This is a genomic window from Streptomyces sp. NPDC037301 (assembly GCF_055602785.1).
In genome coordinates, this window is the sequence record NZ_JBVJWD010000036.1 from 1 (window position 1) to 55,226 (window position 55,226).

The 55,226-nt window shown below is 70.1% G+C and carries 51 protein-coding genes, 1 tRNA gene and 4 pseudogenes (1 of these 56 running past the window's edge); 33 read left to right on the forward strand and 23 right to left on the reverse strand.

Features of this window, described 5'->3' with window-relative positions:
- Window positions 1–246 precede the first annotated feature (246 nt).
- The gene (locus tag ACZ7IB_RS36195) at window positions 247–681 is read left to right on the forward strand and encodes a helicase associated domain-containing protein (protein ID WP_470918530.1); all 435 of its coding nucleotides are present in this window, start codon (window positions 247–249) and stop codon (window positions 679–681) included.
- 282 nt (window positions 682–963) lie between these two features.
- Here the strand turns inward: ACZ7IB_RS36195 and ACZ7IB_RS36200 are convergent, their stop codons facing one another.
- Complete coding sequence (locus tag ACZ7IB_RS36200; RefSeq protein WP_470918532.1) at window positions 964–1,269, reverse strand: hypothetical protein; 306 nt, start codon at window positions 1,267–1,269, stop codon at window positions 964–966.
- 690 nt (window positions 1,270–1,959) lie between these two features.
- On the reverse strand, window positions 1,960–2,202 hold the full coding sequence (locus ACZ7IB_RS36205) for a hypothetical protein (protein WP_470918533.1): 243 nt from the start codon (window positions 2,200–2,202) through the stop codon (window positions 1,960–1,962).
- 181 nt (window positions 2,203–2,383) lie between these two features.
- Here ACZ7IB_RS36205 and ACZ7IB_RS36210 point away from each other — a divergent pair, with 181 nt between their 5' ends.
- From ACZ7IB_RS36210 to ACZ7IB_RS36270, 13 genes are all read left to right on the forward strand, one after another.
- On the forward strand, window positions 2,384–5,473 hold the full coding sequence (locus ACZ7IB_RS36210; protein WP_470918535.1) for an AfsR/SARP family transcriptional regulator: 3,090 nt from the start codon (window positions 2,384–2,386) through the stop codon (window positions 5,471–5,473).
- A 110-nt stretch (window positions 5,474–5,583) separates the two neighbouring features.
- On the forward strand, window positions 5,584–6,177 hold the full coding sequence (locus ACZ7IB_RS36215; RefSeq protein WP_470918537.1) for a GNAT family N-acetyltransferase: 594 nt from the start codon (window positions 5,584–5,586) through the stop codon (window positions 6,175–6,177).
- A gap of 170 nt (window positions 6,178–6,347) precedes the next feature.
- Window positions 6,348–6,431 (forward strand): putative leader peptide, encoded by an 84-nt coding sequence (locus ACZ7IB_RS36220; protein WP_470918631.1) that lies wholly within the window; start codon window positions 6,348–6,350, stop codon window positions 6,429–6,431.
- Window positions 6,432–6,545: 114 nt separating this feature from the next.
- Window positions 6,546–8,243 (forward strand): nitrite/sulfite reductase, encoded by a 1,698-nt coding sequence (locus tag ACZ7IB_RS36225; RefSeq protein ID WP_470918539.1) that lies wholly within the window; start codon window positions 6,546–6,548, stop codon window positions 8,241–8,243.
- Entirely contained in the window at window positions 8,240–8,419 is a 180-nt protein-coding gene (locus tag ACZ7IB_RS36230) for a hypothetical protein (RefSeq protein ID WP_093895403.1), read from the forward strand. The genes ACZ7IB_RS36225 and ACZ7IB_RS36230 overlap by 4 nt, the downstream gene beginning before the upstream one ends.
- Window positions 8,416–9,129: a phosphoadenylyl-sulfate reductase gene (locus ACZ7IB_RS36235; protein ID WP_470918540.1), complete on the forward strand. Its 714-nt coding sequence runs from the start codon at window positions 8,416–8,418 to the stop codon at window positions 9,127–9,129. Before ACZ7IB_RS36230 ends, ACZ7IB_RS36235 begins: the two co-directional genes overlap by 4 nt.
- A 23-nt stretch (window positions 9,130–9,152) precedes the next feature.
- Window positions 9,153–9,698 (forward strand): adenylyl-sulfate kinase, encoded by a 546-nt coding sequence (gene cysC, locus ACZ7IB_RS36240; RefSeq protein ID WP_470918541.1) that lies wholly within the window; start codon window positions 9,153–9,155, stop codon window positions 9,696–9,698.
- Complete coding sequence (cysD, locus tag ACZ7IB_RS36245; RefSeq protein ID WP_470918542.1) at window positions 9,695–10,630, forward strand: sulfate adenylyltransferase subunit CysD; 936 nt, start codon at window positions 9,695–9,697, stop codon at window positions 10,628–10,630. Before cysC ends, cysD begins: the two co-directional genes overlap by 4 nt.
- A 1-nt stretch (window position 10,631) precedes the next feature.
- Complete coding sequence (locus tag ACZ7IB_RS36250; protein WP_470918543.1) at window positions 10,632–12,008, forward strand: sulfate adenylyltransferase subunit 1; 1,377 nt, start codon at window positions 10,632–10,634, stop codon at window positions 12,006–12,008.
- Window positions 12,009–12,252: 244 nt separating this feature from the next.
- On the forward strand, window positions 12,253–13,368 hold the full coding sequence (locus ACZ7IB_RS36255; protein ID WP_470918544.1) for an aliphatic sulfonate ABC transporter substrate-binding protein: 1,116 nt from the start codon (window positions 12,253–12,255) through the stop codon (window positions 13,366–13,368).
- Between the two features lie 264 nt (window positions 13,369–13,632).
- Window positions 13,633–14,421 (forward strand): ABC transporter ATP-binding protein, encoded by a 789-nt coding sequence (locus ACZ7IB_RS36260; RefSeq protein ID WP_470918545.1) that lies wholly within the window; start codon window positions 13,633–13,635, stop codon window positions 14,419–14,421.
- A complete protein-coding gene (locus ACZ7IB_RS36265; protein ID WP_470918546.1) occupies window positions 14,408–15,286 on the forward strand; it encodes an ABC transporter permease in 879 nt (292 codons plus the stop codon). Before ACZ7IB_RS36260 ends, ACZ7IB_RS36265 begins: the two co-directional genes overlap by 14 nt.
- An 8-nt stretch (window positions 15,287–15,294) precedes the next feature.
- Window positions 15,295–16,059, forward strand: coding sequence for a sirohydrochlorin chelatase (locus ACZ7IB_RS36270; RefSeq protein ID WP_470918548.1), 765 nt, complete (start codon window positions 15,295–15,297; stop codon window positions 16,057–16,059).
- 28 nt (window positions 16,060–16,087) lie between these two features.
- Here the strand turns inward: ACZ7IB_RS36270 and ACZ7IB_RS36275 are convergent, their stop codons facing one another.
- Window positions 16,088–16,720: a DsbA family protein gene (locus tag ACZ7IB_RS36275; RefSeq protein WP_470918550.1), complete on the reverse strand. Its 633-nt coding sequence runs from the start codon at window positions 16,718–16,720 to the stop codon at window positions 16,088–16,090.
- Between the two features lie 68 nt (window positions 16,721–16,788).
- Window positions 16,789–17,373, reverse strand: coding sequence for a TIGR03086 family metal-binding protein (locus tag ACZ7IB_RS36280; RefSeq protein ID WP_470918552.1), 585 nt, complete (start codon window positions 17,371–17,373; stop codon window positions 16,789–16,791).
- A 447-nt stretch (window positions 17,374–17,820) separates the two neighbouring features.
- On the opposite strand from ACZ7IB_RS36280, the gene ACZ7IB_RS36285 reads away from it, so the two are divergent.
- From ACZ7IB_RS36285 to ACZ7IB_RS36320, 8 genes and pseudogenes are all read left to right on the forward strand, one after another.
- A tRNA-Met gene (locus ACZ7IB_RS36285) sits at window positions 17,821–17,894 on the forward strand.
- A gap of 106 nt (window positions 17,895–18,000) precedes the next feature.
- Entirely contained in the window at window positions 18,001–19,428 is a 1,428-nt protein-coding gene (locus ACZ7IB_RS36290; protein ID WP_470918554.1) for a phytoene desaturase family protein, read from the forward strand.
- Between the two features lie 55 nt (window positions 19,429–19,483).
- Window positions 19,484–19,714, forward strand: a pseudogene (locus ACZ7IB_RS36295) (IS630 family transposase); the annotation flags it as partial.
- A 145-nt stretch (window positions 19,715–19,859) separates the two neighbouring features.
- Window positions 19,860–20,285: a hypothetical protein gene (locus tag ACZ7IB_RS36300; RefSeq protein WP_470918556.1), complete on the forward strand. Its 426-nt coding sequence runs from the start codon at window positions 19,860–19,862 to the stop codon at window positions 20,283–20,285.
- Window positions 20,285–21,493: a hypothetical protein gene (locus ACZ7IB_RS36305; protein ID WP_470918633.1), complete on the forward strand. Its 1,209-nt coding sequence runs from the start codon at window positions 20,285–20,287 to the stop codon at window positions 21,491–21,493. Before ACZ7IB_RS36300 ends, ACZ7IB_RS36305 begins: the two co-directional genes overlap by 1 nt.
- A 113-nt stretch (window positions 21,494–21,606) precedes the next feature.
- A pseudogene (locus ACZ7IB_RS36310) lies at window positions 21,607–21,742 on the forward strand (IS5/IS1182 family transposase); the annotation flags it as partial.
- A gap of 211 nt (window positions 21,743–21,953) precedes the next feature.
- Window positions 21,954–22,823, forward strand: coding sequence for an aldo/keto reductase (locus tag ACZ7IB_RS36315; protein ID WP_470918558.1), 870 nt, complete (start codon window positions 21,954–21,956; stop codon window positions 22,821–22,823).
- Window positions 22,824–22,906: 83 nt separating this feature from the next.
- Complete coding sequence (locus tag ACZ7IB_RS36320) at window positions 22,907–23,692, forward strand: ABC transporter ATP-binding protein (RefSeq protein WP_470918635.1); 786 nt, start codon at window positions 22,907–22,909, stop codon at window positions 23,690–23,692.
- A gap of 6 nt (window positions 23,693–23,698) precedes the next feature.
- On the opposite strand, the gene ACZ7IB_RS36325 is transcribed toward ACZ7IB_RS36320, so the two are convergent.
- The 7 genes from ACZ7IB_RS36325 to ACZ7IB_RS36355 all read right to left on the reverse strand — a co-directional run bounded on the left by ACZ7IB_RS36325 (window position 23,699) and on the right by ACZ7IB_RS36355 (window position 30,638).
- The gene (locus ACZ7IB_RS36325) at window positions 23,699–24,094 is read right to left on the reverse strand and encodes a nuclear transport factor 2 family protein (protein WP_470918559.1); all 396 of its coding nucleotides are present in this window, start codon (window positions 24,092–24,094) and stop codon (window positions 23,699–23,701) included.
- Window positions 24,091–24,666 carry a DUF1697 domain-containing protein gene (locus tag ACZ7IB_RS36330; protein ID WP_470918561.1) on the reverse strand — a complete coding sequence of 192 codons (576 nt, stop codon included), beginning with the start codon at window positions 24,664–24,666 and terminating at the stop codon, window positions 24,091–24,093. Before ACZ7IB_RS36330 ends, ACZ7IB_RS36325 begins: the two co-directional genes overlap by 4 nt.
- Before the next feature lie 122 nt (window positions 24,667–24,788).
- Window positions 24,789–25,991 (reverse strand): S8 family peptidase, encoded by a 1,203-nt coding sequence (locus ACZ7IB_RS36335; RefSeq protein ID WP_470918563.1) that lies wholly within the window; start codon window positions 25,989–25,991, stop codon window positions 24,789–24,791.
- A 315-nt stretch (window positions 25,992–26,306) separates the two neighbouring features.
- On the reverse strand, window positions 26,307–27,539 hold the full coding sequence (gene mgt / locus ACZ7IB_RS36340) for a macrolide-inactivating glycosyltransferase (RefSeq protein ID WP_470918565.1): 1,233 nt from the start codon (window positions 27,537–27,539) through the stop codon (window positions 26,307–26,309).
- 17 nt (window positions 27,540–27,556) lie between these two features.
- Window positions 27,557–28,852 (reverse strand): ABC transporter substrate-binding protein, encoded by a 1,296-nt coding sequence (locus ACZ7IB_RS36345; RefSeq protein ID WP_470918567.1) that lies wholly within the window; start codon window positions 28,850–28,852, stop codon window positions 27,557–27,559.
- On the reverse strand, window positions 28,852–29,691 hold the full coding sequence (locus tag ACZ7IB_RS36350; protein WP_470918569.1) for a carbohydrate ABC transporter permease: 840 nt from the start codon (window positions 29,689–29,691) through the stop codon (window positions 28,852–28,854). Before ACZ7IB_RS36350 ends, ACZ7IB_RS36345 begins: the two co-directional genes overlap by 1 nt.
- Window positions 29,688–30,638 (reverse strand): carbohydrate ABC transporter permease, encoded by a 951-nt coding sequence (locus tag ACZ7IB_RS36355; protein WP_470918571.1) that lies wholly within the window; start codon window positions 30,636–30,638, stop codon window positions 29,688–29,690. Before ACZ7IB_RS36355 ends, ACZ7IB_RS36350 begins: the two co-directional genes overlap by 4 nt.
- 125 nt (window positions 30,639–30,763) lie before the next feature.
- On the opposite strand from ACZ7IB_RS36355, the gene ACZ7IB_RS36360 reads away from it, so the two are divergent.
- The 3 genes from ACZ7IB_RS36360 (at window position 30,764) to ACZ7IB_RS36370 (ending at window position 32,882) form a co-directional block, all read left to right on the forward strand.
- A complete protein-coding gene (locus tag ACZ7IB_RS36360; protein ID WP_470918573.1) occupies window positions 30,764–31,630 on the forward strand; it encodes a phosphotransferase enzyme family protein in 867 nt (288 codons plus the stop codon).
- Window positions 31,631–31,801: 171 nt separating this feature from the next.
- Entirely contained in the window at window positions 31,802–32,314 is a 513-nt protein-coding gene (locus ACZ7IB_RS36365; RefSeq protein WP_470918575.1) for a hypothetical protein, read from the forward strand.
- A 214-nt stretch (window positions 32,315–32,528) separates the two neighbouring features.
- A complete protein-coding gene (locus tag ACZ7IB_RS36370) occupies window positions 32,529–32,882 on the forward strand; it encodes a DUF4333 domain-containing protein (RefSeq protein ID WP_470918637.1) in 354 nt (117 codons plus the stop codon).
- Window positions 32,883–32,906: 24 nt separating this feature from the next.
- On the opposite strand, the gene ACZ7IB_RS36375 is transcribed toward ACZ7IB_RS36370, so the two are convergent.
- Window positions 32,907–33,635 (reverse strand): exonuclease domain-containing protein, encoded by a 729-nt coding sequence (locus ACZ7IB_RS36375; RefSeq protein WP_470918577.1) that lies wholly within the window; start codon window positions 33,633–33,635, stop codon window positions 32,907–32,909.
- Between the two features lie 188 nt (window positions 33,636–33,823).
- Complete coding sequence (locus ACZ7IB_RS36380) at window positions 33,824–35,056, reverse strand: SAV2148 family HEPN domain-containing protein (RefSeq protein WP_470918579.1); 1,233 nt, start codon at window positions 35,054–35,056, stop codon at window positions 33,824–33,826.
- Between the two features lie 356 nt (window positions 35,057–35,412).
- Here ACZ7IB_RS36380 and glgX point away from each other — a divergent pair, with 356 nt between their 5' ends.
- Both glgX and treY read left to right on the forward strand, forming a co-directional pair.
- Entirely contained in the window at window positions 35,413–37,578 is a 2,166-nt protein-coding gene (glgX, locus tag ACZ7IB_RS36385; RefSeq protein WP_470918581.1) for a glycogen debranching protein GlgX, read from the forward strand.
- A 146-nt stretch (window positions 37,579–37,724) separates the two neighbouring features.
- Window positions 37,725–40,121: a malto-oligosyltrehalose synthase gene (gene treY / locus ACZ7IB_RS36390; protein ID WP_470918583.1), complete on the forward strand. Its 2,397-nt coding sequence runs from the start codon at window positions 37,725–37,727 to the stop codon at window positions 40,119–40,121.
- Here the strand turns inward: treY and ACZ7IB_RS36395 are convergent.
- The 4 genes and pseudogenes from ACZ7IB_RS36395 to ACZ7IB_RS36410 all read right to left on the reverse strand — a co-directional run.
- Window positions 40,081–41,115, reverse strand: coding sequence for a cytochrome P450 (locus tag ACZ7IB_RS36395; protein ID WP_470918585.1), 1,035 nt, complete (start codon window positions 41,113–41,115; stop codon window positions 40,081–40,083). The two genes, treY and ACZ7IB_RS36395, sit on opposite strands and share 41 nt — an antisense overlap.
- A gap of 42 nt (window positions 41,116–41,157) precedes the next feature.
- Window positions 41,158–41,400: a hypothetical protein gene (locus ACZ7IB_RS36400; protein ID WP_470918587.1), complete on the reverse strand. Its 243-nt coding sequence runs from the start codon at window positions 41,398–41,400 to the stop codon at window positions 41,158–41,160.
- A 61-nt stretch (window positions 41,401–41,461) separates the two neighbouring features.
- A complete protein-coding gene (locus ACZ7IB_RS36405) occupies window positions 41,462–42,028 on the reverse strand; it encodes an FHA domain-containing protein (RefSeq protein ID WP_470918639.1) in 567 nt (188 codons plus the stop codon).
- 201 nt (window positions 42,029–42,229) lie between these two features.
- Window positions 42,230–42,418, reverse strand: a pseudogene (locus ACZ7IB_RS36410) (IS200/IS605 family accessory protein TnpB-related protein); the annotation flags it as partial.
- On the opposite strand from ACZ7IB_RS36410, the pseudogene ACZ7IB_RS36415 reads away from it, so the two are divergent.
- Window positions 42,417–42,527: pseudogene (locus ACZ7IB_RS36415) on the forward strand (GNAT family N-acetyltransferase); the annotation flags it as partial. The pseudogenes ACZ7IB_RS36410 and ACZ7IB_RS36415 overlap by 2 nt on opposite strands.
- Here the strand turns inward: ACZ7IB_RS36415 and ACZ7IB_RS36420 are convergent.
- Entirely contained in the window at window positions 42,499–43,629 is a 1,131-nt protein-coding gene (locus tag ACZ7IB_RS36420; RefSeq protein ID WP_470918589.1) for an alpha-L-fucosidase, read from the reverse strand. The pseudogene ACZ7IB_RS36415 and the gene ACZ7IB_RS36420 sit on opposite strands and share 29 nt — an antisense overlap.
- A gap of 95 nt (window positions 43,630–43,724) precedes the next feature.
- Between ACZ7IB_RS36420 and ACZ7IB_RS36425 the strand changes: the two genes are divergently transcribed.
- Window positions 43,725–44,951, forward strand: coding sequence for an MFS transporter (locus ACZ7IB_RS36425; RefSeq protein WP_470918591.1), 1,227 nt, complete (start codon window positions 43,725–43,727; stop codon window positions 44,949–44,951).
- On the opposite strand, the gene ACZ7IB_RS36430 is transcribed toward ACZ7IB_RS36425, so the two are convergent.
- Window positions 44,940–46,307 (reverse strand): GH1 family beta-glucosidase, encoded by a 1,368-nt coding sequence (locus tag ACZ7IB_RS36430; protein ID WP_470918593.1) that lies wholly within the window; start codon window positions 46,305–46,307, stop codon window positions 44,940–44,942. The genes ACZ7IB_RS36425 and ACZ7IB_RS36430 overlap by 12 nt on opposite strands.
- 183 nt (window positions 46,308–46,490) lie before the next feature.
- On the opposite strand from ACZ7IB_RS36430, the gene treZ reads away from it, so the two are divergent.
- Entirely contained in the window at window positions 46,491–48,272 is a 1,782-nt protein-coding gene (gene treZ, locus ACZ7IB_RS36435) for a malto-oligosyltrehalose trehalohydrolase (RefSeq protein ID WP_470918595.1), read from the forward strand.
- A gap of 415 nt (window positions 48,273–48,687) precedes the next feature.
- Here treZ and ACZ7IB_RS36440 read toward each other — a convergent pair whose 3' ends face one another.
- On the reverse strand, window positions 48,688–49,815 hold the full coding sequence (locus ACZ7IB_RS36440; RefSeq protein ID WP_470918597.1) for an aminopeptidase P family protein: 1,128 nt from the start codon (window positions 49,813–49,815) through the stop codon (window positions 48,688–48,690).
- A 70-nt stretch (window positions 49,816–49,885) separates the two neighbouring features.
- The gene (locus ACZ7IB_RS36445; RefSeq protein WP_470918599.1) at window positions 49,886–50,521 is read right to left on the reverse strand and encodes a nucleoside/nucleotide kinase family protein; all 636 of its coding nucleotides are present in this window, start codon (window positions 50,519–50,521) and stop codon (window positions 49,886–49,888) included.
- A gap of 141 nt (window positions 50,522–50,662) precedes the next feature.
- Between ACZ7IB_RS36445 and ACZ7IB_RS36450 the strand changes: the two genes are divergently transcribed.
- Window positions 50,663–51,055, forward strand: coding sequence for a VOC family protein (locus ACZ7IB_RS36450; RefSeq protein WP_470918601.1), 393 nt, complete (start codon window positions 50,663–50,665; stop codon window positions 51,053–51,055).
- A 178-nt stretch (window positions 51,056–51,233) separates the two neighbouring features.
- On the opposite strand, the gene ACZ7IB_RS36455 is transcribed toward ACZ7IB_RS36450, so the two are convergent.
- Entirely contained in the window at window positions 51,234–51,893 is a 660-nt protein-coding gene (locus ACZ7IB_RS36455; RefSeq protein WP_470918602.1) for a LuxR C-terminal-related transcriptional regulator, read from the reverse strand.
- Window positions 51,881–53,110, reverse strand: a complete 1,230-nt coding sequence (locus ACZ7IB_RS36460; protein ID WP_470918603.1) for a sensor histidine kinase — start codon at window positions 53,108–53,110, stop codon at window positions 51,881–51,883. Before ACZ7IB_RS36460 ends, ACZ7IB_RS36455 begins: the two co-directional genes overlap by 13 nt.
- Before the next feature lie 164 nt (window positions 53,111–53,274).
- Between ACZ7IB_RS36460 and ACZ7IB_RS36465 the strand changes: the two genes are divergently transcribed.
- Window positions 53,275–53,997 (forward strand): ABC transporter ATP-binding protein, encoded by a 723-nt coding sequence (locus tag ACZ7IB_RS36465; protein ID WP_470918604.1) that lies wholly within the window; start codon window positions 53,275–53,277, stop codon window positions 53,995–53,997.
- A protein-coding gene (locus ACZ7IB_RS36470; RefSeq protein ID WP_470918606.1) for an ABC transporter permease crosses the window boundary here: on the forward strand, window positions 53,994–55,226 show its beginning. It continues 1,419 nt past the right edge of the window; 1,233 of the gene's 2,652 nt are visible here — the first part of the coding sequence; its start codon is at window positions 53,994–53,996; its stop codon lies beyond the right edge, outside the window. Before ACZ7IB_RS36465 ends, ACZ7IB_RS36470 begins: the two co-directional genes overlap by 4 nt.

Here is a 55,226-nt window from a genome sequence, read left to right on the forward strand (position 1 = left end):
AGCAGAAACAACCTGCCCACCCACGACCACCGACCGAAACCAGCTCACCAAACGATCAAGAGATCATCTTCAGAGCACGTCGGTGGATCGAGGCTAAGCGGTCTCCGCCAGTGCTTGTCGCGGACGCGCGTGGGCCGATGGTCGACATCGTGCAAATGGTCGGACGCGCCCTGCACACCCGTCCCGGACGCGGGAAACGCGCGACGCTGATCATGCCGGTGTTCCTCAGGCCGGGCGAGAAGCCGGATGAAATGGTGGCCTCGGACGCCTACAAGACCCCTCTCCAAGGTCCTCGGAGCGCTCCGCGCACACGCACGGACACCGTCGAAGCACTCGCCGACCCGCGGGTCCACCAGCGACGGCGCCGAGGACGTGGAGCGCGGTCCCGGCGGGACGGTGGCACTGAGCGGGTCGGCGGCCGGGGTGCTGCAGTTCAGCGAGGAACGCGACCCTGCTGTCCTGGCCAGGTTCGTGCGGCTGCGGGTGATCGACCCGGAAGGAGCGTACTGGCGGCATGGGATCGAGGCGGCCGGACGGTGGCTGCGCGAGACGGGGAACACCCGGCTGCGGATGCCGTATACGTACATCGCACCGGACGGCTGGGACGGGGTGGGCGGGTATCCGCCTGGGCGGTGGGTCGCTGAGCAGCGCCGCTCTTACGGTGCGGGGTCCGGGTACTGACGGCCGGGCGTGTGGCCTCACGCCCGCCGCCGGGCGGCAGCCGCGCCGACCGGGCCGTCCGGGCCGGCGGCGGGCGATAGGCACGAAGGCCTGGCGGACCCGGACGGCGCCGGGTCCGACGCCCCGGGAGCGGGAGTCGCACCGGCCTGTCGGCGAGCCACACCGGCCTCCTGGGACCGGAGGATCTGCGCAGAGTAGGTGGGTGGGGTGGGGATGGTCATGTGTCGGACCGGCTCAACACCACGTGAGGCCGGAGGACTCACACAAAGCCCCGGACACGCCCTACGAATCCAAGAACACCCAGAGTTGCCAGTTGTTGCTGGCGCTGGTCCTCTGGCAGTACCAGTCGGAGTAGACGCTGGCCCGCGCGAACGACACGCATGCGCTCTGGGACGAGAAGGTACCGAGGCAGTACCAGTCGGAGTAGACGCTGGCCGACCCGGCCCACCAGCATGCGGCCAAGGTCGGGAAGGTACCGATGTCGGTATACGCCATCGCCTTGGAGGGGGCGGGTGCCGCCTGCGCGGTGGTGACCGTACCACCCGTCAGCAGGGCGGCTCCCAGCGCAGCCCCGGCTATGCGAGTCATTACGTTACGAGCCTTCATGTCAGTCCTCATCTCGTGTCCGTGTCTCTCAGGGTGTCTTCGAGTTCTCGGCGTCGCCAAAGTCGAGCGCATGCCAATGGCCTGGAGCCCTACCAGCACGTCGTGCCCGAATGGACCGTCGGCGCGCTGGCCGACCTTCCTGACGCGCTGCAGTACCGCACGGGCCGGGACGGGGACCGTCCTCCTGCGCGGCCGGTGGAAGGGCTCGCTGGAAGACGTCCTGCTGGACGACCTCGAGTTCGCGTGGGGACCGCACCACCGCCTGAGCCGGTGAACCTCTGGGGCAGACACCGACGGGCCGCACAGGACTCTTCGTACGGCCCGTCGGCGGAGGCCCGATCCCGATCGCCTCACGCCCGCCGCCGGGCGGCAGCCGCGCCGACCGGGCCGTCCGGGCCGGCGGCGGGCGATAGGCACGAAGGCCTGGCGGACCCGGACGGCGCCGGGTCCGACGCCCCGGGAGCGGGAGTCGCACCGGCCTGTCGGCGAGCCACACCGGCCTCCTGGAACTGGAGGATCTGCGCAGCGTAGGTGGATGGGGTAGGGATGGTCGTGTGTCGGACGCTGCCGTCGCCCGAGCCCCGGAGGCGTTGAGCCAGTTCTCGCTCTTCTTTGAGGACCGGCTCAACGCCACGTGAGGCCGGAGGGCTCACACAAAGTCCCGGATGCGCCCTACGAATTCAAGTTCACCCAGAGGTGCCAGTTGTTGGTGGTGCTGCTCTTCTTGCAGTACCAGTCGGAGTAGATGCCGGCCCGCCCGAACGACAGGCATGCGCTCTGGGACGAGAAGGTACCGATGTCGGTATACGTCCGCGCCACGGAGGGGGCGGGTGCCGCCTGCGCGGCGGCGACCGTACCACCCGTCAGCAGGGCGGCTCCCAGTGCAGCGCCGGTGAGCCAGATTCGTGCACGCATAGATTCTCCTTTTCTACGGACCTTTCACCCAATACGGGCGCGGTCGGGTACTAGTCCGCTAGGTTCCGGACACGTCGACAACGATGTACGGACGACCTGGGGCAAACCTTGCGAGAAACCTTGAGGAGCAGGTCACAGTGATGCTCTCTGGGCCTGTACTGGCGCGAAAGGGGAGCGCGGCATGGTGGAGTTCCGATTACTGAGCACTCTTCAGGCGCGGGTCGACGGTAGGCCGGTACCTCTGGGGCACCCGCGGCAGCAGTGCGTTCTCGCGGTTCTGCTGATCGACGCAAACCGCCCCGTCTCCGCCGACCAGCTGCTCTGCCGCGTATGGGACGATCGCGTACCCCTCCGGGCCCGCGACACGCTCTACACCTACATATCTCGTTTGCGCCGCGAGCTGGACCCGCACGGCATCCGTCTGGCCCGCCGGTCCGGCGGTTACGTGCTCGACGTAGACGAGACCACGGTGGATCTGCACTGCTTCCGCCACCTGATCGCACGGGCCAGGAAGGTCCCGGACGACCGGTCCGCCCTGAGCCTGTTCGAGGAGGGGCTCGGGCTTTGGCAGGGCGAACCGCTGGCAGGCATGGACTGCCTGTGGGTGGACACCCTGCGCGAGCAGCTGCGGACAGAGCGATGGACGGCGGAGCTGGACCGGACCGACGCCATGCTGCGTACCGGCCGCCACAGCGAGTGTCTGGCCGATCTGTCGGCACGGGCCGTCACCCATCCCTTGGACGAGCGGGTGGCCGGCCAGTTCATGCTCGCCCTGCACCGCGAGGGACGTCCCGCTGACGCCCTGGCCCACTACCAGCGCATCCGGGGGCGGCTGGCCGAGGAGCTGGGGGTCGATCCCGGCCAAGCCCTACGACAGCTTCACCAGCAGTTACTCACCTCCGACCCTGCGCTCGACGTGCCCTCCCACCTTTCCGGCATCGCTTCCGTACCGGCGCGCGTCCCGTCCCCTCAGCGGGCCGCGTCAGCGGCGAGCCCGCACGCGTCGGCTTCGGACCGGTCGGACGACGCCACCAGGAGCGGTCATGAGGATCGGGTCGGAGCGAACGCACAGCAACCGCGCCCTCGCCTGCTTCCGCCGACCCCGTCCCTGTTCGTGGGCCGGAAAGACGAGTTGGCTGAAGCCCGCCGACTGCTCGGCCAGGAAACGTCCGGGTCGGTGACCCTGCTGGTCACCGGCTCGGCCGGGGTCGGCAAGACGGCCTTCGCCGTGCGCACGGGGCATCTGCTGGCCTCGCGGTTTCCGGACGGTCAGCTCTACGTGGACCTGCGGGGTTTCAGTGACGAGCCGGCCGAGTCGTTCACGGTCCTGGGCACCTTCTTGCGGGCGCTCGGCGTACACGGCGGTGCGATGCCCCCTGACGCGACCGGGCGAATCAATCTCTACCGCACGTTGCTGGCCCAGCGCAGGACACTCGTCGTGCTGGACAGCGCGGCCGATGCGCTGCTGGTGGACGACCTTCTGCCCAGCGGTGAACACTGCGCCGCCATCGTCACCAGCCGGACCACGCTGGCGAGCCTGGGCGGTGTCCGGCTCCCCCTGACAGTCCTCGACTCCGCAACGGGGCTGGCACTGTTGCGTGAGATGGTGGGCGCAGACCGGACCGCCGCGGAGTCCGAATCGGCCCGGTCCATCGTGGAAACCTGCGGCGGTCTTCCCCTCGCGGTATGGGTCACCGGATCGCGACTGGCCGCACGACCGCACTGGCCGCTGGCCAAGGTCGCCCGTGCGCTCGCCGACGAGCAACGCAAGCTTGATGAGCTGGCCGTCGGTCACATCGCCGTACGGGCCAGCCTGGAGCTGACCTACCGGGGCATGGCCCCCATGATTCGGCACGCCCTGCGGATGCTCGCCCTGCTGCCTGGACCGGACTTCGCCGTCTGGGCCCTGGCCGCGTTGCTGGACATGGACCTGGACCGCGCGGAGGCCGTGCTCGACGAACTGGTGGATGTGCATGTGGTGGAGGTTGGGGCGGCTGGTGCCACCGGAGTGCGCTACCGGCTGCACGACCTGGTGCGGCTGCTGGGCCGGGAACGGGCGGAGCGGGAGGTCTTGCCGCAGGACCGCACGGACGCGCTCACACGGCTGCTGGGCGCGAGCCTGCACCTGGCCGACCTGGCCGCGGACACCCTCAGCGTCGACTTCCAGGGCACCTCGCAGGCCGGCCTGGCATCCTGGCAGCCCTCGCCGACGGACACCAGCCAGATCCTCGCGGACCCACTGGCCTGGTTCAACGACGAGCGCCAATTCCTCATCGACGTGGTGGACCAGGCGCTTGACAGAGCCGAGATCGCGCCGGCCGCCGGGCTGGCCACCACGCTGACAACGCTCTTCCAGATCGGCAGCCACTTCGACGACTGGGAACGGATCCAGAACCGGGCGCTGAAGGCGGCACTGAGCAGCGGAAACCGGCGCAGCGCCACCCAACTCCACCGCTGCCTGGGCGAACTCACCACTATCCTCGACCGGTACCCGGAAGCGCTGGGCCACTTCGAGCAGGCGCTGCAGCTCGCCGACCGCGAGGGCCCGGACTACCGAGCCAGCGCCACAGCCGGACTGGCGTACGTACACCGCCTGTTGGGCCAGTACTCCTCGGCCGTGCGTCATTTCGAACAGGCGGCCGCGCTGGCCCGAACGGTGGAGAACGTCAACTGCCTCGTCTACGCCACCAACGGCATCGGCGTCATCCACCTCGAGCAAGGGCGTGTCGAAGCGGCCATGGAGCGGTTCACACAGTGCCTGCGGGCGAGCCGGGAAGCGGGCTACCGGCCCGGCGAAGCCCAGGCCCTGCGATGCCTGGGACAGAGCCACCGCGCACGTGGCGCCTACCCCGCCGCCGCCGACTGCTTCCGGCAGGCAGCCTCGATCAGCGAGAGTCTGGGTGACCGGCTCACCACCGCGCATGCCACGTGCTGGCTGGGGGACGTCCTGGTGCGACAGGGCGCTCATGCGGAGGGGCGTCGACTACTGGCCGGCACGCTCTGGACCTACCGGGAGTTCGGCAACCTGTGGGGCGAGGCAGCGACGCTCTATGCACTCGCCGAGGCGCAACTCGTAGCGGGCCGACCGGCGCCGGCCCGCCGACGCGCCGAAGCAGCCGTCAGGCTGTGGCGAAAGATCGGTTCCCGCACCTGGCTGGCCGTGGGCCTCGACACCCTGGCCAAGACCCAGACCATGGCCGGTGACCTCGTGGCCGCAGCCCGCACCCAGGACGAGGCCTCAGCAGTGCGGGACTTTCGAAACGCGCCCTAGCCAAGCCAGTACCTCCTAGGGCCTCTCTCCCGCCACTTGCCGGCGGTCCCGCTGTCCGAGCCGCGGGACCGGCTTGGGCCCTGGCCGCGCGGCATGGTTCCCTGGCAGCCATGAGCAACCCCGCGCACACCGCTGCGACCACCGACGAGGTGACCATCTGGTCCCTGGAACAGACCTCCCCCGACGATCTGCGCCCCGCCGCGGTCCCGGAGGGCGACGTGCGGATCGTGCGGTCCGAGGTCCCGCTGCCCGAGTTCAGCCGGTTCCTGTACACGGCGGTCGGCGGCGACATCCAGTGGACGGACCGGCTCACGATGACGTACGCGCAGTGGCAGAAGGCCCTGGACCGGCCCGGGGCGGAGACCTGGGTGGCGTACGAGAACGGCACCCCGGCCGGATACATCGAGCTGGACCCGCAGGACGACGGCGCGGTCGAGATCATGTACTTCGGGCTGATACCGGCCTTCCGGGGGCGCCGGATAGGCGGCTTTCTGCTCTCGCACGGCGTCGCCCGCGCCTGGGACCTGGCGGAACGCTGGCCGGAGCGGACACCGACGAAGCGGGTGTGGCTGCACACCTGCTCCAAGGACGGCCCGCACGCCATGGACAACTATCTGCGGCGTGGCTTCAAGCTCTTCGACACGAAGGTGGAGCTGGAGCCCGAGGCGGCGACACCGGGGCCGTGGCCAGGGGCGGCGCGGTAGCGCGCGGACAGCGCCCCCCGGCGACAAGTAGGGAGATTGCGGCTATTACGGACGGCCCGGCACGGGCGGGTCGAGTGATGGGCACCACACCGTCTCGCATCACGGGACACTCCCGTCCACATCATGGATAGTGGTGGACTGGCCCGAGATTCGCGTGACAGGCTTCCGTCATGTCTGGAACTGGAATTGCCTTGGTGAGTCGACGCCACGTCGATCTCGGCCGCGTGTCCAGCTCCATCTGTCCGGCGAGCTGAGAGTCCCAGCACCGCCGCGATCCTCTTTTCTCTGCAAACCCTGCGCACCGCCGCGCCTCAGCGCGAGTGTGCAGTTCAGAGCCGCCCTCCTGCAGTCCCGAAGGACGTACCGTCATGGCCGCTACCCCGGAACAGCCTGCGACCACCACGCCCCGCCGCAAGGCCGGACGCCACCGTGGCGAAGGCCAGTGGGCCGTGGGGCACCACACTCCGCTCAACGGCAATGAGCAGTTCAAGAAGGACGACGACGGTCTCAATGTGCGGACACGCATTGAGACGATCTACTCCAAGCGCGGTTTCGACTCGATCGACCCCAACGACCTCCGTGGACGCATGCGCTGGTGGGGCCTCTACACCCAGCGCAAGCCCGGGATCGACGGCGGCAAGACCGCGATCCTGGAGCCCGAGGAGCTGGACGACAAGTACTTCATGCTGCGGGTCCGGATCGACGGCGGCCGGCTGACCACCGAGCAGCTGCGGGTCATCGGCGAGATCTCGCAGGAGTACGCGCGCGGCACCGCGGACATCACCGACCGGCAGAACATCCAGCTGCACTGGATCCGCATCGAGGACGTCCCGGCGATCTGGGAGAAGCTGGAGGCCGTCGGGCTCTCCACCACCGAGGCATGCGGTGACTGCCCCCGCGTGATCATCGGCTCCCCGGTGGCCGGGATCGCCGCCGACGAGATCATCGACGGGACGCCGGCGGTCGACGAGATCCACGAGCGCTACATCGGCAACAAGGAGTTCTCGAACCTGCCGCGCAAGTTCAAGACCGCGATCTCCGGCTCGCCGGTGCAGGACGTGGTGCACGAGATCAACGACATCGCGTTCGTCGGCGTCGTCCACCCCGAGCACGGCCCGGGCTTCGACGTCTGGGTCGGTGGCGGGCTCTCCACCAACCCGCGTCTCGCCGAGCGGCTGGGCGCCTGGGTGCCTCTCGACGAGGTTCCGGACGTCTGGGCCGGGGTCGTCGGCATCTTCCGTGACTACGGATACCGCCGGCTGCGCACCCGCGCCCGCCTGAAGTTCCTGATGGCCGACTGGGGCCCGGCGAAGTTCCGCCAGGTACTGGAGGACGAGTACCTGAAGCGTCCTCTCATCGACGGGCCCGCGCCCGCGGAGCCCAGCAGCCGCTGGCGCGACCACATCGGCGTCCACCAGCAGAAGGACGGCCGGTTCTACCTCGGATTCGCACCCCGGGTCGGCCGCGTGGACGGCTCCACCCTGGCCAAGATCGCCGACCTGGCGGCCGCCCACGGCTCGGACCGGCTGCGCACCACCGTCGAGCAGAAGATGCTCATCCTCGATGTGGAGCAGGACCGGGTGGACTCCCTGGTCGCCGGCCTCGAAGCGCTCGACTTCCAGGTGAGGCCCTCTCCGTTCCGGCGGGGCACGATGGCCTGCACCGGCATCGAGTTCTGCAAGCTGGCGATCGTCGAGACGAAGGCGCGCGGTGCCTCGCTGATCGACGAACTGGAGCGCCGCCTGCCGGAGTTCGACGAGCCGCTCACCATCAACATCAACGGCTGCCCCAACGCCTGCGCCCGCATCCAGACCGCAGACATCGGCCTCAAGGGCCAGCTCGTCCTGGACGCCGACGGCAACCAGGTCGAGGGCTACCAGGTGCACCTGGGCGGCGCTCTGGGCCTGGAGGCCGGGTTCGGCCGGAAGGTCCGTGGCCTGAAGGTCACTTCGGCCGAACTGCCCGACTATGTCGAGCGGGTCCTGGGCCGCTACCAGGAGGAGCGCGAGGACGGCGAGCGGTTCGCGACCTGGGCGGCGCGTGCCGGTGCGGAGTCGCTGTCATGAGCGAACGCGCCGCCCCGTTCTACTGCCCCTACTGCGGTGACGAGGACCTGCGCCCGCACGAGACCGGCCATGGCGCCTGGGAGTGTGCCTCCTGCAACCGCGCGTTCCAGCTGAAGTTCCTGGGTCTGCTGACCCGGGGGCTGCAGCGTAACGACGTTGAACGGGACGGGATATGACGGATACTCAGACCGGAGAACACACTGTCGAGGAGCTGAAGGAACTGGCCGGACGGGCAGCCCGGGAGCTGGAGGACGCCTCCGCGCCGGAGATCCTCCAATGGGCCGCCGACACCTTCGGCAGGAAGTTCTGCGTCACCTCGTCCATGGAGGACGCCGTCGTCGCCCACCTCGCCTCGCGCGCCTTTCCGGGTGTGGACGTGGTCTTTCTCGACACCGGCTACCACTTCCCCGAGACGATCGGCACCCGCGACGCGGTCGAGGCCGTGATGGACGTCAACGTCATCACGCTGACTCCGCGCCGGTCCGTGGCCGAGCAGGACGCCGAGTACGGACCGAAGCTGCACGACCGCGACCCGGACCTGTGCTGCAAGTTGCGGAAGGTCAAGCCCCTTGAGGAGGGCCTGACTTCCTACGCGGCCTGGGCGACCGGGCTGCGCCGCGACGAGTCCCCCACCCGGGCGAACACCCCGGTCGTCGGCTGGGACGAGAAGCGGCAGAAGGTGAAGATCTCGCCGATCGCCCGCTGGACGCAGGACGACGTCGACGCGTACGTGGCCGAGCACGGCGTTCTCACCAACCCGCTGCTGATGGACGGTTACGCCTCCGTGGGCTGCGCGCCCTGCACCCGCCGGGTGCTGGAGGGCGAAGACGCACGCGCCGGACGCTGGGCCGGCCGGGGCAAGACCGAGTGCGGGCTGCACGACTGATGACGACTGATCAGGAGACTTCGATGAGCGTGACGGAGACGGGAGCCACCATCTGGCTGACCGGTCTGCCGAGCGCGGGCAAGACCACCATCGCGTACGAACTCGCCGCGCGGCTGCGCGGCGAGGGCCACCGCGTGGAAGTACTCGACGGCGACGAGATCCGGGAGTTCCTCTCCGCGGGTCTCGGCTTCTCCCGCGAGGACCGCCACACCAACGTCCAGCGGATCGGCTTCGTCGCCGAGCTGCTGGCGGCCAACGGCGTGAAGGTGCTGGTCCCGGTCATCGCCCCGTACGCGGACAGCCGGGACGCGGTACGCAAGCGGCACCAGGCCGAGGGCACCGCGTATCTGGAGGTGCATGTCGCGACTCCGGTCCAGGTGTGCTCCGTACGCGATGTGAAGGGCCTCTACGCCAAGCAGGCGGCCGGCGAGATCAGCGGGCTCACCGGGGTCGACGACCCTTACGAGGCGCCCGAGTCGCCGGATCTGCGGATCGAGTCGCACCGGCAGACCGTGCAGGAGTCCGCGGCGGAGCTGTATGCGCTGCTGAGCGAGAGGGGTGCAGCGTGACGACCGTCGCGACTGTGTCGGAAGGCACCGACAATCCGTACGCACTCAGCCACCTGGACTCCCTGGAGTCCGAGGCCGTACACATCTTCCGCGAGGTGGCGGGCGAGTTCGAGCGGCCGGTGATCCTGTTCTCCGGCGGCAAGGACTCCATCGTGATGCTGCATCTGGCGCTCAAGGCGTTCGCGCCCGCACCGGTGCCGTTCACGCTGCTGCACGTCGACACCGGGCACAACTTCCCCGAGGTGCTGGAGTACCGCGACCGGACAGTGGCCCGGCACGGGCTGCGGCTCCATGTCGCCTCCGTGCAGGAGTACATCGACGCCGGAAAGCTCCGCGAACGCCCGGACGGCACCCGCAACCCGCTGCAGACCGTGCCGTTGACCGACGCGATCCAGCAGCACCGCTTCGACGCCGTGTTCGGCGGCGGGCGCCGTGACGAGGAGAAGGCGCGCGCCAAGGAACGGGTCTTCTCGCTGCGCGACGAGTTCTCACAGTGGGATCCGCGCCGCCAGCGCCCCGAGCTGTGGCAGCTGTACAACGGCCGGCACGCCCCCGGTGAGCACGTCCGGGTCTTCCCGATCTCCAACTGGACCGAGCTGGACGTCTGGCAGTACATCGCCCGTGAGGGAATCGAGCTTCCGGAGATCTACTTCGCCCATGAGCGCGAGGTCTTCAACCGCTCCGGCATGTGGCTGACCGCGGGCGACTGGGGCGGCCCCAAGGAGGGCGAGCAGGTCGAGACCCGGCAGGTGCGCTACCGCACGGTCGGCGACATGTCGTGCACCGGCGCCGTCGACTCGGATGCGACGACGCTGGACGCCGTGATCACCGAGATCGCCGCCTCCCGGCTCACCGAGCGGGGCGCGACGCGTGCCGACGACAAGATGTCCGAGGCCGCGATGGAAGACCGTAAGCGCGAGGGGTACTTCTAGGATGACCACACTCACCCAGCACACAGAGCAGTTGTCGACCACCACCCTGCTGCGGTTCGCCACCGCGGGGTCCGTCGACGACGGCAAGTCCACCCTCGTGGGACGTCTTCTGCACGACTCCAAGTCCGTCCTCACCGACCAGCTGGAGGCCGTCGAACACGCCTCGCGCAGCCGGGGCCAAGAGGCGCCCGACCTGGCGCTGCTGACCGACGGGCTGCGGGCTGAGCGCGAGCAGGGCATCACCATCGATGTCGCCTACCGCTACTTCGCGACGCCGCGCCGCCGGTTCATCCTGGCCGACACCCCGGGGCATGTGCAGTACACCCGGAACATGGTGACGGGGGCCTCGACGGCCGAGCTGGCCGTCGTCCTGGTCGATGCCCGCAACGGTGTCGTCGAGCAGACCCGCCGCCATGCCGCGGTCGCCGCGCTGCTGCGGGTGCCGCATGTGGTGCTGGCCGTCAACAAGATGGACCTGGTCGACTACGCGGAGCCCGTGTTCGCCGCCATCGCCGAGGAGTTCACCGCGTACGCCGCATCCCTCGGCGTCCCGGGCTGGGGGTCTGGGGGGGACCCCCAGGAAAACTGGTGTACCGCGATCCCGATCTCCGCGCTGGCCGGTGACAACGTCGTGGAACCGTCCTCGCACATGGACTGGTACGGCGGCCCGACGGTCCTGGAACACCTGGAGACGGTGCCGGTCAGCCATGACCTCACCGCCTGCCACGCCCGCTTCCCCGTCCAGTACGTCATCCGGCCGCAGACGGCCGAGCACCCGGACTACCGGGGCTACGCGGGCCAGATCGCGGCCGGTGCCTTCCGCGTCGGCGAGGCCGTCACCGTCCTGCCCTCGGGCCGTACGTCGACGGTCACCGCGATCGACGCGCTCGGCGAGAGCGTGGACATCGCCTGGGCGCCCCAGTCCGTGACGATCCGGCTGGCCGACGACATCGACATCTCGCGCGGTGATCTGATCGCCCCGGCCGACGACGCACCAGCGGTCACGCGGGACGTCGAGGCGACCGTCTGCCATGTCGCGGACCAGCCGCTCACGGTGGGCCAGCGGGTGCTGCTCAAGCACACCACCCGCACGGTCAAGGCGATCGTCAAGGACATCCCCTCGCGCCTCACGCTGGACGACCTCTCCCAGCACCCGGCGCCCGGCCGGCTCGTCGCCAATGACATCGGCCGGGTCGTCGTCCGCACCTCGGAGCCGCTGGCGCTCGACGCGTACGCGGACTCCCGGCGCACCGGCTCCTTCCTCCTGATCGACCCGGCGGACGGCACCACGCTGACGGCCGGCATGGCCGGTGCCTCGTTCGCCGCCGTGGCCCAGACCGATGCCGCGGCCACCGACGACGCCGAATGGAACTTCTGATGAGTATCGACATCTACTCCACTTTCGCGAAGGAGGGCGGCCGCGTCGGCAGCGGCGCCCTCGGCAGCGGCCAGGGCGGGGTCGCGCGATGTGCGCGGTGACGTACGCGCACTGCCTGCGCGCCCGCATGCACCAATCGCACCGCCTGCACAGCCGGTTCAGACGAAGACTTGCCGACTTCCCGGCCGCGTCCCCATAGCTTCCGGGGGACGCGATCACCGGGACAACGAGAGGAAAACCTCCCGTGCCTGCCCCCCGTACCACGCTCCGCCGCAGCCTCGCCGCTGCCGCCGCCCTGCCGCTGCTCGCCGTGGCGCTCACCGCCTGCGGCTACGGCTCCGAGGCGAAGGACGACGACTCCAGGAAATCGGACGTCGCCGCCGACGCGAAGAAACTCTCCACGGACACCGTGCGGATCGGCTACTTCCCCAACCTCACGCACGCCACCGCGCTGGTCGGCGACCAGGAGGGGCTCTTCCAGAAGGAACTCGGCGGCACCCGGCTCAAGACCTCGCAGTTCAACGCGGGCCCTTCCGAGATCGAGGCGCTCAACGCCGACTCGATCGACATCGGCTTCATCGGCCCGTCGCCCGCCATCAACGGTTTCACCAAGTCCAAGGGCAAGAACCTGCGGATCATCGGCGGCTCCGCCTCCGGCGGGGTGAAGCTGGTCGTGAACCCGAAGAAGATCAAGACTCTGGACGACCTCAAGGGCAAGAAGATCGCCACCCCGCAGCTCGGCAACACGCAGGACGTGGCCTTCCTCAACTGGATCTCCGAGAAGGGCTGGAAGGTCGACGCCCAGAGCGGCAAGGGCGACGTCTCCGTGGTCCGTACGGACAACAAGGTGACCCCGGACGCCTACAAGTCCGGTTCCATCGACGGCGCCTGGGTCCCCGAGCCCACCGCGTCCAAGCTGGTCGCCGAGGGGGCCGAGGAACTGCTCGACGAGTCGACGCTCTGGCCGGACAACAAGTTCGTGATCACGAACATCATCGTGTCGCAGAAGTTCCTGAGCGAGCACCCGGATGTCGTCGAGGCGGTGCTGCGCGGTTCGGTGAAGACCAACGCGTGGATCAACGCCAACCCGGACAAGGCGAAGGCTTCCGCCAACGCCGCGCTCGAGAAGCTGACCGGCAAGGCGCTGCCCGCCGAGGTCCTCGACCCGGCGTGGAAGTCGATCCAGATCACCGATGACCCGCTGGCCGCCACACTGAACGCGGAGGCCGACCACGCGGTGAAGGCCGGTCTGCTGGAGAAACCGGACCTGACCGGCATCTACGACCTGAAGCCGCTGAACAAGGTCCTGAAGGCCGCGGGCAAGCCCGAGGTCGCCGACGCCGCTCTCGGCGTCAGGTAAGACCGACCGGCAAATGGGGGGTGGGAGAAGGAGCGGGGCTGGGTGCAACTGCAAGGCGGAGGAGGGAGGCAACGCGATGGGGTCTCCCCTGCTCGAGCGAAGCCGAGAGCTCGGGGAAGCTGTCGACTGACGACAACGCCGGAGGGGGTCCCCCCTGGCCCTTGAGGCCTTGGGGGAGTGCGTGCCCAGCCCCGCGACGCCCCCATTTGCCGGTCGGTCCAAGCCGACCGAACCCGAACCCAGGATTCCCAGGAGGTGACGACCATGGCGACCACCCTCACCAAGGCCGAGGACCGTACAGCGGTCGGGCACGCCGCCCGTATCGCACATGTCTCCAAGTCCTTCGGCGGACCGGAGGGGCAGCAGCTCGTCCTGGACGACATCACGCTCGATGTCGCACCGGGCGAGTTCGTCACCCTCCTGGGAGCCTCCGGGTGCGGAAAGTCGACGCTGCTCAATCTGGTGGCCGGACTCGACCGCCCGACCGCGGGGTCAATCGAGACTCCCGGCGGGCGGCCGGCCCTGATGTTCCAGGAACACGCCCTGTTCCCATGGCTGACCGCGGGCAAGAACATCGAACTCGCGCTGCGGCTGCGCGGCGTACCCAAGTCGGAGCGCCGCACGGAAGCGAAGCGGCTGCTGGAACTCGTACGGCTGGGCGGGGCGTACGGGAAGCGTGTACATGAACTCTCGGGCGGTATGCGGCAGCGGGTGGCAATGGCCCGAGCCCTCGCCCAGGAAAGTCAACTGCTGCTGATGGACGAGCCGTTCGCCGCGCTCGATGCCATCACCCGGGACGTGCTGCACGACGAGCTGACCCGGATCTGGCGCGAGACGAACGTCTCGGTCCTCTTCGTCACGCACAATGTGCGCGAAGCGGTGCGGCTCGCCGAGCGGGTCGTCCTGCTGTCGTCCCGCCCCGGCAGGATCGCCCGCGAGTGGACGGTCGACATCGAGCAGCCGCGCCGTATCGAGGACAACGCGGTCGCGGAGCTGTCCGTCGAGATCACCGAACAACTGCGTGGGGAGATCCGCCGTCATGGCCGGCACTGACACGAAGCCCGACGATCTGGCCGGTCTGGAGGCCGGGCTCGACGCGCTGGACGCCGCGCAGGTGCGCCGCACCCCGGTGCGCGAGGTGCTGCTGCGCAAGATACTGCCGCCGGTGCTCGCGGTGGCGCTGGTGATCATCGTCTGGCAGCTGCTCGTCGAGGCCCAGGTCACGGACGACTACAAGCTGCCGTCACCAGCCGCGGTGTGGAACAGCGCGTCGGACATGTGGCTGCAGGGGACGCTGCTGGAGGTCGTCTGGACCAGCTTCTCGCGCGGTCTGCTCGGCTTCCTGATGGCCGTGGCCATCGGTACGCCGCTGGGTCTGCTGGTCGCCCGGGTGAAGTTCGTACGGGCCGCGACCGGCCCGATCCTGTCCGGGCTGCAGTCCCTGCCGTCGGTCGCCTGGGTGGCACCGGCCGTGATCTGGCTCGGGCTGAACGACAAGATGATGTACGCCGTGATCCTGCTGGGCGCCGTCCCCTCGGTCGCCAATGGGCTGGTCTCCGGCGTCGACCAGGTGCCGCCGCTGTTCCTGAGGGCGGGCCGTACGCTCGGCGCGACCGGGCTGCGCGGGACCTGGCACATCGTGCTGCCGGCCGCGCTGCCCGGCTATCTGGCCGGTCTCAAGCAGGGCTGGGCGTTCTCCTGGCGCTCACTGATGGCCGCCGAGATCATCGCTTCCTCCCCCGATCTCGGCCTGGGGCTCGGCCAGTTGCTGGAGAACGGCCGCAACAACGCGGACATGCCCGGCATCTTCCTCGCCATCATCCTGATTCTTTTCGTCGGCATCGCGATCGACCTGCTGATCTTCAGTCCGCTGGAGCGGTGGGTGCTGCGCAGCCGCGGTCTCCTCGTCAAGAACTGAGCCACGCCATGTCCGCCCCGGTCCTCCTCGTCATCGCCCACGGCAGCCGCGACCCGCGGCACGCGGCGACCGTGCACGCGCTCACCGCGCGGGTACGGTCGCTGCGGCCGGGGCTGCGCGTGGAGACCGGTTTCCTGGATTTCAACGCGCCGTCGATACCGAGGGTGTTGGAGCGGCTGGCCGCAGAAGACGCGGGGGACGTCATCGCGCTCCCCCTGCTGCTCACCCGGGCTTTCCACGCCAAGTCCGACATCCCCACGGTGCTGCACGAGGCCCGGACCGGACTGCCTCGGCTGCGCATCCGGCAGGCCGAGGTGCTCGGCCCGTCACCCCTGCTGAATGCGGCACTGGAACGGCGGCTGTACGAAGCCGGGGTCCGTCCCGGTGACCGAAGTTCGACCGGGCTCGTCCTGGCCTCGGCGGGCTCCACAGACCCGGAGGCGATCGCAGTGATCGCTGAAATCGCGCGGGAGCTGCGGCACACCGGTTGGTGCGCCGTGCGGCCTGCGTTCGCCTCCGCTGCATCTCCCGCGGGGTTCCCCCGCACCGAGGACGCGGTACAGGCCCTGCGGGCCGAAGGTGTGCGGCGGGTGGCGGTGGCCCCTTACGTCATCGCACCCGGCCGGCTCCCGGACCGTATCGCCGCGGGCGCGGCCGGGGCGGATGTACTGGCCGATGTCCTGGGTCCGTCACCGGAGTTGGCGCGACTGCTGCTGACCCGGTACGACGAGGCCCGTGTCCCGCTCGCACGGCCGGCGTCGCTCAGCGCGTAGAAACTCGGCACGCAGAGGCCGACGTTCATCAGCCCACGTCCAGGCTGCCCGTGCGGGTCCGCTTGAGTTCGAAGAGGTCCGGATTCCCGGCAAGTACCCGGAAGCTGTCGAAGACCCGCGCCGCCTCCTCGCCACGCGGTACGGCCCGCAGGACCGGCCCGAACCAGACCGAGCCGTCGACATGGATCGTGGGCGTACCGACGTAGGCGTCCGCCTCCGGATCCTTGCCGGCGTCGTGGCTGCGCCGCAGTGCCTCGTCGTACGTCCCGCAGTGCGCGGCGGCACCCAGCGCGGCGGGCAGACCGAGCTCCGCGAGGGATTCGGCGATCACTTCGTCGAAGTCCTCGTTCTTCTGCTGGTGGATGCGGCTGCCCATCGCGGTGTAGAGATCGCGGAGCACAGCATCACCGTGGTCGGCGGCCGCCGCGACCGCGACCCGCACCGGACCGATCGACTTGTCGACCAGTTCCCGGTACCAGTCGGGGAGTTCATTGCCGATGTTGTGCAGGTAGAGGCTCATGACGTGGAAGCGGAGCTCGATGTCGCGCTGCTGCTCCACCTCCAGCATCCAGCGGGAGGTGATCCAGGCGAACGGGCAGGCCGGGTCGAAGTAGAAATCGACGACGGCCCTGCCCGTGTCCGGGGTGCGGTGTGTGGTCATGCGTCGAGCCTAGCCAGGTATTGGCTTACTGGCCCGGGCCATTCACCGTCCGGTCAACTGGGCCACTTTCAGGCCCCGGTCCAGTGCGGGTCGCGGCCGCTGTGGGCCAGCGCCCGTTCGAACACCGGCGCCGATGCGGGCACCGTCACCTCGTCGGCGAAGCCGTCGTACTGCCGGTAGAGCGCGGCGGTACCGTCGACGACATCGAGGACGTAGGCGGCCGCCGCGTCGGAGAGCCGGACTTCCTCTCCGATGGCGCGGGCCACGTCCCAGGTGTGCAGGGCCGTCTCCTCGATGAGCATCGCGGCGATCTCGGAAGCCGGGGAGGTCGAACCCCCGAGGTCGATCTCGCCCTCCCAGACCGCCGGGTCCGACCAGGCGGCGACGGCGCGGTCCAGCTGCACCGCGTATTTCTGCGCCCAGTCGGCGTCGGCGGTGAAGTCACGGGTGGTGAGCTCGTCAGGGAGGTCCTTGCGCAGGGCGCGGTGCTCCAGGCCGTGGGAGGTGTACAGCACCCAGTGGTTGATGAGTCCGCGCAGGTCCCAGTCGCCGCAGGGTGTGGCGGGTACGTCGAGCTGTTCGGCGCTGATGGAGCGGGCGATACGGGCCGCCTCGGCAGCGCATTCGGTCAGATGAGCGTGCTCGTTCTTCATGCGCCCCACGCTAGGACAGGTCCCTGCCGCCGTATTGAAGAAAGGCGACGGCGGCCCGGACCTGCGCTTCGGAAGCTCGCGGCACAAGCCGTTCTCGCCGGCCAGGGGTTCTTCCGCTGTCTCACGTCGATGGCACAGCTGATCAGTCTCAGGAACGTGGCGTTTCCTCACGGTCTCGGCCGACCAACCGGGCCCGGCAAGCCGCTGAACTGCGGGCTCTCCGTTCGACGCCGCGTTCGATGCCGAGATCGTGAGATTGTGCCGCGAAAATTGAGACTGGTGTAGGGTTCGCGGATCCGTGAGCACCGGTTCCTGTGGGAACGTCGGAATCCGGACTGGCTGAGCAGGGGCCATGACGGTCGATCATGAGCAATCGGGCTCAGCCCGAGCGCAGGCGAAAGCCGATCGGGCCGATCCGGGTCGGTGCCGTACAGTTCACCGTACCGTCGCGGGGTGGAGCAGCTCGGTAGCTCGCTGGGCTCATAACCCAGAGGTCGCAGGTTCAAATCCTGTCCCCGCTACTCAGACGTGAAGGCCCGGTATCCGCCGGGCCTTCACTGCGTGTGGGCCCAAGCTGTAGAGGCGGGGGCAACGCCGTCGGCTGGGCCCCAGGAAGGACAGGACGGCATGAGTACAGCAACCGTGGTCGGCAGTGGTCCCAATGGCCTCGCTGCCGCCATCACCCTGGCCCGGGCGGACGTACAAGTCACGGTGGTGGAGGCGTCCGACGAGATCGGCGGCGGCACACGCTCAAGCGAAGCGATCCTTCCCGGCTTGATCCACGACCACTGCTCGGCCATCCACCCGATGGCTGTTGGATCACCTTTCCTGCAGTGCCTCGACCTGGCCGGCCACGGGCTGAAGTGGGTGTTGCCGGAGATCGACTGCGTGCATCCGCTCGACGGCGGCACTGCCGGGGTGCTGCACCGCTCGGTCGCCGAGACCGCCGCCGGTCTCGGCACCGACGGCCGACGCTGGCAGTGGCTGTTCGACGGCCCGTCAGCGGCCTACGACACCTTGAGCAACGACATCCTCGGCCCACTCCTGCGCATGCCGCGGCACCCCGTTCGCCTCGCCCGCTTCGGCACACCCGCACTCGCCCCCGCATCGCTGCTGGCGAAGCTTTTCTCGACCGAAGAGGCAAGGGCTCTCTTCGGCGGGGTCGCGGCCCACGCCTACCACCCCCTGCACCGGCCGCTCAGCGCCAGCATCGGACTCGGCATCCTCACCGCGGGACACCAACACGGCTGGGCCGTCGCCGAAGGGGGATCGCGCCGCATCACCGAAGCCATGGCGGCGCTGCTGCTCGACCTCGGTGGGGAGATCCAGACCGGCGTCCGGGTGCGATCGGTCCGGGAGCTGCCACCCGCGGACCTGACCATCTGGGATGTGGCGCCCACAGCCATGGCAGACATCATGGGCGACCTGCTGCCGCCGCGCGTCGCTCGGGCCTACCGACGATTCCGGTACGGCCCAGGGGCGTTCAAGGTCGACTTCGCCATCGAAGGCGGCGTCCCCTGGACCGCCGAAGCGGCGCGGCGGGCAGGAACGGTGCATCTCGGCGGCACGTTCGCCGAGATCGCCGCCACCGAGCGTGAGATCCACGCCGGACGAATGCCTGGCCGACCGTTCGTCCTGGTCGGGCAGCAGTACCTGGCCGACCCGCAGCGGTCGGCCGGCAACGTGCACCCGCTGTATACCTACGCCCACGTTCCGAACGGCTATTCCGGTGATGCCACTGAAGCGATCATCGCTCAGATCGAGCGATTCGCCCCGGAGTTCCGGGACCGGATCATCGGCACCGCCGTTCGCACCACATCCGGATTCGTGGAGTACAACCCGAACTACGTCGGCGGCAACATCATGACAGGCGCCAAGAACATCCCCCAGCTGATAGTCGGGCCACGGCCCACCCTGCACCCCTACGACGCCGGAGTGCCCGGCCACTACTTGTGCTCCGCGGCCACCCCACCCGGCCCCGGCGCGCACGGAATGTGCGGCGCCCATGCCGCCGCACGAGCCCTGCGCCACCTCCGCAGAGCATCAGGCTCGTAAGAAGCCGTTGCCGACCGTTACCAGTGCTCGTGATCATCCGGAGACACCGGCCCGGTGCGAAGCGAACGCGGACTGGCTCACGACCTTCCAGCTGCCCACCTACGCGCCCGACTTGAACCCGCAAGAGGGTACCTGGTCGCTGGCCGAGCACGACATCGGCAACCTCGCCGCCGCTGACCTCAGCCAGATCACACGCGCCGTGAAGCGCAAGCTCAAGATGCCGCAGTGCCGACCGGAGGACATCGACGGTTGCCTCGCCGGCACCACCCTGGCCCTGGACGCGTGAACACGCCGATCGGTCGAACGGCGATGGGCCCGGCACGATCGGAGCCAAGAGCCCCTGGTCAGATACGGTGACGGGATGACCGAGAGCCTGCCTGCCGACGTAGCCGACGTGCTTGCGGCAGCCTTGAAAACGGACAATCCGGTTCATGTCGCGCTCCGAAGACAGGTTCCGTATCTCAGCGTGCGCGCGCTGCACATGCGGGTGCGGTACCGCCTACTTCGAACTCGATACCAGCATGACAGAGCCCGCGCCCAACGGCCCCGGCACTGTGGTGGCGGCCGAAGCGCAGCTCGTCACCGAGGCCCGCGAGTGCCCCGGTGAGGTCCTGGTCTTCACGCAGGGCGGCTACCTGTCGTGGCTGGAAGTCTGTTCATGGAGTGACGACATCGAGGTGACACTGGCCGCCGCGCGTCACTGGCTGCAGCCACGTTCTTGCTCCCGAACAGCACCAACGGTCTCCGATCTGCACGAAGCCACGAACCGACCGAGATCACGAGTTCAGAAGTCATCGGACAGGAGTTGGCCGCTGGTTACATTCACAGGCCGGGCAGCGGCTACGGTGCTGTTGTGATGATCAACGGGGAGGACACGGCATCCGGGACCGCGCTGCTGATCGCGGCAGCCCCGGCCGGCAAGGACTGTCTCATCGACGCGACCAGCGTCCTGCCCTCGCTCGCGGCGGTCCCGCCCAGCATCCTGACCGGCACGACGGCGGCCACCATCGTCGAACTCGCCGACCCGACCGACCCGCAGACCGTCCTCACCCGCATCCGCGCCGCAGCCGCCACACCCGGCCCACTCTCCCTCTACATCACCGGACAACTCCACCTCGACCACAAGCAGCGCCTGCTCCACCTCGCACTCGCCCGGACCACGCCGAGCACCCTGCGCTACACCGCATTGCCCTGGCACTGGCTGGCCAGCGAGCTCAAACTGCGCCGACCGGGCACCACCACCGTCGTCACCGACGTGGTCGCCGCCCCGGACGCCTGGCAGCAACTCCGTACCGAGGGCCTCGTCCTCGGCTACGGAATCCGCGTATACGGCCGGATCACCCCGCCGCCGCCACGCCGTCAAATCGCAGAACCGGCCTACCTGAAGGCCCTCGCCACCACCTGGCGCAGCGGCATCAACCCGCCGCTCGCCCAGCTCCACGAACAGGCCGCCGCCCAGGCCGGCCCCGACGGCGCGCTGTTCCTGGCCATCGACAACACAGCCCTCCCCGCCTCTGCGACGTCAGCCGTCCAGGTACCGAACCGGCCGCACCAGGAGCCTGTACCTGTTCCGACGGCGCCTGCTCCGATTCCGGAAAACACCGAGGTGGCCGAAGAGGACCCGCTGCCTGCGATTTTTACCGCCGCCCACGCAGGGCGGCACGGCGAGGCCGCGTCGCTCGCGGCCATGTGGGAGGGGTGGGCCCTGCGTACCTACGGCGCAGGCTCCGTGCAGGCCATCCACTGGCTGGAGGTCCGGGCCGACCTCGCTCGCATAGCCGACGATCCGGCGCGCAGCTGCGAGTTGTGGATGGCTGCCGCCGACGCCCGCCTCGCCCGGCAACAGCCCCCGGACGACCCCGCCGTAGAAAGCGCCGTAGACCGCGCCCACCACCAGTGGCAAGAACTTCGCGACCCACAGCGGGCACGGGAACTCGGCCCGCCCCTGGTCTCATTGCGCCGACACGTTCCTGGCCGGCGCTCCGGGGCGGTCGAAGCCGTCCAGCGCCGACTGGAACTGCTGCACACCATGCCCCCGGTGAAGGCCCGACCTGCAACATCCTGACCAGCGACAGGGGCGTCCCTCACGCGCCCGGGTCGAACCTCCCGTTCGGACGGCCGATGAAGCGGAGCAAGGGTCGTCCCTCGTGCCAAACGCTGCAGGAAGGGGGTCGTCCCTTGCGCGCCCGGATTGAACATGAGCGCCTTCGCCCGCATGAAGAACTGGAAGATCCTGCGCGGCTGCCGCCTCAAAGGCGAAGGAATCCACCACGCCATCCTCAGCGTTGCCCGCCTGCACAACTTCGCCCTCGCCGAGCAGGGCTGGGTGCGTGCAGCTGCAAGGCGGAGGAGGGAGGCAACGCGATGGGGTCTCCCCTGCTCGAGCGAAGCCGAGAGCTCGGGGAAGCTGTCGGCTGACGACAACGCCGGAGGGGGTCCCCCCTGGCCCTTAAGGCCTTGGGGGAGTGCGTGCCCAGCCCCGCGACGCCGCCCCCCATTTGCCGGTCGGTCTTAGTATTCCCGTTATGTCTTCCACGTCACACCCTCTCGATGATGTCTTCCTGCTCGGCGGCGAGCTGCCCGTACGCCGTCTCGGCTATGGCACCGCCCAGCTGACCGGCCCGGGATACTGGGGGCCGCGCGGGGAGCGGCGGGACGCCGTGGCCGTGCTGCGGGCGGCCGTCGAGCGGGGTGTCACGCTCATCGACACCGCCGACAATTACGGCCCCGGGCTGGCCGAGGAGCTGGTGGCCGAGGCCCTTCGCCCGTACCGCGAGCATCTGGTGATCGCGACCAAGGGCGGTGTGGTGCGCACCAGCGACAGTGCCTGGCACGTCGCGGGCCGTCCCGAGCAGTTGCGGGCGATGTGCGAGGCCAGTCTGCGGCGGCTGCGGACCGACCGGATCGACCTCTACCAGTTGCACCGGCTGGACCTGGACGTACCCATGGCCGACCAGCTGGGCACCCTGGATGCGCTGAGGCAGGAGGGTAAGATCCGGTACATCGGTCTGGACACCCTCACCGCCGACCAGCTGGAGCAGGCTCTCTCCCTGACCGGGATCGCCTCGGTGCAGAACCGCTTCAATCTCCTCGACCGTTCGTCGGACGCGGTCCTGAAGGTGTGCGAGGCCCACCACCTGGCTTTTCTGCCCTGGTTCCCACTGGCCAACGGTGCTCTGACCGGCGAGGCAGCCGCGGCGCTCACCGGTGTCGCCGATCGGCACGGTGCCACCCGTGGGCAGATCGCCCTCGCCTGGCTGCTGCACCGCTCCCCTGCGCTGTGCCCGACTCCGGGCACCGGTTCGCCCGTCCATCTGGCGGAGAACCTGGGGGCGCGGGAGATCCGGCTGTCCGCCGAGGACATGAGCTGCCTGGAGGCGCTCGCACCCGCATGAAGGAGTACCCGCACGTGACCACACGTACCACCGCCGCTGTTCCCGCCCCGGCCGGTGCTTCCGGTTCTCCCGCCGCCGTCCCCGTGGTCCGGGCCGAGGGTGTCTCGCTCGTCCGGGAGGGCAATGTTTTGCTCGACTCGGTCTCCCTGACCGTACGCAGCGGTGAGCACTGGGCCCTGCTCGGTGCTAACGGGGCCGGCAAGAGCACGCTGCTGGGGCTCCTCGGCGCCGTCAACCACCCCACCAGGGGCTCGGTCGAGGTGCTGGGGCGAACCCTCGGGCGGGTCGATCTGCGGGAGCTGCGGTCGCTGCTCGGGCATGTCGATCCCCGCCATCCGCTGCGTTCACCTCTGTCGGTGCACGAGGTGGTGCTGACCGGTCTGACCAACTCGGTCGAGCCGGTGCCGCGCTGGTCCGCGAGCCGGGAACAGCGGGCCCGGGCGGAACGGCTGCTGAAGATGCTCGGCATGGGTGGCAGGAACCGATCGCGCTGGCCTGCGCTTTCGCAGGGTGAGCGCGGCCGTACGCTCATCGCCCGCGCCCTGATGCCGCAACCGAGGCTGCTGCTGCTCGACGAGCCGGCCACGGGGCTCGATCTTGCCGCCCGTGAGCAGTTGCTCGACAGTCTGGACACGCTGCGGGAGGAACATCCGGAGCTGGCGACGGTCCTGGTCACACACCATCTGGAGGAACTGCCCGCCTCGACCACGCATGCGATGCTGCTGCGGGGCGGCCGGTGTGTGGCATCGGGCCCGGCCGACGAGGTACTGACCACCGATCAGGTCAGCGGCTGCTTCGGACATCCGGTGCGGATCTCCCGTACGGACGGCCGGTGGACGGCGCGGGCGCAGCGCGTCACCCGTCGCTGAACGGGTTCATCCGTCGGCGTCCGGACCGGCGTTCGCGGTATCCCCGAACGGCGTGGCCTGGTGGAAGTAGAGCACCCAGCCCGCGCCAGTCAGTCGCCACAGCGAACTTCGGTGGGCGAGGTGCCCCTTCGTCTCGGTGTCGTAGGTGAGGTGGACGCATTCGTCGTCCAGCTGGACTCCGCGCATCCGGGACGCGGTGAGCGGGCCGGGGCGCGGGGCGTTCTCGGCGGTGAGCGAGGCGATCATCGTGTCACGGTCCCAGACCCGGCCTGCGGAATCGATCTCGCGGTACTCGGGGTGCAGCACCTGGGAGAGGAGTTCGGCACAGGCGCGTACCACCGGGTCGAGGAGGCGGAGCTCGCCCTCCACCGCTGCGGCCACGCCGGGGGACGGTTCGCTCACGTGCGGGCTCCGTCGTTTGCGGTACCCGTCGGCGCGGTCATCTCCACCAGCTTGACCACGGTGTTCCAGTTGCGCGAGGTGGTGATGACGCCTTTGGTGAGGGATGGCCGGGACAGGGCATCGGCGAGTCTGGAACGGCCCAGTCCGTCGGGGGCGTAGAGGTAGAGCGCGCGGTCGCCGAGCCGGAACTCCTCGGGGAGGAAGGCCGCCGGGTCGATCCCGGCGAAGCGGTCGGCGTCGACCGGCTGCCCGTAGTACGTGATGTGCAGCTGCTTGCCTTCCAGTTCGGCGGCCGGGAACGGGCAGGCCGCGGCAACTGCCGTGAGGTAGGCGCCGTCCCGGACGAGGCAGGGGACGGGGAAGCCGAACCGCTTCTCGATGGCCCGCTCCAACTCGGCGGCGAGTGCGTTCTCGTCGTCCGACGCGCTGCTGAAGACGGCGTTGCCGCTCTGCAGGTGGGTACGGACGTCCCCGTGGCCCAGTTCGGTGAGCAGCGTGCGGAGTTCGGCCATCGCAACCTTCTTGTGGCCGCTCACATTGATCCCGCGCAACAGCGCCGCGTACATCGTCATGGGCACACCATAGGACGATCCGTCCACGCAGTGCGGCCGCCGCGCCCCGTGGGGGAGGGCGCGGCGGCCGCCGATTGCGTTGCGTCGGGCGTGTGCCGCCCGGTCACGGCTGCGGGGGTCGGTTACTCAACGACCTTCAGCAGCTTGTTCGGCGTGCCCTCGGTCGCGTTGGAGATCGCGTCGGGGGTGGCTCCCTCGGTCAGCGCCGTGGCGACCTCCGCCGGGGTGGCGTCCGGGTGTCCGGAGAGGTAGAGGGCGGCGGCACCGACGACGTGCGGGGTGGCCATGGACGTGCCGGAGATGGTGTTGGAGCCGTCGTCGCTGTCGTTCCAGGATGAGGTGATGTCGGATCCGGGGGCGTAGATGTCCACGATCGAGCCGTAGTTGGAGAACGAGGACTGCTCGTCGTCCACCGTGGACGAGGCGACCGTGATGGCCTCCGGGACGCGGGCCGGGGAGCTCTCGCTCGCGTCGGCCGAGTCGTTTCCGGCGGCCACCGCGAAGGTGACTCCGGAGGCGATGGCCTTCTGGACCGCGGTGTCGAGCGCCTCGTCCGCGCCGCCGCCGAGGCTCATGTTGGCGACCGAGGGGCCCTCGTGGTTGGCGGTGACCCAGTCGATGCCCGCGACGACCTGCTCGGTGGTGCCCGAGCCGGAGTCGTCGAGGACCCGGACGGCGACGATCTTCGCCTTCTTGGCGACCCCGTAGGTCGCACCGGCGATGGTGCCCGCAACGTGGGTGCCGTGGCCGTTGCCGTCGTCGGCGCTGTCGTCGTTGTCGACGGCGTCGTAGCCCGAGGCGGCCCGGCCCTCGAACTCGTTGTGCGTGGTACGGACACCGGTGTCGATGACGTATGCGGTGACGCCCTCGCCCGCGCTGTCCGGGTAGGTGTACGCGTTGTCGCCGGCCGTCTCGGCCTGGTCGATGCGGTCCAGCCCCCAGGAGGGCGGGTTGTCCTGGGTGGTGTCGATGTGGAACTTCTTGTTCTGGACAACCTTGGAGACGGCTGGGTCGGCCGCCAGACGCTTGGCCTCGGTCAGTGAAAGGCCGCTGGCGGAGAAGCCGTTGATGGCGGAGTTGTAGTTCCGCTTGAGCTTGCCGCCGTACTCCTTGGCGAGCTTCGCCTTGTCGGCCTTCTGGTCCAGCATCACGATGTAGCTGCCCGAGACGGCGGTCGCCGCGTCAGCGCCGTAGACGATGCCCATCGCGGGAGCCGGCGCGGCTCCGGCGATGGAGGTGCCCAGCAGGGTGACTCCGGCCGCTGCGGCCGCTGCGGTTATCGCCGCGGTCAGCTTGATCCGACGTGCGCGCTTGTGAATTGCCATGAAGAGGGGTCTCCTCGTCATTCTTTGTGGGGGGATTGACCCCCCGGCCGGAAGATCTCCGGGGGGTTGGCTCGAAACCCTCGCCGATTGACGCGCTCAGATCAAGACCTTCATGCGGCTGTGACTTACTCAACAAGGTTTCGTAATAAGAAACCGGCCAGCTGCACCCACGTCGTGCCAGTCGTGGCAACATCCGTCACACGTACGGGGCTCGCCGCTCCCGCAGCGGCGACCCGCGCACTTCGCAAGAGGTAAGGCGGACCCCGCCGGTGCACCCGGGTGGGCGAGGAGACGACTTGATTCCGCCCCCGTTCGTCAGGCGGGCAGTTCGGCCTCGATGAGGTCGGCCGCCCCCTTCGTGCCGCCCTCCCCCGCCATGCGCTCCCGCACGGCCGCGGCCCTCTTCGCCACCTCGGGGTCACCCACCAGGCCGAGCACGGCCGCCCGCAGCGACTCGGGGGTCACCTCCGCCATCGGGAGATGGCGGGCGACGCCGAGCGCCTGGAGCATGTCGGCGTTGCCGAACTGGTCGACGGCCTGCGGCACGGCGACCATCGGGGTGGCGGTGGCGAGCCCCTCCTGACTGCCCCCGGCGCCCGCGTGGGTGATGAAGGCATCCGCCTGTTTCAGCACGGAGAGCTGCGGCACCCAGGAATGCACCTCCACATTGGCCGGTACGTCGCCCAGTTCGGCGGCGTCGACCCAGGTACCGATCTGGAGCACGACGTGCCAGCCGGGCAGAGAGCCGAAGGCCGTGACGCAGTCGCGGTAGAAACCTGGCTGGTTGGTGAAGGTCGAGCCGAGCGAGACCAGCAGCACCTTCTCGGCACCCTCGGGGCGCTGCCACTCGCCCTGGTCCGCGCGGTCCCCCTGGCAGGCGCCCACGAAGGTGTGGACCGCCCTGTCGACACGATCGGCGTTCGGCTGGAGCACCTCGGGGATCAGGACGACCGACCGCGGCGGCCGGCCGACGAACGGGTCCGGGTGCCGGTCGATCCCGTTCCCGGTGAGCCAGTCCTGGAAGCGCCGGTAGTACGCCCGCCCGCGCTCGGACCGCTTCAGCTCGGCGGTCATCGGCTCGCCGACCTCCTCTTCGTATCCGTCCCAGGCGACCAGGTTGGGCGAGAGGGAGACGGCGGGCACACCCCAGCGATGGGCAAGGACTCGCGCCGGGTAGGAGGTGATGTCGTGCAGGACGAGGTCGGGCTCGTCCCCGTCGAAGGCCTCGATGAGCTGAGGCAGGGCCTGGACGGCGTCGTCGAGGAAGGGTTCGAGGTTGTCGATGAGTTCGGTACCCCAGGCGTCCGGGGCCTCTTCGGTCGGCAGCACCGAGGTGTAGAGCACCGGTTCGGCGCCGGTGGCGGCGACCTTCTCGGCGAACGACGCCGGGATGGCGTAACTGACGCGGTGCCCACGGGCGACGAGCTCCCGGATGACTTCCAGGCTCGGGTTCACGTGCCCGTGGGCGGCGATGGAGAACATGGCGATATGGGCGCGCTCGGTATTCGTCATGCCCTCACCGTAGGCGAGACGATACGTCTCGTGCATTTGGTTTTCGGGGTGCCTCAGCGCTGATAGCGGGCCAGCACCCGGTTCCCGTCGTCGACCAGACGTTTCCTCAGCTCTTCTGCGCCGATCGCCCCGCTGTAGTACTCCTGGAGGGCGGGTGTGGCGACCTTGTCCTTCCATTCCGGGTAGCCGCGGACCGACTGGGCGGGCGCCGGCCGCAACGCCTTCGCCACGGCGACCCCGGTCGACCAGCCGTCCTTGTCGGTGTGCAGGGCCGGGTCCGCGAGGGCCGTGGTGCCGGTCGGGAGCATCCAGTCGCCCTTGGCCAGGCGCACCATGTTCTGCGGCCGGAGCAGGAAGTCGATGAACTGCGCGGCCTCCTTCTTGTGCGGGCTGGCCTCCGAGACGGAGAGGGTCTGCGGACTCACCCCCTGGGCGAGGCCCCCGCTCCCGGCCGGGGCGGGCAGGACGGTCCACTCGAAGCCCTCGGGGGCCTGCTCGACGACTTGTTGGCGGTACGAGAAGCCGAGCGGAACCATCGCGTACTTACCGCCGAAGAATCCGGGGAGGGTGTCGGAGCCGCCCATGCCGAGCGCGGTGCGGGCGGCGCTGTGATCGATGTCGACCTGATCGTGAATGGTGCCGGGGACGACCTGGTCGCCCTCGCCCGCGCGGATGGTCACCTTGCCGTCGGCGTCCGCATGGAAGAGCCGGCCGCCGGCGGAGAGGCCGAGGTTGAGGGTGACGGAGACGGGCTCCTTGAGCGGCCAGGCGACGCCGTATCTCCCCTTGTCCGTCAGCTCCTTGGTGATCTGCCTGAACTCGGTCCAGCTCCAGGGGTTGCCGGGGGTCGGAATACGGACCCCCGACTCCTTGAGGATCTTGGTGTTGGCGATCAGGACACGGGGCTCCTGGAGGAACGGCACTCCGTAGACGCCGTCGCCGAAGGTGGTCGTCCGCCAGCTCTGTTGCGGGATGTCGGCGGTCAGCCGGTCCGGCAGGAGCGTCCGCAGATCGGCGAGGTAGCCGCCGTACGCGAAGTCGGCGAGGTCGTCGGAGGCGTCATGGATGACATCCGGCGCCTCGTCACCCTCGAAGGAGGTGAGCAGCTGGTCGTGGACGGTGTCCCAGCTGCCCTGGACGTAGTTGACATGGATGTCGGGGTGGGTTTCGTTCCACTCCTTCACCAGTTGCTTGTTGGCGTCGACGGACTCCTTCTGCCAGGCCAGCGACTGGAAGCTGAGCTCGGTCCGCCCGTTGCCGTCCCCGCCGTCGCCCGTCCCCGCGCAGCCGGTGAGCAGCAGGGCCAGCGCGGTGGCCACGGCGCCGGCCGCCGTCCGTAGTGGACGCATCAGCTCTTCACCGCCCCGGCCAGCATGGAGCCCGTGATCCGCCGCTGGATGATCGCGAAGATGACCAGCGAGGGAAGGGTCGCAAGGAACGCGGCGGCGGCGAGCGGTCCGAGGTCGGCCGCGCCCTCCGCCCCGATGAAGTGGGTCAGTACGACCGGCAAGGTCTGCTTCTCCGGTGTCTTGAGCAGGACGAGTGCGAAGAAGAACTCGTTCCATGCGGTGATGAACGCGAAGAGTGCGGTGGCGACGATGCCGGGGGCCAGCAGCGGGGCGGTGACCGAGACGAGCGTCCGCAGCCGGCCCGCGCCGTCGACCGAGGCGGCCTCTTCGACCTCGGCGGGCACGGCCCGTACGTACCCCACCAGCATCCACAGCGCGAAGGGCAGCGCCCAGACGACGTACACCATGATCAGCCCCCACAGGGTGTTGATCAGATGGAGATTCTTCAGGACCAGGAAGAGCGGAATGATCAGCAGGACGAACGGGAACGCCTGGCTGACCACGACCCATCCGGTGGTGGCCGTCGAGAGCCTGGAGCGGTGGCGGGCCATGACATAGGCCATGGGCGTGGCGATGAGCACCGCGACGACAGCGGCGCAGAGCGCGGCGATCAGCGAATTGGCGGCGGCCTGGAGCAGCGGCTGTTCGTCGAATGCCTTGCGGAAGTTGTCCAGCGTCGGATGCTCGGGGATCCAGGTCGGGTGCAGGGAACCCAGTTCGCGCGCCGGTTTGAAGGCGGTGGAGATCAGCCACAGGAACGGGAACGCCAGAAAGACGAGATAGCCGAGCAGTGCGACGTACTGTCCGGCGCGTGCGGATCTGCTGGTACGCAGGCTCACCGGTCCTCGCCTCCCCTGAGCCGGCCGACGAGATACACCGCGAGGATCACGGAGATCACCGCGACCATCACACAGCCCATCGCCGCGGCGTAGCCGAACTGTCCGTAGCGGAAGGCCTCTTCGTACGCGAAGAGCATCGGCAGCCGGGTGCGGCCGCCGGGCCCTCCGTTGGTCAGCACGTAGACCAGGGCGAAGGAGTTGAAGTTCCAGATGAAGTTGAGCGCGGTGATGGAGAGCGCGACCGGTCTGAGCACGGGCCAGGTGACAGTGCGGAAGCGGCGCCAGGCACCTGCGCCGTCCAGGGCGGCCGCCTCGTGGAGTTCGTGCGGGGTGTTCTGCAGCCCGGCCAGGAGGGCGACGGTGGTCTGGGGCATGCCGGCCCAGACGCCCACGACGACCACGGCGGGCAGGGCGGTGGCGAGCCCGGTGAGCCAGTCCCGGCCGTCGCCGAGGCCGAGATCACGGATCGTCTCGTTGAGGATGCCGGCGTCCGGGTTGTAGACGAGCCGCCACATGATGCCGACGACCACCTCGGGCATCGCCCACGGAATGATCGCCAGCGCCCGAGCCAGCCAGCGCATGCGCAGATTCTGGTTGAGCAGCAGGGCGAGGCCGAGCGCCAGTACGAACTGCGGGACGGTGACGCCGACCGCCCACAGCAGACCGATCCGGAACGAGTCCCAGAACAGGGCGTCGTGGAGCAGGTCCTGGAAATTCAGCCCGCCGATCCACTGGGTGGAGCGGGTGCGGCCCGACTGGGCATCGGTGAAGGCCAGCGCGATGCCGTAGAGGAGCGGGCCGACACTGAGGATCAGGATCGGGATCAGCGCGGGCAATACCAGGAACCAAGTGCCGGCGTTCCGGCTGACCGGCCGGGTCTGCTTGTCATGCGGACTGCCGGGCGGACCGTTCCTTCCGGATCGTACGGTTGCACTCGCCAATGTCATGAATTCGCCCCCTTGCGTCATTCGATCGGTTTCATACCGTTCTGGCCGCTCAGGTGACCCTCGCCATCGTGCTGACGGGCCGTCGGTTCGTCAAGGCAGCCTGCACAGATGCGAAAATCGGAGCCATGAACGAGATGCGTGCGCGCGAGGTGCTGACCGCCGCCGGACTGTCCGGCGGCGCGGAGTTGCTCGCGCTGGGTGAGAACGCGGTGTTCGCCGTGGACGACCTGGTGGTCAAGGTCGGCCGGGACGCCGTGCAGAACCCGGAACTGCGGGACCGGGCCGAGCGCGAGGTGGCCGTCGCTCAGTGGCTGGCCGCCTCCGGTGTCCCCGCCGTACGGGTCGCCGAGCCCGGGGCGCGGCTGGTGGAGGGCCATCCGGTGACGCTCTGGCACCGGCTGCCCGACGCCGTACGCCCTGCCGAGCCGCGCGATCTTGCCCCGCTGCTCACCCAGGTGCACGCGCTGCCCGCCCCGGAGGGCTTCACGCTGCCGCGCCGTGAGCTGCTCGGCGGCGTCGAGCGCTGGCTGCGGCTCGCGGGCGACGCGATCGATCCGGCCGACGCCGACTATCTGCGCGGCCGGCGCGACGGGTTCGCGAAGGCCGCGGCGGCCCTTGCCCCGCACCTGCCGCCGGGTCCCATCCACGGCGACGCGCTCCCCCGCAACGTCCACGTCGGCCCGGACGGGCCGGTGCTGGTCGATCTCGAGACCTTCTCCGCCGATCTGCGCGAGCACGATCTGGTGGTCCTCGCACTCTCCCGCGACCGGTACGGCCTGCCCGCCCATGCCTACGACGCGTTCACCGAGGCGTACGGCTGGGACGTACGCACCTGGGAAGGATGCGCGGTTCTGCGCGGCGCCCGCGAGACGGCGAGCTGCGCCTGGGTCTCCCAGCACGCCCCGGCGAACCCCAAGGCGCTGACGGAATTCCGGCGCAGGGTGACGTCACTGCGCGAGGACGACCCCGAGGCGCGCTGGTACCCCTTCTGAACGGCGCTTCCCGTCGCACGGAATCGCTACCGCGTCCCAGCACCTCGCCGTCCTGGAGGACTTCCGGGACTTCGTGCGCACGGTCCGGCCGGACACCGGCGCGGCTTCGTAGGACGTCCCGCCGGAACGGCCCTTCTTGTACCGACAATCCGACCCTCATAGGTTGACCTCATGGGATTCTTCGACATGCTGACCGGAACCAAGCGCCCCGAGGACGGGGTCGCGCCACGCTCAGCCGAGGAGTTGCGGACAGCCCTACTCAGCCTCAACCGGCCGGATGTCCCGTACATCATCCGCGACGGCGCAGCGCATGACGCCAATCTGGTGGCGGAGTGGCGGATCGCCGAGCCAGCCTGGCAGACCTTCTTCATCGGGTCCCAGCTGACGCACGCCCTCCGGATCCGGATGCGCCTGGTCGAGGAGGTCCCTGAGGTGCGTGCCGTCGAGGAGCAGTGGGAAGTCACCCGCGTCGGGAATCCTCCGCGGCTGAAGACTTCGGCGGAGTACGCGCGCGGCTCGGGCAGGACCGTCTCCCGCCGCTGGACGCTCCAACGCGGGGAGAACGGCCGCCTCGAAGCGACGGAGACATTCAGCTTCGACAGCGCGCAGCTGACCAACCCCCTGCGGAAAGCCGCCCTCGAGTCGGGCTGGACCTGGCGCGGAGTGATCTTCGGTAAGCTGTGAGGTCTGCGGGACCACGACTCGCCGCCCGGCCCCGCGGCCTCCCCCGCCTTCCGCGGGGACGCCCGTCCCTCCGGGCTCCTGCCCGGACCGGGGTCGGCCCGGCATGTTCCCACCTGTTGCCGGAGGTGGGCCGACCGCCCTCCGGCGGCATCCGCGGAACACAGTCCCACGTATGTTTCCGGCGACTGCCTTGATCATTCGGAATGGAGCACCGATCACCATAGCCCGCTCGACCGCAGCGAAGTGGAGCCTCTCGGCCGTGGCCGCCGGCGCGCTGCTCGTCGGCTGCTCGGCGTCGGTCAGCGCCGGAAAGTCCGAGCCGAAGCTGTCCTCCGACAAGCTGGCCGCCTCGCTCGCCGACAAGCTCGCCTCCACGACGGGCCAGCCGAAGCCGGACGTCACGTGCCCTGAGGACCTCGCCGGGAAGGTCGGCACCGAAACCCGGTGCACGCTCGCCGCGGACGACGGCAGCACCCTGGGCGTGACGGTCACCGTCACCTCCGTCGACGGAAAGCAGATCCACTACGACTTCAAGGCCGACGAGACGGCTTCGCCGGCTCCGAACTGACACCCCTCGCCCGTCGGATCACCCTCAACCGCCTGCGGGCTCCCGCCTCCGGGGGATGAGCGGCCAGTCCGGTTCGACGACCGCAGCCGGATCCGCGGTGCGCCGGAGGTAGGCCTGCAGGGAGAGCGACTGCTCGGCCGCCGCGCGCACCTGAAGACCGTGCAGGTCCTCCAACGGCATCACTCCGACGGGCTGGTGCTTCTCCCCCATACGCCGCACCACGCGGGCAGCGGCCACGGCGTCCGCCCTCGCGTCGTGCGCGTCGTCGAGCGACACCCCGTAGTGGGCACACAGCGCGTGGAGGGCCCGCTTCCCCTTCCGGTACTTGTCGACATGCTTGTCGATCACCAACGGATCGATGACGGGCGAAGGCGCGTCGCCCAGTCGCTCGCTGACCGACTCGACCGCGTACCGCCGGCACTCACGGTCGAGCAGGGACAGGTCATAGCGTGCGTTCATCACCACCAGCGGCGTCCCTGAGCGCAGCCCGTCAGCGACGGCCCGTGTGATCTCCTCGATCGCGGAGGCGGCCGGCGCCCCGTGCTCGCGGGCACATTCCGTCGAGATGCCGTGGATCGCCGATGCCTGCTCGGGTATGGCCACACCCGGATTCAGCAGCCAGGTCCGCTCCTCCGACACGGATCCGTCCGCCTCCAGCCGGACGACCGCCGCCGTCACGATGCGGTCGGTCTCGACATCCGTCCCCGTGGTCTCCAGGTCGAACGCCAGCAACGGCCCGCTGATCCAGCTCATCGGACCGCCCCCGCCCCGACGGCCGCGGCGGTGGCGATCCGGGCCTCCAGCGGGTCCGTGCCGCTCGCCTCCGGGCCGAAGCCGACCCGGCACTCCTGGTGCCAGCTCATCCCGTACCTCCTTCTGTGGTGCGTTCTCCCAAGTGATGACCACCTTCGCACGCACCACTGACAACGCTGGAAGGGGCGTCAGGAGACGGGCCTGGAGTCCGTCCAGACCGACTCGAACTCCTCGCGGTACGTCTCGAACAGCCCGTGCTCGTTGTCCTGCCCCGCCCTGACCACCGCATGCCCCCCGCCCCGCAGCACCAGCACGGGCGCCTCCATGCCGCGTGCGCGCCGCAGATACGGCTGGACGACCCCGACCGCGTCCGCCCCGTCGCCGTCCACCAGATAGGCCGTGAAGCGCGGCGTCTCGTCGAAGACATGGATCTCGAAGGCACCCGGATCGCGAAGCTTGGAGCGGACCCGGCGCATATGGAGGATGTTCATCTCCACCGACCGGCTCAGCTCGCCCTTCTTGAGACCCAGCTCCCGCTCCCGGCGCTTGACCGCGCTGCTCGCCGGGTTGATGAAGAGAAGCCGGACCCGGCAGCCCGACTCGGCGAGCCGGATCAGCCTGCGGCCGGAGAAGTTCTGCACGAGCAGGTTGAGTCCTATGCCGATCGCGTCGAGCCGGCGCGAACCCCCGAAGAGATCCTCGGCGGGCAGCTGGCGCTGGAGCCGCACCCGGTCGGAGTGGACGGAGACCACGTCCGCGTACCGGTCGCCGACCAGCTCCTCGACGGCGTCGACCGGGAGCCGGTCGGCCGACGGGACCGCGGCGCCGCTGCCCAGGATCTCCAGGAGCCGGGCCGAGGCGCGCTCGGCCTGGGCGAGGACCGCCTCGTTCAGAGCGCGGTTGCGGGAGACCACATTGCGGGCGACCTCCAGCTCGTCGAGCGCCAGCTCCACCTCGCGCCGGTCGTCGAAGTACGGCTCGAAGCACGGCCAGTGCTGGACCATCAGCTCACGCAGCTGCGGCAGCGTGAGGAAGCTGAGAACGTTGTCGTCGGCCGGGTCCAGCAGATAGCCCTTGCGGCGGGAGACCTCACGTACGGCGACGGCGCGCTGCACCCACTCCTGCCCGGCGGGTCCGGCGGCGGCCACCACCCAGTCCTCGCCGTGGACCGGCTCGTAGATGGGCCGGAGCACCGCGGCGACCACGGCGCGCAGCCGCTGCTCCACGAGATTCAGCCAGATATAGGCCCGCCCGGCCCGCTGGGCGCGCGTGCGCACCTCGCTCCAGGCGTCCGCTCCCCAGTCCAGTTCCGCACCGATCTCCATGGGCTGCGCAAGTGAGACCGCCCCGGGCGGGGCATCGGTTGAGTCCCCCTCGTGACCTGTGTCACCTGGGGGCAGCTCGAACCCTCCCGAGCTCACCCGCGCACCGCCTTCCACTCCCCCACCAACGATCAAGGAAGGGTACTCCGCGAGCGGGAGCCGGTGCAGCCGGATGCACAGGCTGCTTCCTCAACTCCCCTATGACACAGGCAGGTTCCCCACGGCAAGATCTGCCGTAGTGAGCGGATTCATAGTGATTGAGCACCTCATCCGGGGCCCTGTACCGGGCCTGCGGCCGGCTCAGGGCCCCGGATCCCGGATCCGGGCGACACGGATAGGCCCGATGTTGACCGGACCGCGCGACGTCCTAGGTAGCCGCACCTCTTTCGGGGAAGATCTGGCTCAAGCAGCCCGCAAGCCCCAGGCACCCGGATCAGAAGTGGAAGGGTCAACCTATGCAGGTCTGGCCGGGACAGGCGTATCCCCTCGGTGCCACGTACGACGGCGCCGGGACCAACTTCGCGGTCTTCTCAGAGGCCGCCAACCGAATCGAGTTGTGCCTGCTGCACGACGACGGTTCCGAGACGGCGGTGGAACTCAGGGAGACCGATGCCTTTGTCCGCCATGCCTATCTGCCCGGGGTGATGCCCGGTCAGCGGTACGGGTTCAGGGTCCACGGGCCGTACGAACCGGAACGCGGCATCCGCTGCAATTCGGCCAAACTGCTGCTCGACCCGTACGCCAGGGCCGTCGCCGGGCAGATCCAGTGGGGCGAGGCGGTGTACGGCTATCCGTTCGGCCGGCCCGACGCGCGCAACGATCTCGACTCGGCGCCGCACACCATGACCTCGGTCGTGGTCAACCCGTACTTCGACTGGGGCGACGACCGGCGGCCCCGTACGGACTACCACCGCACGGTGATCTACGAGGCCCATGTGAAGGGTCTGACGATGCTCCATCCGGGGCTGCCGAAGGAACTGCGCGGCACCTACGCGGGGCTGGCCCATCCGGAGGTGATCGCCCATCTGACGGAACTGGGTGTCACGGCGATCGAATTGATGCCGGTTCACCAGTTCGTCCAGGATCACCGGTTGGTGGACGCGGGGCTGGCCAACTACTGGGGTTACAACACCATCGGTTTCTTCGCCCCGCACAACGCGTACGCCTCCTGGGGGGACCGCGGTGAACAGGTGCTGGAGTTCAAGCAGGCCGTTCGGGCGCTGCATCAGGCCGGTATCGAGGTGATCCTCGACGTGGTCTACAACCACACCGCGGAGGGCAATCACCTGGGTCCGACGCTCTCCTTCCGGGGCCTGGACAATGCCTCGTACTACCGGCTCGCGGACGACCAGCGGTACTACATGGACACCACGGGAACCGGGAACTCCCTGCTGATGCGCTCGCCGCACGTGCTGCAGCTGATCATGGACTCCTTGCGGTACTGGGTCACGGAGATGCATGTGGACGGCTTCCGCTTCGACCTGGCGGCCACCCTGGCCCGGCAGTTCCACGAGGTCGACCGGCTGTCGTCGTTCTTCGATCTGGTGCAGCAGGACCCGGTGGTCAGCCAGGTGAAGCTGATCGCCGAACCGTGGGACGTGGGCGAGGGCGGCTACCAGGTGGGGAACTTCCCGCCGCTGTGGACCGAGTGGAACGGCAAGTACCGGGACACCGTGCGGGACCTGTGGCGGGGCGAGCCGCGGACCCTCGCCGAGTTCGCCGGGCGGCTGACGGGGTCGTCGGACCTGTACCAGGACGACGGCCGGCGGCCGCTCGCGTCGATCAACTTCACCACCTGCCACGACGGATTCACGCTGCACGACCTGGTCTCGTACAACGACAAGCACAACGAGGCGAACGGCGAGGGCAACCGGGACGGCGAGAGCCACAACCGGTCCTGGAACTGCGGCGCGGAGGGCGAGACGGACCAGCCGGAGATTCTGGAGCTGCGCGAACGGCAGATGCGGAATTTCATCGCCACGCTGATGCTGTCGCAGGGCGTGCCGATGCTGAGCCACGGCGACGAGTTCGCGCGTACGCAGCGGGGCAACAACAACGCGTACTGCCAGGACAACGAGTTGTCGTGGGTGCACTGGCCCGACCCCGCCGAGGCAGCGACGGACGATGCGGACGAGACCGATCCGGCCGAAGAAAACGGTCTCGGAAGCAGTCTGCTGGAGTTCACCCGGGCAATGGTCTGGCTCCGCCGCGACCATCCGGTCTTCCGGCGCCGCCGGTTCTTCCACGGCCGTCCGGTCGAGGGCACACACGACGAGCTCTCGGACATCGCGTGGTTCACGCCCGAGGGCGGCGAGATGAAGCAACGGGACTGGCAGGCCGCGCACGCCAAGGCGCTGACGGTCTTCCTCAACGGCCATGCGATCTCGGAGCCGGGGCCGCGCGGCGAACGGATCTTTGACGACTCGTTCCTGCTGATGTTCAACGCGAGTGCCGACACGCTGGAGTTCTCCGTTCCGGTGAATCACGGCCGGCAGTGGCTGGTGGTGGTCGACACGGCGCGCCCCACCGGCGTTCTTCCCGGCTCGGGGCCGAAGGTGTCGGCGGGCGAACGGGTGATGCTGGTCGGACGGAGCATGGCGGTGCTGCAGCGGCCCGCCTAGGGTCTTTCGTTTGGATCCGGCCTGATCCAAACGAAAGACCCTGGGTCCGGCCTTCCGGCCCGGCCGTCGACTCGACGACACCGCCGGTCGAGCCCTTTGCGGCGTTCGGTGACACAGGAGCCCGCAGGCTGGGTACGTAACGGCGCATGACGCCCACCGCCACCTACCGGCTGCAGCTCCAGCCGGACTTCCCGTTCGCGGCCGCCGGACACGCCGTGCCGTATCTCGCCGCGCTCGGCGTCTCCCATCTGCATCTGTCCCCGGTCCTGGAAGCCGTGCCCGGCTCCAGACACGGGTACGACGTCGTCGATCACAGCCGGGTACGCGCGGAACTCGGCGGTGAGGAGGGGCTGCGGGAGCTGGCCCGCACGGCGCGTGAGCACGGTCTCGGACTGGTCGTGGACATCGTGCCGAACCACATGGCCGCGGTCCCCCGCCACAACCACGCACTGCGGGAGGTGCTGCGCGAAGGCTCCGAGTCCCCGTACGCCCGCTGGTTCGACATCGACTGGGCGGCGGGCGGCGGCAAGGTGCTGCTGCCGGTGCTGGCCGGACGGATCGGCGACGAGATCGACAGGCTCCGGGTCGACGGGGAGGTGCTGCGCTACGGCGAGCAGGAGTTCCCGCTCCGGACCGGCACCGCTCGTCTGCCGCTGCCCGAGCTGCTGGATGCCCAGCACTACCGGCTCGGCTGGTGGCGGCTGGCCCGCACCGAGCTGAACTACCGGCGGTTCTTCACCATCTCCGACCTCATCGGGGTGCGGGTGGAGGACCCCGAGGTCTTCGCCGCCACCCACGGCAAGATCCTCGAACTGGTCCGGGACGGAGTCGTCGACGGGCTGCGCATCGACCACCCCGACGGGCTCGCCGATCCTGCGGCCTATCTGGAGCGGCTCTCGGCGGCGACCGACGGGCGGTGGACGGTGGTGGAGAAGATCCTCAGCCGTACCGAGCCGCTGCCCGCGGGCTGGGCCGTCGCGGGGACGACCGGGTACGACGCGCTGCACCGGATCGACGGCCTCTTCGTCGATCCGATGGGCGCCGCGGAGCTGCTCGGCCGCTACCGGGAGTACGCGGGGCCCGCCGGCGACCGCGGGGGTGACTGGACGTCGACCGTCCGCCGGGCCGCGTACCGGGTGGTGACGCATGAGCTGGCCGCCGAGACCGGGCTGCTGACCCGGCTCGCCGTACGTATCTGCGCCGAGGACCCCTCGCTGCGCGACCACGCACCGTGGACGCTGCACACCGCCGTGTGTGAACTTCTTGTACGCGTACCCGTCTACCGCCCGTATGTGACACCCGGCGGGCCCCGCACGAAGACGGCTGAGACGGCGCTCTCGGATGCGGCCGTACGGGATGCGGAGGCGGTGTTCTCCGTTCCGGAGGAGGCTTCGGCCGTCGAGGTCGTGCGGGATCTGGCCGTGGGGCGGCTGGGCGAGGGGCCCGACCGGGCGGCGTTCTGCTCCCGGTTCGCCCAGACCGCGTCGGCGTTGCGCGCCAAGTCGGTCGAGGACACGGCGTTCTACCGGTACGTACCGCTGATCTCGGCGAACGAGGTGGGCGGTGATCCCGGGCAGCCTGCGGTGACGCCGGAGGAGTTCCATGCGTTCTGTGCCCGGCTGGCGCGCGACTGGCCGGCCACCGGCACGGCGCTGACCACGCACGACACCAAGCGGAGCGCCGATGTACGGGCCCGGGTCGCGGTGCTGACCCAGTGCCCGGAGCAGTGGTCCTGGCTGCTGGTGGAGCTGGGGCGGGTGACTCCCGCGACCGCTCCCGATGCGCAGTTCGCCTGGCAGGCCTGGCAGACGGCCTTCGGCTGTGTGAAGCTGCCGGTCCGGGAGATGGCGGGCCGGCTGGAGCCCGCACTGCTGAAGGCGGTCCGCGAGTCGGGTCTTTTCACCAGCTGGACCGAGCCCGATCCGGCGTACGAGCGGGCGATGACGGACTTCGTCGCGGCGGGACCGGCCGCTGGCAACGGCCCGGTGCGCGAGGCGCTGGAACGCTTCGCGGGCACGCTCGACCCGTACGTACGGGCCAATGTTCTCGGCGCGGCGCTGGTGCAGCTGACGATGCCGGGTGTGCCCGATCTGTATCAGGGCACGGAACGGGAGTACCTGGCGCTGGTCGACCCGGACAACCGGCGGCCGTTCTGCCTACCGTCCGGGGACGAGGCCTTCAGTGAGAAGCGGGAGCTCACCGCGGCGGTGCTGCGGCTGCGGCGCGAACGGCCGGAGGTGTTCGGCGAGTCGGGTACGTACGCCCCACTGAGCGCCCATGGCCCGGCGGCCGCGCATTGTCTGGCCTTCTGCCGCTCGGGCGAGGTGGTCACCGCGGTGACCAGGCTGTCGTTGCGGCTGGCGGAGTCGGGCGGCTGGCGCGGGACGGAGCTGACGCTGCCGGACGACGGGCCGTGGACCGATCTGCTGGCGCCCGGCCGGAAGTTCACCGGGGCCACGGTCGCGCTCGTCGAGCTCTTCGCGGAACGTCCGGTGGCGCTGCTCAGCCGGGTCGGACGAGAAGGGCTCGCGGACCGCGCGTGAGCACCCCCGTGCCGGCCGGGCGGAATCCGTCCGCCCAGCGGAGCCGGGGCATCGCGTCGAGGAGGGCCCGCAGGCCCTGCTGGGCCTCCAGCCGGCCGAGCACGACGGCCGGGCAGCCCGCCGGTCCGGTGAGGGACCGGCCCTGGTCGTAGCGGAAGGGATCGAAGAGGTCGGGTGCACAGAACCGTTCCGGATCGCGGCCCGCCGAGCCGATCAGACAGGCGACGGGTGCCCCGGCAGGCAGCGTGCCGCCGCTGAGGGTGACATCGGTGACGGTGCGGCGCAGCACGACCTGGACGGGCGGGTCGCGGCGCAGCGACTCCGTCCAGGCCCGGACGGCCAGGGCGGGTTCGATGCGCAGCGCGGCCAGGAGGTCGGGGACGTCGAGCAGGTTGGCGAGTAAGGAGGCGAGCGCGGTCTCGCGGAGGCCGGTGTGCCGGATGCACGGTGTGGTGGCGGTACCTCCCGGTCCGGTGCGGGGCAGCCGGGTCGCGTACCGGCGGGCGGGCGTGTCGGCTGCGGAACCGGCGGGCAGCCAGCGGCAGAACTCCTCGACGAGGTCGGCCTGTTGGCGGCCTGCGATGCGGTGCGCCAGCACGTAGGCGGTGCGCTCGATCCGCTCGGCCATGTGACGTGGCACTGAACCGGTCGCGGCCCTGCGCTGCTTGCGGGGCGTGCACAGGGTGCTGCCGTGGCAGAGTCCGAGGGGTGCGGGGCCGCCGCGGGGCGCACTGTCGTGCGGGAACCCGGTGAACCGGGGGTCGCTGAGGGCCGTGGTCACATCCGCGTACCGGCTGACCAGCCAGGCGCCCAGGGGCGCGTCGTAGCTGAGCGGGTATTCCTCGCGCAGGATGCGGTAGAGCCGGTACGGGTCGTGTGCGGCGCCGGGTGCGAGCAGGCTGGGGCCGGTGCCGGGGCGGGATCCGCGCGCCGTCCGGCCGGCCCGGCGGCCGGGGTCCGGTGCGGGTATGCCTTCGGGCGCGTCGGCCTGCATCGGTACCCCGGCGTGTAAGGGCGCCGGTGTGCGGCGCGATCCTCACCAGCGGATCACCGACAGGGGCGTTGCGCAGTCGGTGTACGGCCGTCCGGGTGACGACGGTGTGCCCGGTCGGGCCGGGTACCGGTCCGTGAGCGACCGGGGGCGGAACGGCCGGGAAACGACGAACAGATCCGTGAACGCGGCGGCGGTCCCGGTCAGCTCGACACGGAGGGTGCGGCCGTGCTGGACGTCCACGACCGTCCGGGCGCTCTCCGACGCGGTCGGCGAAGCCTTTTTCACCCTCGCCGGCCGCGGTCTCCATCAGCAGTCCTGATGCCGCCTCGCCGGGCCCGCGTCCGACTCAGGCAGGGGGCCCGAGGACGGGCGCGGAGAGCCGGAAGCTCATCCGTCCGAAGCTCACCTGGTCCCCGTCTCGGACCGGGACCGTACCCGTGACCCGCTGTCCGTTGACACAGGTGCCGTTGGTCGAACCCAGGTCGCGCAGCAGCCAGCGGCCGCCCTGCACGGTGAGTTCCGCATGGAGCCGGGAGACGGTCTCGTGGTTGAGCCGCAGCCCGTTGCCCGGATCGCGGCCGATCAGCAGGGGGTACGGGCTGGGAGTGGGGAGCAGGAGTTTCGGGAGGCGTTCGGTCTGCCAGACCCGGCGCACCCGGCCGGGAAAGCCGGACACTCCGCTCACGACCCGGAGTATCCGCCGTGACCAGCGGTCTTCGCTCTCCAGGTCGGCGGTGAGCGCCTCCAGATCCTCCGAGCGCCGGGCGGTGAGGGCCAGTTCCATGCGCCGCATGAAGGTGTCGTGGGACAGCTTGCCCTGTGCCGCGCCGTCTCTGAGCACGCCGAGAACACGGTCGCGCTGGGCGTCGGACAGCCGCGCGGGATACGTGTGGAACTCGAAGGGGGACGTCACGGAGCCAATTGTCGGGCCGACCGCCCCGGAGTGTCCAGAACAACCGTTCCTAACCAGCGTGCATGAATGGGTCCTGGACCCACTGTTGCGTGCTGGGCGCATCCCGAACGGTGTTGGATGCACTGGGTTGCCGCTCTCTCGTCCCGTTCGGCGGCACGCCTCCAGGGGCGTGGTCCGTTGCGGGTGGGCGGGTTCCCTCACGCCATCGGGAGCGATGAGCCAGCGTTCCGCTTCCCAGCGTTCCCGCCACTGCTCCTCGGTGAGCCGGGCCTGGGTGAGGTGGTGGCGGGTGTTCAGGAGACGTCTGCCGCCCCGTACCACCCGGACGCGTCCGGCCTGCCGGTCACAGACGGCGGCGGCGTGCCGGGCTTCCAGCGCCGTGAGACGGCGGGGGGCCGAGTTCATCGCGGGCGCCACCGACCGGGGCAACGCGCCGATGGCGGTCGCGTTCGCCCGGGCCGGCCATCGCATCAGCCAGGAACGCATCCATCCGGTGTGAGTTCAGGGACGAGTTCCGCCAGCCAGTCCAGGCGCAGCTGCTGCTCGGCGGGGATCGTCGCATCCTCGCCGCGCGGCCCCACATTGAGCAGCAGATTGCCGCCCGCGGACGCCGTCTCCCGTACCAGCGAGTCCAGCGCGTCCCGGCCGAGGAACGCCTCGGGCGGGGAGTTGCGGTTGTAGCCGAAACTGTGGTCGATGCCACGGGTGATCTCGTACGGGCCGGGGCCGGTGTAGCGGGCGAATTCGGGCGTACGGAAGTCGTAGTACGGGGGTTTGCGCGGGACGAAGCCTTCGCCCTGGGCGATGGTGCGTCGCTCCCAGCGGTCGTACAGGGCCTTGGCACCCGGGAGTTGCAGTGCGCGCCGCATCGGTGCGTACGGGAACAGCCGGTCGTTGACGACGCCGTGCGGGACGGTGAAGCGGTAGTACTCCACCAGCCGCTGGACGTCGGAGCGGGAGCCGGGCCAGGCGATGTCGTTCCAGAGGATGTCGGGGCGGTAGCGGCGGATCAGTTCGCGTATCTGGGCGCCCGCGTACGCGGGGTAGCTGCCGCGCGGGACGGCCGAGACGGTGTCCGCGCCGGTACCGATGGGCCGGTCGTCGAAGGTCCAGTCGAGGCCGCCGGAGTAGTAGACGCCGAAGCGCAGGCCCTCGGCCCGTACGGCTTCGGCGAATTCACCGACCACGTCGCGCGAGGTGTGCCAGCCGGTGCGGTGCGGGTTGCCGACCTCGGAGGGCCAGAGGCAGAAGCCGTCGTGGTGCTTGGTGACGAGGACGGCGTAGCGGGCGCCCGCGGCGCGGAAGCTGCGGGCCCAGGCGGCGGGGTCCCAGGTGTCCAGGGCGTCGTTGAAGTCGCCCCCGAAGGCGGTGTACGGGCGGGTGCCGTAGGTCGCGCGGTGGTGGGCGGAGACGGGGCTGTCGGGGAAGCGGAGCGCGTTCTCGTACCACTCGGCGTACGACGTCCAGCCGAGCGGCGAGCGACGGCCCGCCAGGGGCAGCTCGTCCGCGGGGACGTACGGAGGGGCCCAGCCCGGTACGGAGGCGGGTGTCCAGTGCACGAAGATCCCCAGTCGGGCCCGGGACCACCATGAAGCAACCATGGCGCGAAGTATTGATCACACAGGGGGTCGTTCGTAAGATCCGGGCACCTCCGGGGCACCTTGCCGGACCCTGACGAGCTGATGGCGAGCGGCCGATGATCCTGGACGATCCCCGTGCGGAACCGCAGCGCCGCGTAGGCGGTGGCTGGATCGGCGGTCTGGCGCTGGCCAATCTGGGCCTGTACATGGCTTTTCTCACCCCGATCCAGGTGCTGCTCGCGGAGCAGATCGACGATCTGAGCTCGTCCGGCAAGGAGGTCGCACTCGGCTGGGCGACGGGGGCCGGGGCGCTGGTCGCGGTGATCGCCAACCCGGTCGCGGGCGCGCTGTCGGACCGTACGGGCGGACGGTTCGGCCGCAGGCATCCGTGGATCCTGGGCGGTGCGCTGGTGGGCGCGGTGGGTCTGGCGGTGACGGCGGCGCAGACGACGGTGGTCGGGGTGGCGCTCGGCTGGTGTCTGGCGCAACTGGGGCTGAACACGATGCTGGCGGGCACCAGCGCGGTGGTTCCCGACCAGGTGCCGGTGCGGCAGCGGGCGGCGGTTTCGGGGTTCATCGGCATACCGCAGACGCTGGGGCTGGTCTTCGGGGTGCTGCTGGTGTCGGTGGCGGTGACCGGGACCGGTTCGGGCTACCTGGTGCTTGCGGGGCTCGTGGTGCTCTGTGCACTGCCGTTCGTCCTGATGACCCGCGACCCGGTCGTGCCCGGGGTGCGGGGGCCGGTGGTCCGGCTGAGGGACTTCTGGGTGAGTCCGCGGCTGTATCCCGACTTCGGGTGGGCATGGCTGACCCGTTTCCTGGTCCAGCTGGGGAATGCGATCGGCACGCTCTATCTGCTGTATTTCCTCAAGGACGCGGTGCATTACCCGGATCCGGACATGGGCGTGCTGTATCTGACGCTGCTCTACACCGGTGGTGTGGTCGTGACGGCGGTGGCGGGCGGGATCGTCTCGGACCGTCTGGGCAAGCGGAAGATGATGGTCAGCGCCTGCTCGATGGTGATGGCGGCGGGGTCGCTGCTGCTGACGTTCTGGCACACCTGGCCGGCTGCGATGGCGGCCGCGGTGGTACTCGGGCTCGGCTACGGCATCTATGTGGCGGTCGACCAGGCGCTGATCACCCAGGTCCTTCCGACGGCCGTCGACCGGGCGAAGGACCTGGGGGTCATCAATATCGCCAACTCCGCACCGCAGGTCCTCGGCCCGGCACTGGCCGCGCCGATCGTGGCGTACGCGGGTGGCTATGCCGGGCTCTACCTGGCGTCGACCGTGGTGACGGTGGTGGGCGGGGTGCTGGTGTGGCGGATCAGGTCAGTGGGCTGAGCCGCCGGTGCCGGTCTTCTGCGCACGGATCAGATCGCGGTACCAGGCGTACGAGTCCTTGGGCGTCCGGCGCAGCGTCTCGTAGTCGATGTGGACCAGGCCGAACCGCTTGCCGGCGCCCTCGGTCCATTCGACGTTGTCGGTGAGCGACCAGGTGAAGTAGCCGCGGACGTCGACGCCCGCGTCGATGGCCGTCCGCAGTGCCTTCAGGTGTCCTTCGAGGTAGGCGATCCGGCGGGCGTCCCGGGCCGGCTCGTCGACGGCGCAGCCGTTCTCGGTGATGTAGAGCGGCGGGAGCCGGTCGCCGAAGCGGCTGTGGAGCTGGACGAGGGTCTCGCGCAGGCCGTCGGGGACGACGGGCCAGCCGAAGTCGGTCTTCTCGTAGCCCTCTATCTCGCGGATGCCGAAGGGGAGTTCGGCGGGCATCTCGAAGCCGGAGAAGGATTCCAGGGCTTCCGGGTCCGGGGCGCCGACAAGGGTGGGGTTGTAGTAGTTGACCCCGTACCAGTCGATCGGGGTGGAGATGGTCGACAGGTCGTCCTCGACCGGGCCCGGCATCAGCGCGGCGAAGTTCTCGTCGGGGTAGCGGCCGGTGAGGATCGGGTCGGCGAACATCCAGTTGGTGATCGTGTCGTACAGCTGCGCGCCCAGGCGGTCCTCGTCACGGTCCCCGGCGGTCCAGACGGGGGTGTGCGAGACGGCGATGCCGATGTTGTCGGCGCCCGCGCCGCGCAGGGCGCGGACGGCCAGGCCGTGGGCGAGGAGCTGGTGATGGGCGGCGGGCAGGGCGTCGAAGAGGAGGGTGCGGCCCGGTGCGTGCTCGCCGAGGGCGTAGCCGAGCATCGTCACTTCGGCCGGTTCGTTGATGGTGATCCACATCGGTACGCGGTCGGCGAGGCGCTCGGCGACGATGCCCGCGTACTCGGCGAAGCGGTAGGCCGTGTCCCGGTTGAGCCAGCCGCCCGCCTCGTCCAGCGGCAGCGGGGTGTCCCAGTGGTAGAGGGTGGGGGCCGGGGTGATGCCGTGGGCGCAGAGTTCGTCGACGAGGCGGTCGTAGAAGTCGAGCCCCTGCGGGTTGATGGGTCCGCTGCCGCCGGGCACCACGCGCGGCCAGCTGACGGAGAACCGGAAGGCATCGGCGCCGAGGCCGGCCAGGAGGGCGACGTCCTCGCGGTAGTGCTGGTGGAAGCCGGTCCCGCGGGTGGTGTCGGTGCCGTCCTTGATCCGTCCGGGCTGTGCGGCGAAGGCGTCCCAGCCGGAGGGGCCCTTGCCGTCGGTATCGGACGCCCCTTCGGTCTGGAACGCGGAGGCGGAGGCTCCCCAGAGGAAACCGGGCGGGAACGACGGCACATTCATCTCGGCCTCCACAGCCGTAAGAGGGAGTGCGTATTGAGTAGTGCGTATTGAGCAGAACCTGGCGGGGCAGTGATCAGAACCAGACCTTAATCGCCAGTAACGGGCTCGATCCAGTGTCGCGAGTCAGTCGTCGCGGCTGATGCCGACCATGGGGCACGGGGGCGAGGAGACGAGGAGCGTTGCATGCTGTTCGAGGTATGGGCACCGGATGCGGACTCGGTCGGACTGCGGCTGGCGGGTGCGCTGCGGGCAATGGGGCGTGATCCCGTACGGGCCGGCTGGTGGACCGCCGAGGCGGAGGCGTCGGACGGAGACCGCTACGGCTTTGTGCTGAACGGGGGCGTGGACGGCGGGGCCGATGGGCCCGTGCTGCCCGATCCGCGCTCGCGCCGTCAGCCGGACGGGCCGGACGGCGAGAGCGCCGTCGTCGACCACTCGGCGTACACCTGGCGCAATGACTGGTCGGGCCGGGGGCTCCCGGGCGCCGTCCTGTACGAGCTGCACATCGGTACGTACACCGACGAGGGCACTTTCGACGCCGCGGCGGCCCGGCTCGGCCATCTCGCCGAACTGGGCATCACCCATGTGTCGCTGATGCCGGTCTGCCCCTTCCCCGGGGCCCACGGGTGGGGGTACGAGGGGGTTTCGCTCTGGGCCGTGCACGAGCCGTACGGCGGCCCGGAGGGGCTTAAGCGTTTTGTCGACACGGCGCATGGTCTCGGACTCGCGGTCGTCCTGGATGTCGTCCACAACCACCTCGGCCCGTCCGGCAATCACCTCCCGGCCTTCGGCCCGTACTTCACCGAGACCCACCACACACCGTGGGGCGCGGCGGTCAACCTCGACGCGCCCGGTTCGGACGAGGTGCGGGCGTATCTGCTGGGCAGCGCGCTCGCCTGGCTGCGCGACTACCGGCTCGACGGACTGCGGCTGGACGCGGTCCATGCCCTGGCCGACGCGCGGGCGCTGACCTTCCTGGAGGAGCTGTCCACGGCGACCGACGCGCTCGCCGCCGAACTCGGCCGTCCGCTCTCGCTGATCGCCGAGTCCGACCTCTGCGACCCGCGGACGACGACACCTCGCGAATCGGGCGGCATCGGCCTGCACGCCCAGTGGAACGACGACTTCCACCACGCCCTGCACACCGCGCTCACCGGTGAGTCCCAGGGCTACTACGCGGACTTCGCCGCCGCCCCGCTGGCCGCCGTCGCCAAGACCGTGACGAGCGCGTTCTTCCACAACGGTACGTACTCCAGCTTCCGCGGCCGTACCCACGGCCGCCCCGTCGACATCGCCCGCACCCCGGCCCACCGCTTCGTCGGCTACGCCCAGACCCATGACCAGATCGGCAACCGGGCACTGGGCGACCGGCTCTCCGCCACGCTCTCGCCCGGTCTGCTGGCCTGCGCCGCGGCCCTCGTACTGACAGGGCCTTTCACCCCGATGCTGTTCATGGGCGAGGAGTGGGGGGCCCGCACCCCCTGGCAGTTCTTCACCGACCACACCGATCCGGCGCTCGCCGAGGCGGTCCGGGACGGCAGACGGCGGGAGTTCGCGGCGCACGGCTGGGCGGCGGACGACATTCCGGACCCGCAGGACCCGGCCACCCGGAACCGCTCCTGCCTGGACTGGAGCGAACCGGCTCAGGAGCCGCACGCCCGTCTGCACGCCTGGTACCGCGAGCTGATCGCACTGCGCCACACCCTGCCCGACCTCTCCGACCCGGACCTGGCGTCGGTGCGGACCGCCCACGACGAACAGGCGCGCTGGCTGGCATACCGGAGGGGAGATCTGCGGATCGCCGTCAACCTCGGCGAGAAGCCGGCCACGATCCCGCTGGGCGGCGGCCGGCGCCGCAGAGCCGGAGGCAGAGTCGTGGCCGCGTGGGTGCCGGTGGAGGCCCCGGAGGGCGACGGGCTGCTGCATCTGCCGCCGGAGTCGTGCGTGGTGCTGGCCGACGACTGATCTCCGGGGACGCACGGTAGAACCCTTGCCTTCGGGTGCGCTCCAACTCGTACGGTCATGGCCATGAAACAGCCGATTCCCGCGCGGCCCGCAACCGGGCGAACGGGGGCGACGACTGGCGGCGCCGGGACAACGAGGAGACCTGGCAGGTCGTGGACGCCGTCCTGGCCGTGGCCGAGGAAGCCGGCCGCGCCCCGCCCAGGTCGTACTCCGCCGGCTCCTCGGGCGGCCGGGCGTCACCGCCCCCATCATCGGGGCGCGCACGATCGAGCAGCTCACCGACAATCTCGGCGCCGTGGGCCGGGAGCTGACGGCCGACCAGACGGCGAGGCCGGACGCGGCGAGCGCCCGCCCGCTGCCGTATCCGTACGACATCCTGGAGCGGCTGAGCGACCGCGACCGGTAGGGCCGGGCGCTACTCGACGATCGCCAGTTCGCGCGCGGTGCTGTTGAGGCGTCGGCCACCGTCCTCGGTCACGGTCACGATGTCCTCGATCCGGACACCGAACCGGCCCGGCAGATAGATGCCCGGCTCCACGGAGAAGCACATCCCGGGCACCAGCGGCTGCTCCTCGCCCTCGATCATGTACGGCGGTTCGTGGGTGGTGACGCCGATCCCGTGGCCGGTGCGGTGGATGAAGCGCTCGCCGTATCCGAACTCGGTGATGACGGCGCGGGCCGCGCGGTCGATCTCCTGGCAGGCGACGCCGGGCCGGACCGCGTTGCAGCCGGCCTCCTGGGCCTCCCGCACGATGTCGTGGACCCGCTGCTCCTCGGCGGTGGGTTCGCCGACATGGACCGTACGGGAGGTGTCGGAGCCGTAGCCGTGCTTGAGGCCGCCGAAGTCGAGCACGACCATGTCGCCCTGCTCGATGGTGCGGTCGCCCGCCTCGTGGTGCGGGTTGGCGCCGTTCGGGCCGGATCCGACGACGGTGAAGTCGACCTGGGAGTGCCCGAACCGCTTGAGCAGATCGGCCAGATCGGCGGCGATGTCGGTCTCCTTGCGGCCGGCGAAGCGCACCTTGAGGATCTCGCCGTACGTGGCGTCGGCGGCGGCCCCGGCAGCCGCGAGCCGCTCCAGCTCAGCGGCGTCCTTCACCGCGCGCAGCATCGGCAGGGCCTCGCTGAGGGAGACGTACGAGGTGTCCGGAAGCGTCCGCTGCAGCCCGAGCAGATGCATCGCCCAGGCGTTGTCGCTGACCGCGAACCGGCCCGGGCCGTCGAGCAGCGGGGCGGTGACGGCGTACGGGTCCTTGCCGTCGGTCCAGTCCCGGAAGGTGAGGGCGGGCGCCCCGACGGCCTTCTCGGCGTCCGGGGCCTCCAGGGTCGGAACGACCAGGACCGGGTCCTGGCCCGGTGTGAGGACGAGGACGGTGAGGCGTTCGGTGTTCACGGGCTGGTAGCCGGTGAGGTGGACGAGATCGGGTCCGGGGGCGACCAGCACTCCCGCGAGCCCGGCCTCGGCGGCGCTCTCGGCGGCACGCGTCATCCGGGCCCGGTAGTCGTCGGCGGTGAACGGTACGGGCTGGTTCGGGCTGGACATGCGGACCTCCTGGCGACGCGACACGGCATACAGCATCCTGCCCGTACGTGCCCGTCCACGCGAGCGGGGGTCAGGATTCCGGGTGCAGCCGTACGACGAGGCCGGCGCGAGGGCGGCCCCGTTCGACCAGGCGTGCGTTGGGTTCGTCGGACCCGGCCACCCATTGCTCCGCGTACGGCCGGGGCTTGCCGAACCGCACATGCCGGTCGACGAGCCGGCGTACCCGCAGAGCCGGTTCGAGTTCCAGGAACCAGGCCTCGTCCAGCAGCCGGTGTACGGACGCCCAGGCCCTTTCGTCGTGCAGGAGGTAATTGCCCTCGGTGACGACCAGCGGGATGTCCGGGGGTACGGGGACGGCCCCGGCGATCGGCTCCTCCAGGGCGCGGTCGAAGGCGGGGGCGTACACGGTGGTTTCCGGTTCCGGGAAGCGCAGGCGCCGGAGCAGGGCCGCGTAACCGGCGGCGTCGAAGGTGTCGGGGGCGCCCTTGCGTCCGGCGCGGCCGAGCCGTTCCAACTCGGCCCGGGCGAGGTGGAAGCCGTCCATGGGGACGAGGACGGCGAGACCGCCGAGAGCGTCGACGAGCCGTGCGGCCAGGGTGGACTTCCCGGCTCCGGGCGGTCCCGCGATGCCGAGGATGCGGCGGTGGCCGGGGACGGCGAGGCGCAGGGCGCGCGCCGTCAGCCCGGTGAGTTCGCTGATGTCCATGCGGGGCATTGTCCCGCCGCGCGCCCGACGGATGTCATGGCGTGCGGACTGTGCGGTTCCCGCAGAGGCGGGTAGTGTTACGTATAACGAACTGGCTCGACTGGCTCACCACACCATTGCCCGCCCCGTCCGAGGAATCTCATGCCGCACATCGCCCTGGTCACCCTGGTCGTCCGCGACTACGCCGAAGCCGTCTCCTTCTACACGGACGCCCTCGGCTTCGAGCTGGTGGAGGACACCGACCGGGGCGACGGCTCGCGCTGGGTGGTCGTGCGGCCGCGCGGCACGGAGGGGACGGGACTGCTCCTGGCCCGCGCCAAGGACGAGGCGCAGCGGGCGAGCATCGGCGCACAGACGGGCGGCCGGGTCGGCTTCTTCCTGCACACCGAGGACTTCGCGGGCGACCACGCCCGGATGCTGGCCGCCGGGGTGCGGTTCCTGGAGGAGCCGCGGCACGAGGCATACGGATCGGTGGCGGTCTTCGAGGACCTGTACGGCAATCGCTGGGATCTGCTCCAGCCCACGCGGGCCTGACCTGCGGCGCCTGCGTCCGCGGGAGTTGTCGGTGGTCACCGTTACGTTGGGCACATGACCGATCGTGCCGTGCCGGTCGCGCGCCCCACGACCGACACGGCTGAACGCACGGCCCGGGCGGAACCGTACGCAACCGGCCCGGCTGGCCAGTACCCCCGTCGACCGGGCACGGCGCGCGTCAGCGCGTGCCCTTGCCCTCCAGATACGCCAGCACCGCAAGCACCCGCCGGTGCACCGTGCCGTCGTCCGGTTCCAGGCCGAGCTTGGCGAAGATCGATCCGATGTGCTTGCTCACGGCCCGTTCCGTCACCACCAGTTCGGTGGCGATGGTGCCGTTCGCCTTGCCCTGTGCCATCAGTTCCAGGACTTCGCGCTCGCGCGGAGTGAGGCTCTGCAGGGGCTGGGCCGACGACTTGCGGGTCAGTAGCTGGGTCACGACCTCGGGGTCGAGCGCGGTGCCGCCGCCCGCCACCCGGTCGAGCGCCTGGAGGAACTGATCGACGCGGCCCACCCGGTCCTTCAGCAGGTACCCGATGCCCTGGGCGCCCTGGGCGAGCAGCTCGGCGGCGTACGTCTCCTCGACGTACTGCGAGAGGACCAGGATCGGCAGTTCGGGCATCTCCGCGCGGGCGGCGAGTGCGGCACGCAGCCCCTCGTCGCGGAAGGTGGGCGGGAGCCGTACGTCGAGCACGGCGGCGTCCGGGCGGTGTTCCAGCAGGGCGGGCAGCACCTCGGGCCCGGTCGCCGCGTCGGCCACCACCTCGTGGCCCGAGCTGGTGAGCAGCAGGATCAGCCCCTCCCTCAGCAGCACGTTGTCCTCGGCGATCACGATCCGCACGGCAGCTCCACTTCGATGTGCGTCGGCCCCCCGGTGGGGCTGTTGATGCGGGTGGTGCCGTCGAGGGCGGCGATCCGTCGCCTGATTCCGACCAGCCCGCTGCCGGCGCGTTCGTCCGCGCCGCCGTGACCATCGTCGCCGATGGCCACCCGCAGGGTGCCGGGGGTCCGGTCGATCCGTACGGTCGCGGCTGTCGCGCCGCTGTGTTTGCTGATGTTGGTGAGGGCCTCGGCGATGACGAAGTAGGCGGCGGCCTCGATCGCGGCCGGCAGCCGTCGCCCGTCCTCGACACCGTCGATCTCCGCGGTGACGGGCACGCTGACGTCGGCGGCCAACGCCCGTACCGCACCAGCCAGACCACGGTCCGTCAGTACGGGCGGATGGATGCCGCGCACCACATGCCGCAGTTCCGCGAGGGCCGCCTCCGCGCCGTCCTGTGCCTCGTCGAGGCGGATGCGCGCGGCGGCCGGGTCGCGGTCGAGGAGCTGCTTGGCGAGGCCGATGCGCATCGACAGGGCGACGATCCTGGCCTGGGCGCCGTCGTGCAGATCCCGTTCGATGCGTCGCAGTTCTGCGCCGTGCGCCTCGACCGCCCCGGCCCGGCTCTCGGTCAGCTGGGCGATCCGGTCGGCCAGTGCGGTGGAGGGCGAGGAGGTCAGCAGGGAACGGGTCCAGCTCGCCGACAGATCCGCGAGTACGCAATGCCAGCGCAGCACCCATCCCCGGCGCGCGGGCAGCGGCGTCCCGTACTCGTCGGCGGCCCGCCGGTCCAGCAGGTGCACGACGGGCAGCGCGGCCCCGTCGACGAGGAGCCCGACCGGCCACAGCACCATCGTGAGGTAGCCGAGGGCGTTGCCCATGAGCGCCTGGATCGGCAGCCAGAGCGCGTCGCGCCAGACTGTCGGGTCGGTGAGTACGCGTCGGACCCGCTCGGAGAGTTCACCGCCGTCCAGCGGCGGATACGGCGTCAGCGTGAACGGCACGCCGAGCCGCGCGGCTGCCCGGCGGCGCTCGAACTCCGCGAACCGGCGCAGCACTTTGGCGGCCTCGGGCAGGGCGGGCAGCCCGATGATCACGGCGGCGAACATCAGGGCCGCCACCACCAGGAACGTGCCCACATATGCGAGCAGCGCGATCGGAACGCCGATGAACAGATAGCGCGACGCATCCCACGAACGCCTGATGGCGACCGTCAGCGGGGCGGGAGTGGTGCTCATGACACAGCACGTTACGGGGAGTCACCCGCCACCGGAGTGGGGGCCTCCCCCTGACCGTGGTGGAGCTGGCTGAACCCCCTGTCCGGGAGCGCGCACCCTCGCCCGGACACCCCCTTCTTCATAGCGTTTATTCAGGTCGGAAAGGTCGAGGCGGAGAAGGAACGGTGGAGTCGACGGTGGACACGATCACAGCGGTGCGGGCCACCGCGCTGAGTCTGGAGTCGGTGAGCCGACGCTATGGAAGGCATGGCGGCGGCCGGGAGGCGATCGGGCTCGACGCGGTGAGCTGTGCGGTCCCGGCCGGGAGCTTCACCGCGGTGGTGGGCCCCTCGGGATCGGGGAAGAGCACGTTCCTGCAGTGTGCGGCGGGCCTGGACCGTCCGACGGCGGGGACGGTACGGGTCGGGGGCACCGATCTCGGCTCGCTGTCCGAGGCCGCGCTGACCCGGTTGCGCCGGGACCGGATCGGATTCGTCTTCCAGTCGCACGCCCTGAATCTGGTGCCGTCGCTGAACATCGAAGAGAACGTCGTGCTGCCGCTGGTGCTGGCGGGCGCCGATCCGGCGGACGAGCGGGTGTTGACGCGCGGCCGGGATCTGCTGGCCCGGGTCGGCCTGACGGGTCGGGGTGCGCAGGGCCCCGCGACGCTCTCGGGCGGCCAGCAGCAGCGGGTCGTGGTGGCGCGGGCGCTGGTGACCGAACCCGATGTGATCTTCGCGGACGAGCCGACGGCGTCCCTGGACCCGGAGTCGGCGTTGCTGGTGCTCGGTCTGTTGCGGGACGCGGTACGGATCGACGGCCGAACAGTCGTCATGGTCACCCATGATCCGGTGGCGGCTAACTGGGCCGACACCGTGCTGACGATGGACGGCGGCCGGCTGCGATGAGCACGAGTACGGGCGTGGGCACGAGTACGGACACGCGAAGGCCTAAGGCGGATGTGCGGTCCGGGGTGCGGCGGGCGTCAGCGTTCCTCGCCCGGCGTTCGCTGAAGACTCATCGCCGGGCCTGGGCCGCGGTGTTCGCGGCGACGACGGCCGCGGCTGCGCTGATCGGCGCGTTCGCTCTCGTCCTCGGTTCGCTGCTGCTGGCGCAGCCGCCGGTGGAGCGTTATGCCGGGGCCGACGCGGTGGTGGCGGCCGACCAGAAGGTGACGTATACGGCGAAGCCGTGGGGCAGCGAGCCGCAGACCGCGACGACGTATCTGTCGGAACGCGTCCGCCTCGACCGCTCCGCGGTGGCGAAGGCGGCCGCCGCGGACGGGGTCGCGAAGGCCGTCGCGGACGATTCGGTCCCGGTGGCCGTGGACGGCGGGAGCGGTGGTACCGGGACCGACGGGGCTTCGGCTGTCGGCCGTTCCTGGGCGGCCGCCGCACTCACTCCGTACCGGCTGACGGATGGACACGCGCCGAGGACGTCCACCGAGGTGGTCATCGACAGCGCGCTGGCGACCGCAGCCGGGAGCAAGCCCGGCAGCCATGTGACATTGCAGGTTGACGGGGCTCCCCATCCGTACACCGTCAGCGGTGTCGCCGACACCGGTCACCGGGGCGCCGCCCCCGCCGTCTTCTTCACCGAGCAGCGGCTGACCGCGCTGGCCGGACACCCGGGCACGGTCGACGCCATCGGCGTCGTCGCCGAGAAGGGCGTGTCCGCCGACGAACTGCGGGCGTCGCTGGACACCGCACTGCCCGACCGCACACACGGCGACCGCGAGGTCCGGGTCCTCACCGGCTCGGAACGCGGGCAGGCCGATTACGTCGACGCACTCGGCACACGGGGCGATCTGCTCCCGCTGCTCGCCTCCATCGCGGCAACGGTCCTCATGGTGGCGCTCCTGGTGATCGCCACCACCCTCTCCCAGGCGGTCCACCAACGCTCCGGTGAACTGGCGCTGCTGCGCGCGGTCGGGGCGACGCCCCGGCAGCTCAGGTCGGCAGTCGGCCGCGAGGTGAGCCGGGTGGCATGCGCCGCCGCGGTGCTGGGCGGGATCGGGGCCGTACCGCTGGGGCTGCTGATGCGGTCGTTGCTGACCACGGACCCGCTGCCGCTGCCCGTGCCGGTGTGGCTGCCGTTCGCCGCGGCCGCCACAGCCGCGGTGCTCGTCGCCTCGGCG

What these genes read in the sequence shown, in the direction of transcription:
- ACZ7IB_RS36430 (WP_470918593.1), bottom strand. Translation starts at nt 46,307, where the DNA reads ATGAATGTGCCGTCGTTCCCGCCCGGTTTCCTCTGGGGAGCCTCCGCC.
- ACZ7IB_RS36290 (WP_470918554.1), top strand. Translation starts at nt 18,001, where the DNA reads ATGAGTACAGCAACCGTGGTCGGCAGTGGTCCCAATGGCCTCGCTGCC.
- ACZ7IB_RS36345 (WP_470918567.1), bottom strand. Translation starts at nt 28,852, where the DNA reads ATGCGTCCACTACGGACGGCGGCCGGCGCCGTGGCCACCGCGCTGGCC.
- ACZ7IB_RS36200 (WP_470918532.1), bottom strand. Translation starts at nt 1,269, where the DNA reads ATGACTCGCATAGCCGGGGCTGCGCTGGGAGCCGCCCTGCTGACGGGT.
- ACZ7IB_RS36440 (WP_470918597.1), bottom strand. Translation starts at nt 49,815, where the DNA reads ATGTCCAGCCCGAACCAGCCCGTACCGTTCACCGCCGACGACTACCGG.
- ACZ7IB_RS36425 (WP_470918591.1), top strand. Translation starts at nt 43,725, where the DNA reads ATGATCCTGGACGATCCCCGTGCGGAACCGCAGCGCCGCGTAGGCGGT.
- ACZ7IB_RS36265 (WP_470918546.1), top strand. Translation starts at nt 14,408, where the DNA reads ATGGCCGGCACTGACACGAAGCCCGACGATCTGGCCGGTCTGGAGGCC.
- ACZ7IB_RS36300 (WP_470918556.1), top strand. Translation starts at nt 19,860, where the DNA reads ATGTCGCGCTCCGAAGACAGGTTCCGTATCTCAGCGTGCGCGCGCTGC.
- ACZ7IB_RS36210 (WP_470918535.1), top strand. Translation starts at nt 2,384, where the DNA reads ATGGTGGAGTTCCGATTACTGAGCACTCTTCAGGCGCGGGTCGACGGT.
- ACZ7IB_RS36275 (WP_470918550.1), bottom strand. Translation starts at nt 16,720, where the DNA reads ATGACCACACACCGCACCCCGGACACGGGCAGGGCCGTCGTCGATTTC.
- ACZ7IB_RS36460 (WP_470918603.1), bottom strand. Translation starts at nt 53,110, where the DNA reads ATGAGCACCACTCCCGCCCCGCTGACGGTCGCCATCAGGCGTTCGTGG.
- ACZ7IB_RS36375 (WP_470918577.1), bottom strand. Translation starts at nt 33,635, where the DNA reads ATGAGCTGGATCAGCGGGCCGTTGCTGGCGTTCGACCTGGAGACCACG.
- ACZ7IB_RS36305 (WP_470918633.1), top strand. Translation starts at nt 20,285, where the DNA reads ATGATCAACGGGGAGGACACGGCATCCGGGACCGCGCTGCTGATCGCG.
- ACZ7IB_RS36315 (WP_470918558.1), top strand. Translation starts at nt 21,954, where the DNA reads ATGTCTTCCACGTCACACCCTCTCGATGATGTCTTCCTGCTCGGCGGC.
- treY (WP_470918583.1), top strand. Translation starts at nt 37,725, where the DNA reads ATGACGCCCACCGCCACCTACCGGCTGCAGCTCCAGCCGGACTTCCCG.
- ACZ7IB_RS36355 (WP_470918571.1), bottom strand. Translation starts at nt 30,638, where the DNA reads ATGACATTGGCGAGTGCAACCGTACGATCCGGAAGGAACGGTCCGCCC.
- ACZ7IB_RS36395 (WP_470918585.1), bottom strand. Translation starts at nt 41,115, where the DNA reads ATGCAGGCCGACGCGCCCGAAGGCATACCCGCACCGGACCCCGGCCGC.
- ACZ7IB_RS36360 (WP_470918573.1), top strand. Translation starts at nt 30,764, where the DNA reads ATGAACGAGATGCGTGCGCGCGAGGTGCTGACCGCCGCCGGACTGTCC.
- ACZ7IB_RS36330 (WP_470918561.1), bottom strand. Translation starts at nt 24,666, where the DNA reads ATGACGATGTACGCGGCGCTGTTGCGCGGGATCAATGTGAGCGGCCAC.
- ACZ7IB_RS36195 (WP_470918530.1), top strand. Translation starts at nt 247, where the DNA reads ATGAAATGGTGGCCTCGGACGCCTACAAGACCCCTCTCCAAGGTCCTC.
- ACZ7IB_RS36205 (WP_470918533.1), bottom strand. Translation starts at nt 2,202, where the DNA reads ATGCGTGCACGAATCTGGCTCACCGGCGCTGCACTGGGAGCCGCCCTG.
- cysC (WP_470918541.1), top strand. Translation starts at nt 9,153, where the DNA reads ATGAGCGTGACGGAGACGGGAGCCACCATCTGGCTGACCGGTCTGCCG.
- ACZ7IB_RS36230 (WP_093895403.1), top strand. Translation starts at nt 8,240, where the DNA reads ATGAGCGAACGCGCCGCCCCGTTCTACTGCCCCTACTGCGGTGACGAG.
- ACZ7IB_RS36420 (WP_470918589.1), bottom strand. Translation starts at nt 43,629, where the DNA reads ATGGTTGCTTCATGGTGGTCCCGGGCCCGACTGGGGATCTTCGTGCAC.
- ACZ7IB_RS36220 (WP_470918631.1), top strand. Translation starts at nt 6,348, where the DNA reads ATGTCTGGAACTGGAATTGCCTTGGTGAGTCGACGCCACGTCGATCTC.
- treZ (WP_470918595.1), top strand. Translation starts at nt 46,491, where the DNA reads ATGCTGTTCGAGGTATGGGCACCGGATGCGGACTCGGTCGGACTGCGG.
- ACZ7IB_RS36215 (WP_470918537.1), top strand. Translation starts at nt 5,584, where the DNA reads ATGAGCAACCCCGCGCACACCGCTGCGACCACCGACGAGGTGACCATC.
- ACZ7IB_RS36280 (WP_470918552.1), bottom strand. Translation starts at nt 17,373, where the DNA reads ATGAAGAACGAGCACGCTCATCTGACCGAATGCGCTGCCGAGGCGGCC.
- ACZ7IB_RS36365 (WP_470918575.1), top strand. Translation starts at nt 31,802, where the DNA reads ATGGGATTCTTCGACATGCTGACCGGAACCAAGCGCCCCGAGGACGGG.
- ACZ7IB_RS36445 (WP_470918599.1), bottom strand. Translation starts at nt 50,521, where the DNA reads ATGGACATCAGCGAACTCACCGGGCTGACGGCGCGCGCCCTGCGCCTC.
- mgt (WP_470918565.1), bottom strand. Translation starts at nt 27,539, where the DNA reads ATGCACGAGACGTATCGTCTCGCCTACGGTGAGGGCATGACGAATACC.
- glgX (WP_470918581.1), top strand. Translation starts at nt 35,413, where the DNA reads ATGCAGGTCTGGCCGGGACAGGCGTATCCCCTCGGTGCCACGTACGAC.
- ACZ7IB_RS36450 (WP_470918601.1), top strand. Translation starts at nt 50,663, where the DNA reads ATGCCGCACATCGCCCTGGTCACCCTGGTCGTCCGCGACTACGCCGAA.
- ACZ7IB_RS36250 (WP_470918543.1), top strand. Translation starts at nt 10,632, where the DNA reads ATGACCACACTCACCCAGCACACAGAGCAGTTGTCGACCACCACCCTG.
- ACZ7IB_RS36235 (WP_470918540.1), top strand. Translation starts at nt 8,416, where the DNA reads ATGACGGATACTCAGACCGGAGAACACACTGTCGAGGAGCTGAAGGAA.
- ACZ7IB_RS36225 (WP_470918539.1), top strand. Translation starts at nt 6,546, where the DNA reads ATGGCCGCTACCCCGGAACAGCCTGCGACCACCACGCCCCGCCGCAAG.
- ACZ7IB_RS36335 (WP_470918563.1), bottom strand. Translation starts at nt 25,991, where the DNA reads ATGGCAATTCACAAGCGCGCACGTCGGATCAAGCTGACCGCGGCGATA.
- ACZ7IB_RS36270 (WP_470918548.1), top strand. Translation starts at nt 15,295, where the DNA reads ATGTCCGCCCCGGTCCTCCTCGTCATCGCCCACGGCAGCCGCGACCCG.
- ACZ7IB_RS36260 (WP_470918545.1), top strand. Translation starts at nt 13,633, where the DNA reads ATGGCGACCACCCTCACCAAGGCCGAGGACCGTACAGCGGTCGGGCAC.